We start from the raw sequence: 57,671 nt of genomic DNA, 5'->3' as shown, positions 1-57,671 counted from the left end.
CGCGACTTTTGCCAATTCCTTTGTAATAACGAATGCCATAATGCCACAATTTTATCATAAAATCGGGGTCACTGTACATTCCTGGAAAAAACTCTATACTCAAGCCTCCAACTGCTCTATAAACAAATGTTGGTAAGACCATCGGATACCATTGACTACCATTCCAATCTTCTTTTGGATAAGTAGCGTATTCAGCCAAGAACTTGTCTTCATCAAATTCTGATGGATGATTTCCATAATTTTTATCGGCAATCACACAAACGTTACCTTTATCAAAACCTTCAATCATTGTCCCGCTAATACACCATTTGTCATCTTTCTGATTAGCAATTTCCTCAAATAAGAAAAAATCCCAGTCCGGGCATAAATACATATCATCATCAATAAAAACAAGATATTCGGCAACAGCCAAATGAGAAGCAGCGTTGAAACCATAGCAAACACCTGAATTTTGTGAACTTTTAGTATATCCAATATCTTCTTGAGCTAAAACCCATTCTTCTGAGCCATCATTTCCTTCATTGATATGTACAATGATTTGGTGTTTATAGTAGCTATTTTTTCTGATACTGTTGACTACGCATTTCAGATAATCAAGGTTGTTCCATGATGGAATCAGAATCGAAAAAACAGGAGAATAGTCTAAAGTTACTTTTTTGTAAATAAAATCCATAGAGAGAATATAGATTGAATAATGTAGGATAAGCTTAAAAACTTACCCTACATTATTCATTATTTTTACCAGCCTTTTTTTAGAACATAGGCAATATACGCAACATCTTCTTCAGTCACTTTTGCGTGCAATGGCAAGACTAAATAACGCTCTTCAATAGCATCCATTTTGGGAAATTGTCCTGGTTTTCTTCCACCAAAAATTGTGTATTTATCGTTTCGATAATGCACTTGACCTGACTCAATACCATGCTCACGCAAGTGTTTCATGAGGCTTTCTCGTCCATCAACTTCGGCAGTAAGTAACCATGCAGCGTGTTCACGGTCGGTGTATTCACTTCCGATTACTCTTATACCGTTAATATCTTTTAATAAATCGCAATATAGTCGATATAGTCTTTGGCGATGAGCCAAATGCTCATCAAATTCGTCAATAGCGGCGAGTCCGATGCTTGCGGCGATATCGGTCATTTGGTATTTGTAACCAACTTCCACGATGTCGTTTTCCCAAATACCTTTTTGTTTACTGCTTCTATCAATGCCAAACCAACGCAAACGCTTTGCTTTTTCGACTAATGCATGGTCTTTTACCACCAACATTCCACCATCACCCGTAGTAATATGTTTGATGGCTTGAAACGAAAACATCGAAAAATCGCTTTGACTACCGATAAATTCACCTTTATATTTTGCACCGACGGCGTGGGCGGCATCTTCAATAATAGCAATATTGTGTTTTGCTCCAAGTTGCCAAAGTTCATCCATATCGCAGGGTAAACCGCCATAATGTACGCAAACAATCGCTTTAGTTTTTGGTGTAATGAGTTGAGCTACGTGCTTGACATCAATATTGAGATTTTCATCAATATCGGCAAAAACGATTTTCACACCCATGTAAAGAAAGGGGATGTTGGTTGCTGTGCACGTAAAAACAGGGGCAATTACTTCATCGCCGGCTTTCAAATCGGCAAGTAAATAGGCTAAATGCAATGCATCAGTTCCAGAGCCAACTGCCAAACTTTTACAAGGTGATGTAAATTTGTTTTCAAAGCGTCTTTCAAATTCATCAACTTTTGGACCTTGTCCAATCCATCTTGTGTTGAGAACTTCGCTTACATTGAAAGCAGCCTTAGCTGGAATATTTGGGTGAAATAATACAATACCCTCTCCTGTATCCATTACAGGAAATTCATTCATCGGCTTTTCAGCGGTCATAATAGTGGTTAGTTAAAATTAAACTTTTCAGTTTAACTGATTTTTATAACACGTTTAATTGTTTCAAAAGAAAATTTCTTGACAAAATTTAATAGTAAAAAATGTTTAGCGTATCAAAAACAAACCATTTTCAGCTCTTTAAATATTTTTAATAACTACTATGATTTTTGTCATAAAACTTAGTTTGTACCAAAGTTAATTATAAATTTTTATTTTCTACAAATAATAGCTTTTAATCTTTATTTTTTTATATTTAATCTACACAACACATAGGTTAATCAAGTTTATGAAAGTTAAAGAAATGTATAATTAACGTCAATAATAACGCTTTTATAAAAGTAATATTTTAATACTTTTTCTATTGAAATCAGCCTATTAAACAAATTAAGTCAAATACTATATTTTGTCCGTATCTTTGCGGCATGGATACTCATCAGCAACACCTCCAAATATTGGCTAACTTAGGCATCGAGACTATCAATCCGATGCAAAAAGCTGCACAAAAAGCTATCGTAAAAGACAAAGATATTCTTCTTCTTGCACCAACGGGTTCGGGCAAAACTTTAGGGTTTCTCTTGCCAATTTTACAATTGCTCAAACCAGAAATAATACAAGTTCAATGCTTAATTTTGGCTCCTTCTCGTGAATTAGCCATGCAGATTGAGCAAGTTTGGAAGAAAATGTCAACTGGTTTTAAGGTAAATGTGTGCTACGGTGGACACCCGATGGCTACCGAAATACAAAACTTGTCAACACCTCCTGCCCTACTCATTGGCACACCTGGTCGAATAGCTGACCACATTACTCGCCAAACTTTTACGCTCGACGGCATTCAAACTTTGGTTCTTGATGAATTTGATAAATCGCTTGATTTGGGTTTTCACGACCAAATGTCGTTTATTATTGGACATTTAAGCCAGCTCAATAAACGAGTGTTGGTTTCAGCAACGGCAGGCATTGATATTCCCGAATTTACAGGTTTAGGAACACCAACTGTTTTAGATTTTTTACCAGAAGCCAATACAGAAAATCAGCAGCTAAAAATGCTGGTCGTGATTTCGGACGAAAAAGATAAACTTGATACTGTTTTTGATTTAGTTTGTTCCCTCAATTCAGAGTCGGCACTCATTTTTTGTAATCACCGAGATGCAGCAGAACGCACAAGCGAATTTTTGAATCAAAAAGGGATTGTAACAACTTTTTATCACGGAGGAATGGAACAAGACGATAGAGAAAGGGCTTTGATAAGATTCAGAAATGGCAGTGTCAATTACTTAGTTACAACTGATTTGGCGGCTCGTGGTTTAGATATTCCCGAAATGAAGCACGTAATTCATTATCATTTGCCTTTACAAGCCCATGAATTTGTGCATCGCAATGGTCGAACAGCTCGAATGCACGCTTCGGGAACATCGTATTTGATTTTTCATCGTGATGAAGAACGACCAGCTTATGTTGAAAAATCGTTAGAAGAATTAACGCTTTCTAAACGTTATCCATTACCTAAACTTCCCGAATTTCAGACAATATATATTAGTGGTGGCAAAAAAAACAAATTAAATAAAATTGATATTGTAGGTTTTTTCTCACAAAAAGGGAAACTCGAAAAGGGCGATTTAGGACTAATTGAGGTGAAAGATTTTACATCTTTCGCTGCCGTAAAACGCACTAAAGTAAAAGAGCTTTTGCTTATGGTTAGAGAAGAAAAAATGAAAGGTAAAAAATACAAAATAGATATTGCTCGATGATTTTCTAACAAAGCATCAAACAAAACGGTCAAGATTTCAGAATCTTGACCGTTTTGTTTGATAAATTAATTTCTTCTACCTCTGCTTTCTCTTTGAGGTTCGGAAGAAGAATTGTTATTTCCTTCTCTTGAACCTCGACTTTGTCGGCCTTCGTTTGATGAATTTGGCACTGAACGTTCTGATTGCGTTTCAATGCCTCTACTTCTACGCTCATTGCCTGAAGTATTTGGCATATTTCGTTCTCTTCGGCTGTTATCTATGCCACTTCCTCTACCATAATTATCCGAACCTCTTTGGCGAGGACCACTTTCATCAGTATTTGGACGATTTTCTCTTGCAGGGCGGTCAGGATTTGATGGCGACTGCGAATTGCGTTCAGCCTCACCTCTCGAACTTCTATCATTTGAATTACGATTATTATCAAATCCATCGTTCGAGTTTCTATTATTATCATTTCTGCGATTATTATCGTAGCCACCTCTTGAATCACGATCGTTCTCATTTCTGCGATTATTATCGTAACCACCTCTTGAATTGCGGTCGTTATCATTTCGACGATTATTATCGTAGCCACCTCTTGAATTGCGGTCGTTATCGTTTCGACGATTATTACCGTACTCGCTGCCACGTGAGTTATTGCTACGATAACGGCTACGTTCATTGTAATGCTCACGGGCAATGTTGTTGCGATCATTACGGTACCAACCATTATAATTAGGGCGAGCAAAATAACCCAATCTTATGTTTCCAAAGCCTCTTTTATCGAATCTATAAAAATCATATCCACCTTGATAATACCAACGGCTATACCCTCTTCGGTCGTAACCCAAAGCATCAAAACCATAGAATCGACGGTCAAAATCGTATAATTCAATACCTAAGTTTCGATTCAGTAAGGTTACATCATCCCAGATTTCTTGTTGCTCCCAACTACTAAATACGCCATCTGATTGGTACGCATATTCTTTTCGTTCAATATCTTCTAATTGACGATAGAGTCTATTCGATTCATTTCGAGTAATCAACCCATTTTGAATACCATTGCTGATACGCACCCGCACATCCCAATGCCAATCAAATTCATCGTCATAATAATATCTATCATCATCGTAGCTATTGCCATAACTGTTACTATAAGTATCATCGTATCCTTGATTGCCGTATTGTGCATTTGCCGAAGAAATAGTTGCGACTACCATCATTGCGGCTATCATGAAATTTTTCATCTTCTATTAATTTTTGTTTAATTTATACTTTAGATGCAAAAAGGTAGCAAAAGGTTTGCTAAACAATTGTTAATCTATTGTTAACGAAAATATTGGCCTGAATTTTCATTAAATAGACTTCTTTTATTGTTCTTAAAGTTAGCACTATTTTGTATGTTTGTTAAATCAAGTTTCATCACTCAAACGAATAAGCCCTTTTTATGAAAGTCTTTTTTTTTCTTTTAATACTTCCTTTGGCAATATTTGCTCAAGGAATAACGCCAAATAAGTTTTCCAAAGGCGAAATTAATCGTTATCAATTACAGGCAAAACGAGTAAATATCATTCGAGATAATTGGGGAATTCCACACATTTATGGCAAATCTGACGCTGATGCTGTTTTTGGTTTGCTTTATGCCCAATGCGAGGATGATTTTAAACGGGTTGAAATGAATTATATAGAAAAATTAGGCCGAATGGCAGAAATAAAAGGAGAATCGAGCCTTTACGATGATTTGCAAATTAGGCTTTTGATTGATACCACCGATGCAATTTCGGATTATAATAAAGCCGAACCGTGGATGAAAAAGCTGTTGAATGCTTACGCTGACGGCATTAATTTTTATCTTTATACACATCCCGATACCAAACCTGCTTTGCTTAATCGCTTTAAACCTTGGTATCCTTTATTGTGGACTGACGGAAGTATTGGAGCAATTAATACGGCTGATATTACAACGGCTGAATTACGAAATTTCTATTCGGGCGATAAAGTTACTTACATTGCCGAACCCAAAGACCCTGAAAATCAAACTGGCTCAAATGGTTTTGCTTTTTCACCCAAAATTACAGCTTCGGGCAATGCTATTCTTTATATTAATCCACACGTAACTTTCTATTTTCGCCCCGAAGTACAAGTTTCGAGTGAGGAAGGTTTAAACGCTTATGGTGCAGTAACTTGGGGACAAATGTTTGTTTATCAAGGATTTAACGATTATTGTGGATGGATGCACACTTCATGTAATGTTGATGTTTCCGATGTTTATGCAGAAAAAATAATTACTAAAAACAATCAACTTTTTTATGAATTTGACAAACAATTAAAGCCAGTTACGCAAAAGAAAATCAGCATAAACTACAAAGATAGTGAAGGCCTTAAAACTAAAATATTCACCACATATTTTACACATCATGGGCCAATTATGGCAAAACGCAACGACCAGTGGATAAGTTTAAAATCCTATAATCGTTCGATGACAAGCCTAATTCAAAGCTGGAAACGAACCAAAGCCAAAGGTTTTGAGGAGTATAAAAAAATAATGGATTTAAGAGCCAATACATCAAATAGCACTGTTTTTGCCGATAATAAAGGAAATATTGCTTATTGGCACGGAAATTTTGTTCCGATACGTGATAGAAAATATAATTGGGCAAACGTAATGGACGGCAGCACTTCGGCAACCGAATGGAAAGGCTTACACAATGTTGATGAAACTGTTCATGTGTATAATCCTGTCAATGGCTGGTTACAAAATTGTAATTCAACGCCTTTTTCTGCCGCAGGAATTGAAAGTCCAAAAAAAGCTAATTTCCCACCTTATATGGCTCCCGATGGCGAGAATTTTAGAGGTGTAAATGCTGTGAAAGTTCTCAATAATGAAAAAAAATATACCATCGATAAGGTGATTTTGGCAGGTTATGATACAAATCTTGCGGCGTTTGAAGTATTAATTCCATCGTTAATAAGTGTTTTTGAGAAAAATATCAAACCAAATGACTCACTTTATGCGGCTTTGAATGAACCTATTGCTGAACTAAAAAATTGGAATTTTCACTCGTCCGAAAATTCGGTTGCAACTACATTAGCTATCGAATGGGCAGCAAAATTAAACCCCGTTTTACAAAGATTATATACGGACGAAGGCGAAACAGACCAAGTAGAAAATACCAAAAGATTTGCAGCAAATGCAACAGTCGAACAAGTTTTACCGCCATTATTAACGGTTGTCAATGACCTAAAAAAGAAGTTTGGCAAATGGCAAATACAATGGGGAGAAATCAACCGTTATCAAAGAGTTTCCAACGATATTCAGCAAAAATATGAAGATAACCAGCCAAGTGTTCCCGTTGGATTTGCCTCCGCACTTTGGGGAATGTTGCCTTCATACAACAGTCGTTATTATCCAAATACTCAAAAAAGATATGGTGTAAGTGGCAATAGTTTTATTTGTGCTGTTGAATTTGGGCCTAAAATTAAAGCAAAATCACTCTTGGCAGGTGGCGAAAGTGGAAATATCAACTCAAAACATTTCAACGACCAACTCGAAATGTACACCAAAGGCAAGTTTAAAGATGTCTTGTTTTATAAAGATGACGTCTTAAAAAACGCTGAACGAACTTATCATCCAGGTGAATAATCCAACAATTAAAAACCAATATCAGTATTATAATTTACTATACATCTATTTTTAAATTGACTAAAATATGCAAACGTACATCGCTATTTTGCGGGGAATCAATGTCAATGGTAAAAATATCATCAAGATGGATAAGCTGCTTTTATTGTTCCAAAATTTAGGATTTGAACATGTAAAAACGTATATTCAAAGTGGAAATGTAGTTTTTCAAAGCAAAAATATTGAAACAAGTCATTTAGAAAAGTTGATTCAAGATAAAATTTTAGAAGATTTTGATTGCAAAATTCCCATATTGGTGATTGAAAAAAGTGAATGGAATTTGGTAGCAAACAATAATCCTTTTGTGAATCAACGAAATGAAGATACAGCAAAACTTCACGTAACATTTCTGTCAGAAGAACCAAATGAAGCTTTTATTGAAAAAATTAAACAAGGAAATTATGACGTTGATGAGTTTTTTGTTGCAGGAAAAGCCATTTATTTGTTTTGTCCAAATGGATATGGAAATACAAAATTGAGCAATAATTTCTTTGAAAATAAATTAAAAATTACGGCTACTACTCGCAACTGGAAAACCGTAAATGAGCTAAAAATAATTGCGGAATATTAAAATTTATGATGGAAAATCAAGAAAAAATTGCCCAATTGGAGGCTTATAAACTCAAAGAAAGATTTATTTTGGATGATTGGGAAGACCGTGAAATCGAATCGCCATCAGAGGAGATTATCGAGTTGATGCGAAAAGAAGTACTAAAATTTACAGATTTTCTGATTGGTCAATTGGCCATCAATGTGAGCAATTTACAAACCCAAGTTCAACTTTATTTCAATGCGTGGGATAATGAGGATTTTGACCAAGACCAAACCGAATTTATCGTTGAAATTGAATACGAAGCGATGCGGATTGCAGGATTAAAAATAGAGCAATTGACGATTTAGATTTTCAAAAAAAACTCTCCAAACGACCATTCATCTTTTGGAGAGTTTTTTGTTTTTAATTTTTCCACCCGCCACCAAGCGATTTATAAAGTCCAATAACAGCATTATATTGCCGTTTTTTTAGATTTATCAATTCAATTTGCGACTGTAAAGCATTTTTTTGTGCTGTTATTACTTCCAAATAAGTGGCTCTTCCAGACCTAAATAATTCGGATGATGTATTAATTGATTGTCTCAAAACCTCCACTTCTTGTATTTTCAACTCATACATTTCGTTGGTATTCTGAATCAAATTTAATTGATTATACACTTCCACAAAACTATTGACAATCGTTTTTTGATAATTTGTATAGGCTATTTTCTGCTCTGCTTTTGACGCCATTAAATCAGCAATAATTTGACGGCGATTAGCCAACGGAGCCATCAATCCACCAAAAGTATTCATTGCAAAAGATGCAGGATTAAACAAAACTAAAGCCTTAAAGGCTTGCAAACCAGCTCCACCAGTAATATTTAACGATGGATAAAATGCCGCTTTAGCAGAAACTAAGTTGGCATTTGTTGCCACAAGTTCATATTCGGCTTGCTTAATATCTGGTCTATTTTCGAGCAAATGAGAAGGAATTCCAACATTTAATTTGGGAGGAATTACCTTTGCCCAAGCTACATTCGAGCGAGAAACAGTTTGCGGATAGCGACCAATTAAGAAATTAATTTTGCTTTCGGCTTCAATAATCTCTTGCTTTACTTCAATTTTCAGAGCTTTTGAACTCAATAATTGAGCATTTAATAAATCAACACCTAGTTGATTTGCTTGACCAGCTTGTTTTAAAACTCTTACAATTTCTAAGGCTCTTTCTTGCAAATTGATATTTTCTTCTAAAAAATTAAGTTCATTATCTAGAATCAATAATTCATAATAAGTTGAAGAGATTTGAGCAACTAACTCACTGATTACCAAGTTTTTTCCTGCCTCACTTACCAGAAATTTGGCTGCTGCCGAAGCTTTCTGACTTTTTAGTTTTCCCCATAAATCTATTTCCCACGACGACTGTACGCCCAAATAATAATCAGGAATTATGGAAGCAGGAATTTGTTGTTTTTCATTGATATTGGTCGAAAACCTTGTATCGTAATTCCCAACACCATCAATGGTATAATTACCAAATTTCCTTTGTCCGACTGTAAAATTTCCTGACAAATCTGGCTTGCCAAGTCCTTGCGTAAAACGAACGCCAGCTCGAGCAATTTCGATTTTTTGTAAGGTCATTTGTAAATCAAAATTGTTTTTCAAAGTCGTATCAATCAAAGCAATCAAAGTCGAATCCGAAAAAAAAGCTTTAAAAGATGGCAAACTTGTAAATGATGAATCTGATTTTGCACTAAACTTCGACGGCATAGCTAACATAGGTCGATTTTTAGGAATTTCTTGCTTGATTTTGCACGCTCCCAAAAACAATATTATTGCTATGAAATAAATACTTTTATATTTCGACATACGTTTCTTCTATGATTTTTTTAGTTTCTTTTTTCGGTTTTCTTTTTCCCACACCTGCAAAAATGACGTACAACCCAGGAATCACAATTACGCCAAAGACAGTTCCAAACAACATTCCGCCAGCAGCAGCCGTGCCGATGGTTTTATTGCCAATTGCACCCGCACCCGATGCAAACATCAATGGAATTAAGCCAGCAATGAAAGCAAACGAAGTCATTAGAATTGGTCTGAAACGAGCAACAGCTCCACCAACGGCAGCTTTTAACAACGTTTTTCCTTGTTTTTGTTGCAAAACAGCAAATTCAACAATCAGAATTGCATTTTTCCCTAATAAACCAATCAACATAACCATTGCCACTTGGGCGTAAATATTGTTTTCCAAACCAAACAAATACAAGAAAAATAATGAACCGAAAATTCCGACTGGTAACGATAAAATAACTGGAAGTGGCAAAAGAAAACTTTCGTATTGGGCTGCGAGTAACAGATAAACAAACAGCAAACAGATAAGAAAAACGTAAATAACTTGGTTGCCAGAAAGGACTTCTTCACGAGTCATTCCCGACCATTCATAGGTATATCCACGAGGCAATTTAGTTTTAGCCACTTCTTCAATCGCTTTGATGGCATCGCCAGAACTATAACCAGCCGCCGCTTCACCATTGAGCATTGCCGAAACGTACATATTGTAGCGAGTCAATTGTTCGGGGCCATAAACTCGCTCAATTCGGCTAAAAATAGCGTAAGGAACCATTTCACCATTTTTATTTTTGATTCTAAGTTTCATAATATCGTCTGGCAAAGCACGATATTTTGGGTCAGCCTGAATCATTACTTTATACATTTGTCCAAACAAAATAAAGTTTGTGGCATAAAAACTACCAATCAAAGATTGTAAATTGCTCGTGGCGGCATCGACTGAAATTCCTTTTTTAGCCGCCATATCTTGGTCAACATGAATCATGTATTGCGGAAAATTTGGATTAAAACTCGAAAATGCGTCTTTTATTTCAGGACGTTTTTTTAATGCACCGATAAACTCCTCAGCCACTTCGGCTGTTCGTTGTAAATCTCCAGAACCCGTTTTATCCAATAATCTTACTTCAAAACCACTAGCATTACCAAAACCAGGAACAGCTGGCGGTGGGAAAAACTGAATTTCGGCATCTTTGATATGTTTTGTTTTTTCAGTCAATTGAGTAATAATATCATTAGCAGTTGCTTTTCGTTCGTCCCAAGCTTTAAGGTTTATCGTACTCATTCCAAAAGAAGCACCTACGCCGTCGGTCATCATACTAAAGCCTGATAAGCTCGAAATTGACTCTACTTCAGGGATTTTTTGAGCGATTTTATCAATTTCATTCATCACTTCTTCAGTACGCTCAAGTGTTGCTCCCACAGGTGTCGTCACGTTTGCGTAAACGGTTCCTTGATCTTCTGTTGGTATGAAACTGGTTGGTAAAACACTTCCAACGCCCCATGTTGCCAAGCAAAATATGGATAAAACACCAATAGTTATCAATCGACGATTGGCTATTATGCGTAATAAACTTCCATATCGTGCAGAGAGTCGGTCATACGCTTGATTAAATTTATCAAAAAAACGGGTTAAAAATGTCTCTTTTCGATGTTCTAAATGAGGATTTTTGAGCATAATCGCACAAAGAGCTGGTGTAAGTGTAAGAGCATTTACACCTGAAATAACAATTGAAATAGCCATTGTGACCGAAAATTGTCGATAAAATACACCAACTGGCCCTGATAAGAACGCCACAGGAATAAACACCGCTGACATCACGAGAGTTATGGCAATGATTGCTCCGCTGATTTCGTTCATTGACTCAATGGTTGCTTCCCTCGCTCTTAGATGTTTTTCTTCCATTTTGGCATGAACAGCCTCAACTACCACAATGGCATTATCCACCACAATACCGATTGCTAAAACTAAAGCAAAAAGAGTAAGTAAATTGATTGAAAAGCCAAATAATTGCATGAATGCAAATGTGCCAACTAATGAAACTGGTACGGCTAAGACAGGAATAAGTGTCGAACGAAAATCTTGCAGGAATAAAAATACCACAATCGCTACCAAAAGAAATGCTTCGATAAGCGTTTTAATAACTTCATGAATTGAGGCATCCAAAAACCTTGAAACGTCATAGCTAACTGTATATGTCATTCCAGGCGGAAAAGTGGTAGATTTTAAGAATTCTAAGCGAGTTTTGATATTAGCAATTACTTCACTTGCATTCGAGCCTGGTCGTTGTTTCAGCACAATTGCAGCCGAAGGTTTGCCATTTTCTTTGGAAAGAACGTCATAGTCAAGCGAGCCAAATTCCAAATCTGCCACATCTTTTAGGCGTAACATTTCACCACTTTCGGTAGCTTTAATAACCACATTTTCGTACTGCTCTTTTCGGGTCATTTTACCAGTATATCGCAAAACATATTGCAAAGATTGTGGTTGACGACCCGAACTTTCACCCACTTTTCCTGGAGCAGCTTCAACATTTTGTTCTTTTAAGGCTTTTATAATATCCTCCGCAGAAATTTGGTAAGCGTCCATTCGAGCAGGTTTTAACCATACACGCATCGCATATTCGCGTGAACCCATAATGTCGACAAACCCAACGCCATCTATTCTTTTTAGTTCGGCTAAAACATTAATATCGGCAAAATTATAGATAAATTTTTCGTCAACACTTGGGTCATCGCTAATCAAGTTGATATACATCAACATACTATTTACTTCTTTTTCGGTCGAGACTCCCGCTTTTATAACTTCTTCGGGCAATTCGTCCAAAACAGTTGTTACTCGGTTTTGAACGTTTACAGCCGCAACATCAGGGTCAGTACCCACTTCAAAATAAACTTGGATAATACTCGTGCCGTCATTCCCCGAAACAGAAGTCATGTAGGTCATTCCTGGCACACCGTTGATAGCTCTTTCGAGAGGTGTCACCACAGCTTTTGCACAAACCTCGGCGTTTGCTCCTGTATATTTTGTCGTTACCGAAACGGCTGGCGGTGCAATATCGGGATATTGGGTAATTGGTAAACCAACCATTGCCAAAACGCCCAAAATCACAATGAATATAGAGATAACCAGCGATAAAACTGGTCGATTAATGAAATTTGTAAACATATTTTAATTGTTTATTCGGGTGAATTTACATAGCTCAATTCTTTAGAAATATCATTCATTTCCACAAATTGAGGTTTTACTGTCATACCATCTTTTACGTTTTGAATGCCTTCGTAGATAATTTTATCGCTCTCTTCTAAACCCGAATCAACGATATAAAAATGCGGCATTCTTTGGCTTGAAGTTATCGCTTTTGTTTTGACTTTATTGTTTTTGTCAATCACATAAACGTACATTTTATCTTGAATCTCGAAGGTTGCTTTTTGCGGAATTATCAAAGCATTTTTGTATTTTTTCAATAATCTTACTTTTCCACTTGCTCCATGTTTCAAGATTTTTTCTGGATTATTAAATCTTGCTCGAAAAGCAATATTTCCTGTACTTTGGTCAATTTCGCTTTCGGTGGTTTCAACTTTTCCTTTGAAAGGATGTTCTTCACCATTGGCCAAAATAAGCGTTACATTATTCGATTGTTGGGAGTTTTCTCTAAAATTCGAGCTATAATTAAGGTATTCTTTTTCAGAAACATCAAAATAAGCAAACACTTCACCGTTGTTTGAGATATTTGTTAAAAGCGTTCCGTCTTCAATTAAACTACCTATTTTATTCGGAATACGATTAACGATTCCATTAAACGGAGCTTTAATTTGCGTATAAGTTAATTGTATTTTTGCGAAAGATTCATTGGCTTGAGCTTCTTCAACTTTAGCCTTCATCATCTCTACTTTATTTTTGGCGGCTTCCAACTCTGTGCTTGAAACTACATTTTTTTCAACAAGCCGCTTGATATTATTGAGTTCTATTTCGGCAGCTTTCTGCTCGGTAATACAACTTTTTAAAACTGCTCCAGCTTTTACAACCTGTTCGTTCAACTCAGGATTATTGATACTAAAAAGTACCTGTCCTTGTTTGACATATTTTCCCTCGTCAATGAACACTTTTTCGAGGTAGCCTTTTACTCTTGCCCTGATTTCCACATTCTGCACCGCATTTATCTCGGCCACATAGTCTGTATGTAAAGTCGTATCAATCAGTACGGGCGATGTTACAGGAAAATATTCGGTAACAACCTTTTGTTCATCTTTTTTATTGGTACATGACAATGCCACCGCTATTGTCAAAATACTTAACAGTATATGCTTCATAATTTCTTCTTTGATGTATGTTAAAACGTAGATAATCAATGGTTTACATTCAAATTAAAACGTTTTAATGTGACTCGCAAACAAATCTTTGAAAGTCAATTTTCTTTATTGGAATCGTACAATGAATCAATCAAATCACCCGATTTTATTTTGTAAAAATTGGATAAAATGATTTTTTGAAAAATAATTGAAGAAAAAAATAGATGATTATAAATACTTAGGCGGAGGAGTAGTAAGCCCTAAGTATATTTCGTAGGTATTTTGAAGATATGAAAAACAGTTTTTATGGGTCAAAAAACTGTCAAAACTAAACAATGAAATATGATTAATTATACTATTATTTGCATGGCCGATACTTGTTTCATTTGAATCATTCATATTGCTATCTTCGAGCAATTCAATATCAGTATCGACACAAGAAATAGTATCTTTAGAAAACAAATCGCATACCACAGCACAACTACCTAAAAAGATAGTTGTCAGCAATAATACAACATATATTTTCTCAATAATTCTCTTTCTCACAACGCAGCATAATTTTTAATAAATAAATTTAAAACACCCAAATGCTTAGATTTGCCCCTTTTTTTAAAATGAGGTTTTTATTTAAAAACCTCATTCAGTAAGCCAGCCAACCTTACGCCACCTTTTAAAAGTTGTTGATTAAGCATTTCCACATTATCAAAATTATAGCGGTAACTTAATTTTTGCTCAGGTTTAACTCCAGCATATATTTTTTCGGCCAATTGATACGATTCAAAAAACCATTCTGTCATCGGTTGCTTTTGCCATTCACGGCGTTGTTCTTTGCTTACGTGGTTGATATTTGTCGAATATTCAGTATAACTTAATTTCTGATACTCAATCAATTTGTCATCCCAAAGAGCGTGTAGATTTGTGGCATCAGCAAACCAAAAAGCTTTGATTCTATTTCCTCCTAAATCTTCAGCACGACTTACGTGCATGGGTTGGTGAATATCACCAGCAATATGAATCAATAAACGAAGATACAATCGTTTTTGTTCGAGAGTGGTCTTTTTGTTTTTTAGTTCCCCAATCAAAAAATTGAGTTTTGTATAAGCATCTAGTGCGGAATCATTGTTTAAATAATTTGTAAATTCCTCATTATTCAAACCAGCTTTAATATTGATATAATGCCACGAATCTAAGTATTTAAAAGAAGTATCTGACTTAATAAAATCTGCCCAATTGCTCGAAATGGCAACTGATTCAGTACCTAAAATTTTACGAATACTCCTTTTTGCCTTGCAAGAAAGATAAGAACTTGCTATTTGTCCTACCACTCGATGACCCGTTGGCCCCCAAGCAAAAGTTTGTAAAGAAAGCGAAAGTAGTAAAATCAGACCAACTGTTTTTTTAATCATTTGTGTATTTATTTATAATTTCTTACAGAAAATTTAACCACGAAGCTGTACCAATTGTTTAATTCCAATGGTAAAACTCCGTGGTTAAAGCAGCAAAAGCTTTTATTTTTTCTTCATTTTCATTTCAACTGGGTCCCAATTGATAATTTTTTTATCGAAATAACTAATATTACATGCCAAAGCAGGAGCCGCCGCACGGAAACCAAAAACTGGGTCTTGGCAAGTTTCTTGACTACCTTTTCTCAAATTATCAAAGAAATTTTTGAAGTGTTTAGCGTGAGCATCGTCTTCCTTAGGTGTTTCAAATTTTATCTCCTGCACCGCAGGAGCAATTCGGTCTGCTTCAGAGTATTTCGCATCATATTCTTTCTTGAATTCTTGTTGCATAGCATCAGAAAATGTTGCATAACTTTCTCCTGCTCCGTAACCTGGTGCTTTCGGCAATTTTCTTTTGGTAAGCGTTAAGCCTGCTGCACTCCACAGAATTTCACCTTCTGTTCCAACAATACGAGTGACATTTTTAATCGCTCCCGCATTTGCAAAATTAACTCTCAATACCGCTTGAAACTTAGTATGTTTTTCTGTTTCTGGGTAATCCAGCACTGTTACCATTACATCAGGCACATCACGGCCATCTTTCCAGTAGCTCAATTCGCCCGAAGAAAAAATACGTTCTGGGCCAATTGCACCTGTTGCAAAGTGCATTCCAGTAATCAAATGAACGAATAAATCGCCTGCTACGCCTGTACCATAATCACGATAATTTCTCCAACGGAAAAAGCGTGTAGCGTCAAAAGGACGTCTTGGAGCATCGCCCAAAAATCTATCCCAATCAATACTTTGAGCAGAAGCATCTGGTGGAATCGAGTATGTCCACGCTCCCAAAGCATTATAGCGGTCATAAGTTGCTTCAATAAAATTCAAATCACCTATTTCGCCTGACTTCATCAATCTTTGAGCCTCGGCATAAGCAGCACCACTACTTGGCTGACTACCAACTTGCATCGTTTTGCCAGTTTTTCGCCAAGTTTCAATTACAGCACGACCTTCATCAATGTGTTGTACCATTGGTTTTTCACAATAAACGTGCTTTCCTGCATTCATTGCTGCAATGCTAATTCTATCGTGCCAATGGTCAGGCGTGGCAATAATTACTGCATCAATGTCTTTTCTGTCTAAAACTTCACGGTAATCACGGGTCGTGAAGAGGTCTTTATTATATGCTTCTTTGGCATGTACCAAACGTCCGTCGTACAAATCGGCAGTTGCAACAAATTCTGCTTCTGGGTTTCGTAAAGCCGCTCTTGTATCTGAGTTACCTTGAATACCCATGCCGATAGTTGCAAAACGAATTTTATCGTTTGGACTAATTTTTTTTAGGTCTTTAATAATATTAAAAGGTTTGGCAAAGCTATCTGTTGCTAATAAAACCGAAGCCGCTCCTACTCCTTTAATAAATTTTCTACGAGAAGATTGCATGATATATTAATGATAGATTTTAGGCAATACTTTAAATGGGGGTATTGCAGGGTGAATATTTTGAAGTGATGAAGTTAGTGCAAAAAAAAACTTTAGTAAATATTTTGCCTGTTTTATTTTAAAAAAATTTAATAAATAGCCTATCCGTGAGACCACAGGAGGGTTTTCAAAAGCATTTCGTCTTATATTTATCATAAAAAATAAAGATTAATTGCAATAAAGTCTCAAACAATATTTTTAAATTAAGAAAAAATGCGAAATCATTTCTTAGCGATTCTAATTATTAGCCTTTTTGGATTTACTCATTTACATGCACAAAAACTACCCAATAAATCTGAATTACTTAAATCATTAACTGCTGCCAATAACTATTTTATGAATGAATGGGCCGATGTTAGTAAACCTATTTGGGCAATCGACAAAACGCGTCCAAGCAATATTTGGACTCGTGGCGTTTATTATGAAGGATTAATGGCTCTTTACAAAATTGATAAACAAAAACGTTATTATGACTACGCAGTTTCATGGGGAGAAGCTCATAAATGGGGACTTCGTAACGGAACAAACACCCGTAATGGAGATGACCAATGTTGCGGACAAACTTACATTGATTTATATTTGATTGACCCAAAACCTGAGCGAATCAAAGACATAAAGACCTGCATGGACAATATGGTGAATAGCGAAAAAAAGGATGATTGGACTTGGATTGATGCCCTACAAATGGCAATGCCTGTTTTTGCTCAATTAGGTGTGATTTATAAAGACGACCGCTATTACGAAAAAATGTATCAAATGTATATGCACACAAAAGCAGTACAAGGCGAAAAAGGCCTATACAATTCAGCGGAAGGACTTTGGTACAGAGATAAAGATTTTGACCCACCTTATACAACTCCTTCGGGCAAAAGTTGCTATTGGTCACGTGGAGATGGTTGGGTAGTTGCTGCGTTGGTTCGAGTGTTGGATATTATGCCCAAAAATGCTCCACATCGAGAAGAATATGAAAAAACATATTTAGAAATGATGAAAGCCCTTACTCCATTACAAAGAAGTGATGGTTTTTGGAATGTAAGCCTCACCGATGAAACCGATTTTGGAGGAAAAGAATTGACAGGAACTGCATTATTTACCTACGGAATGGCTTGGGGTGTAAACAAAGGTTTGCTCAACAAAAAAAAGTATAATCCAATTATCGCCAAAGCTATCAATGCCATGATGAAAGATTGTGTGCATCCCAATGGATTTTTGGGTTATGTGCAAGGAACTGGTAAAGAACCAAAAGATGGACAACCCGTTACTTATGACAAAGTACCAAATTTTGATGATTTTGGTGTTGGTTGCTTTTTGTTGGCTGGTGCCGAAGTTTATAAAATGAAATAACACATCCTTCATCATTACTCTTTACTTCAAAAAATGTTCAACAAAACCATACTCAAAATCGCTGCTTTTACGCTCTTTGTAAGCACATTTGCAGCAGCTCAACCAAAATGGAAGCCAATCACGCAGCAATCTAAGCCGTGGTCACGATGGTGGTGGGAAGGCAATGCCGTGAATCCAAAGGACTTAACTTACAACATGGAAAACTACCAAAAAGTAGGTTTAGGAGGTTTAGAAATTACACCAATTTACGGTGTGAAAGGTTATGAGTCACAGTTTATCGATTTTCTTTCGCCCAAATGGGTCGAAATGTTTAAACATACACTCAAAGAAGGCACTCGCTTAGGTATGGGCATCGACTTGGCTAATGCTTCGGGCTGGCCTTTTGGTGGTCGTTGGGTTACGCCTGAAGATGCCTGCAAATACGTGGCTCACAAAACATACTCATTAAAAGAAGGCGAAACCCTCAACGAAAAAATAATTTTTACTCAAACACCATTGCTTCGCTATGTTTTGCCCAAAAAGACAGAAATCGGTGCTTTGAAATATCCCATTTCAGCCAATGATAATTTGCAAGAATTAGCAATAGACCAAGTACGATTCGAGAAACCATTGCCATTGCAAACTTTAATGGCGTATTCGGATAAAGGCGAAATAATAAATTTGACCGAAAAAGTAAGTCGAGAAGGAAAACTTGATTGGCAAGCTCCCACAGGAAAATGGACACTTTATGCTATTTTTCAAGGTTGGCATGGCAAAATGGTAGAACGAGCTGGGCCAGGCGGAGAAGGAGATGTCATTGACCATTTTTCGGCAAAAGCCATTAAAAACTATCTTTTAGCTTTCGATAAAGCTTTTGCTAAAACCGATTTGTCAAGTATGCGGGCGTTTTTCAATGATTCTTACGAAGTTGACGATGCCCGTGGCCAATCCGATTGGACGGAAACATTATTTGATGAATTCAAAAATCGTCGTGGTTACGACCTTCGCAATCATTTACCCAATCTTTTTGGCAAAGAAAATACTGACGCCAATCGCCGAGTTTTATTCGATTATCGAACTACAATCGGAGATTTAATTCTCGAAAAATATACCTCAGAATGGGCAAAATGGGCTCATGCACAAGGAAAAATAGTTAGAAATCAAGCACATGGTTCGCCCGCAAATACTTTAGATTTATACAGCGTAGTTGACATTCCCGAAATAGAAGGAACTGATTTGTTAAGAATAAAATTTGCTTCTTCAGCAGCAAATATAATGGGCAAAAAACTCACTTCGTCTGAGTCGGCAACTTGGGAAAACGAACATTTTTTATCAAATTTGGCTGATGTAAAGCGAGCTTTAGACCTTTTTATGGTGGGTGGTGTAAACCATATTTTTTATCATGGCACTAATTATTCGCCCAAAGATGCGACTTTCCCTGGATGGTTATTTTATGCAGCAGTACATTTTACACCTCATAATCCATTCTGGAAAGATTTCGGAGCTTTAAATAAATATGTAGCTCGCTGTCAAACTTTCTTGCAAGATAGCAAACCTAATAATGATGTTTTATATTATTTCCCTATTACCGACCGCCTAAGCGAGCCTTCATCGAAAGGTTTATTGGAGCATTTTGATGGCGTAACACCCAAATTTAATGGCACTGACTTTAAGGAATTAGGACAAAAGCTAATCGACCGTGGCTACGGTTTTGATTTTATTTCAGACAAACAAATTGGGAATTTAAGCACAAAAAATCAAGTAATTTTGACAGGAGGTGTAAGCTATAAAACCATTTTATTGGCTGAAAGTGAGCAAGTGCCACTCGAAACTTTCGAGAAATTAATCGCTTTGGCTAAACAAGGAGCAAACATTATTTTCCACAAAAAACTACCCACTGATGTGCCAGGTTTAGGAAATTTGGAAACGAGAAGAAATAAATTCAAGGCTCTATTAACACAGCTTAATTTCATCAATAACACATCAAGTTTCAAACAAGCAAAAATTGGTCAAGGGTCAATATTAGTGGGCGAAAACTTAGACGAAATGATGCTTTTTGCTGAAATTCAACGAGAAACTATGATTGATAAAGACTTACAGTTTGTCAGAAAAAGTCATGCAAAAGGCAACTATTATTTTATCAATAACAAAAACACACAAGCATTTGAGGGTTGGGTGAAATTGGGCGTATCGGCTCAATCTGCCGCTCTGTACAATCCGATGACTGAAGCTTTGGGAATGGCAAAATACAATGCCAAAAGCAACGAAATCTATCTGCAACTAGCGGCGGGTGAATCATGTATCGTAGAAACCTACAAAACTAAGGTCACAGGAACAAACTTTAGTTATTGGAAAGCGAAGTCAGAGCCGCAAGAATTGACAGGAACTTGGAAGATAACGTTCCTTGAAGGTGGCCCCGAATTACCCAAAGCTATCGAAACACAAACGCTAGGTTCGTGGACAAAACTTGACGGTGAGGCGTACAAAAACTTTTCTGGCACAGCGTCTTATTCTCTTAACTTTCCAAAACCAACTGCCTCAGCATCAGGCTATTGGCTAGATTTAGGCAAAGTAGCAGAAAGTGCAACCGTCACTATTAATGGACAATTATTAGGAACTTTGCTTGGCCCAAGTTACAAGATTTTTGTACCAAGTTCTTTATTAAAAGCCCAAAACACAGTTATAATAAATGTCTCAAACTCAATGGCAAATCGGGTAATTGCAATTGAAAAACAAGGCATTATTTGGCAGAAGTTTTATAACATCAATGTCTCAGCGAGACTTCGACCAAATTTAGGGAAAGATGGGTATTTTACAACACAAAACTGGCAGCCAAGAGACTCAGGTTTACTTGAAAAAGTAACCTTAACTGCCGTCGAAAAAGAATAGTTAAGTGATAAAGTTGTAATTATCCAGCACATTTCTTCGTTTATCTTTAAATTTTCATAATTTTGACGTACAAGCGAAGATAAATACTATGAAAATATTAGTAATAGAAGACGAAGCAAAGACTGTGCAGCTCATTAAACAAGGTCTTGAAGAACAGCAATGGGAAGTTGATGTGGCTTACGATGGGCTGATTGGTCTTCAATTAGCCACTCGCAGTCAGTATTCCATTATTATTTCAGACATCATTTTGCCTGGTATTAGCGGTTTAGAGCTCTGCCGTCAACTTCGAGCAAAAGGTATCGTTTCACCGATTTTATTGCTTACGGCATTAGGTACAACTGATGATAAAATTGTTGGACTTGATGCAGGAGCAGACGATTATTTGGTAAAACCTTTTGAATTTCGAGAATTAATGGCTCGAATTAGGGCATTGACTCGCCGAAATTTTGGTTCAATTCAAACAGCTAACAACCTCAAAATTGCCGACCTAGAAATGGACTTGGATGCCAAAACCGTTATGCGTGGTGGCAAAGAAATTTCGCTTACAGCCAAAGAATTTTTGTTACTCGAATACTTTATTAGACATCAAGGAAGAGTTATTTCAAAAGTAGAATTGGCTGAAAAAATTTGGGATGTAACTTTCGATACTGGCACAAACGTAATTGAGGTTTACGTTAACTTTCTTCGTAAAAAAATTGATAAAGACTTTGAAGTCAAACTTTTACACACACAAATAGGCATGGGTTACGTAATGAAAGTAACGGCATGACGTGGTATAAATGAACAAAATCTTGCTTTAATTTCTCTATCAGTATTTCAAGTCAACTATCTGAAATGATAAATATTCGGTCTCGACTCACCTATCAATTTATGGCTATCGTAACGGCCATTCTACTTCTCTTTTCGATAGGTGTCTATTTTTTCAGTAAACTTTATCTCGAAAAACGTTTTTTTAAACGATTACAAGATCGTGCTATAACAACAACAACGCTACTTTTCGACCTACAAACTGCCGATACAACCGTTTTAAAATTAGTCAACATGGCCGACAAAGAACTTTTGAGCGATGAAAGTATTTTTGTGTACGACGAAAAAAACAATAAACTTATTTTTTCAACGCAAGAACCTTACTCAGGTTTATTTAAAGAGCTTATTCCGAACATTCAAAAACAAAAAAAAACAACCTATTACCACGCATCATTTTACCAAACGCTTGGTATTCAGCTCAAAAAAGGAGCAGATAGCTATTGGGTTATTGTAAGTGCCATCGACCAAAATGGAAAAGAAGCCCTTGAAGATTTAAGAAAAATTTTGGTCGTAATGGTTTTGGTTGGTATTTTACTTTTAGGATTATCTGGTTGGTTTTTTGCTGATAAAGCCCTTGCTCCGATGTCAGGAATTATTAAGCAAGTAAATGAGATTTTTCCTGCAAATGTAGAAAAACGAGTACAGCACCCCAACCGCTCCGACGAAATTGGCTTGCTTGTAGCCACTTTTAATCAACTTCTCGACCGAATCGAAGAAGCATTGGTGATGCAAAAAATGTTTATTGCAAATGTTTCGCATGAACTCAAAAATCCTTTAACCAAGATTTATTCCCAAATTGATATTACATTACTTCAAAAACGCACGCCAGAAGTCTATGAAGAAAGTCTAAAATCGTTGCAAGAAGATGCTCGAACTTTGACACAATTGACTAATTCTTTGCTCGATTTGGCAAATTCCGTTGTTAGTGCCGAAACGATTAAACTCGTGCCGCTCCGAATTGACGAATTACTTTGGGATGCTAAAAGTCAACTTCAAAAGTGGCACGAAAACTATACCATTCAAATTGATTTTAATGATTTTCCTGAAGAAGAAGAAGCATTAATTATGCAAGGAAATGAAGCATCATTGAAAGTTGCCTTAATGAATTTGATGGATAACGCCTGCAAATTTTCCAAAAACAATAGTGTTATTGTCAGTTTTGTCGCTTCATTGGAAGCCATAAAGATTTTATTTTTTAATAAAGGCCCAATTATTCCAGAAGCAGATTTGCCTTTTATTTTTCATCCATTTTATCGAAGCAACGCCACCGCAAAGGCCACAAAAGGTCATGGAGTTGGATTGGCTATCGTTGCTCAAATTACCAAACTTCATAATGGAAATATCAGTGTGGTTTCAAACGAAGAAGGTACTACATTTACTTTAGTGTTTCAAAAATAACGCTTGCTCCGTAAATTTTAAGCTAAATTTAAAGTCGATTTAACGCCTCTTTAACATCAGTGTTGTTGTTTTGTATCATCAAAAAACAAAACTTTATTACCATGGAAACAACAACATCAAACAATCAAGGAGTTTTAAAAATTGTAATCGGCGTACTTGTAGGCATTTTAGCACTTTTAGGCTATTTGTTTATGGGTGCAAGAAACGAAACGCTCGAGCTACAAAAATCGTTAACTTCTAAGGTTGAACAACTTTCTTCTACACAAATCAAACTTGATTCGATTTCAAAATCTTTAGATTTAAAAATTGCTGAAGTTCAAAGTTTAGGCGGTAGCGTTGCTGAATTAGAAGCCGTGAAAGCTCAGCTTGAAAACGATAAAAAGAAATTAAAATCTGATTTTAGTTTTTCAATCCAAAAATATGAAACCAAAATCAAAGAATACGAAAATTTCTTAGCAGTAAAAGATGACGACATTCGTAAATTGAAAGAAGAAAACGGTGTTTTAGTTGCTCGTACACAAACACTCGAAACCGAAAAACAACAAGTATTGGTTGAAAACACAAGTTTGAAAACTGAAAAAGAAGTTTTATCTACAACTTTAAACAAAACAGTAGAAGATTTTACAGCTAAAAACAATGATTTGAAACGTCAGGTAACTTTAGCTTCTGCCATGAAAGCAATTAATGTTCAAGCGGCAGCATTATCTTCTAAAGGAAAAGTTCGTGAAGGTGGTGCGTACAAAGCTTCGAGAATTGACCAATTGAGAGTTTCATTTATCATGCCGTCAAACCCGATTGCAGCCCAAGACAACAAAGAAATTTATATCAGAGTACTAGACGGCAACGGAGCAGTAGTTGAAAACGGCAACGGCGGAATTCTACAAATTGACGGAAAAGAAATTGGTTATAGCTTCAAACAAACTGTACCGTTTGAAAACAATGACCAACGTGTAGATTTAGTTTCAGGAAAAGGTGCCAATTACAGCAAAGGCAAATACAGCATCGAGCTTTATTCTGAAGGTTTCAAAATCGGAAAAGGAGCTTTTGAAGTAAAATAATAAGACTTTTAAGATTTCTCAAAGACGGTATGTGTGTATGAAGCATATACCGTCTTTAAAATTTATATGACTATGGCGTTCTACGGATTCAAGGTTTTTTTATTGGCAATTACCCAAATTTTGAGCGAAACAATCCTCAAAATGCTTCAAACAATAGTCAATATTTTCCGTAAATACCCTTTTTCTTATTTAGCTCTCACCTATTTATTTACTACGCTTGCTTTCTGTTATTACCCAATTTTCGACCATTGGATAGCGGGTTTTGTTATGATGACCCTGCCTGTGGCCATATTTTTGGGTCTTATTGCATCTACATATTTATTGGTAAAAAAACAAAAAATAGTAGCTACAACTGGTTTTATTTGGATACTTTTTACTTTTCCACTCATCAAACGAATGGTCGGAATTGGCAATGGCGAAAATACTTTTAGTCCAATTTCATCGCTCAAAGTTCTAAGTTTTAATGGCGAATGTTTTGGCCAAAATCAGAAAAACAACAGTCATTGGTCGGCTTTACGCTCTGATATTGCTTGTTTTCAAGAATATTCTCCTAATCCAATCGTTGAAGCTCAATATCCTAACAAAATTGTTAAACTGACAAATTTTGATAAAAACAAAATGATAGGTTTGGCATTGTTTTCACAATACCCAATTTTGAAGCAATATGGCAAGGTTTGGGATAGAAAAAATCAGCCCAATATCAATGGCTATTTATGTGCTGACATTGCCTATCATCAAGATACGGTTCGGGTTGTAAATGTACATTTATGGTCAATGGGAGTTCGCATTAATTTAGCTTTTGACGCCCTCAAAAAAGGGTATTTAAAAACTTTCACTGCCGAATTATACGATAGCTTTTGTCGCTTAAAAGAAGGTTTTGAAAAACGTGACGAACAAATGAAAGAAGTGGAATCTTATGTTTCGGGAAGTAAATATCCAGTTATTATTTGCGGAGATTTCAACGAAACGCCTTTCGGGTATTCGTACGGAAAACTCAAGTTGAGTTTCCAAAATGCTTTTGAAGAAGCAGGACATGGCATGGGATTTACACTCAACCGTCAACCCTATTATGCCCGAATCGACCAACAATTTTTTAGCTCTGATTGGCAAGTACAATCTTGCAAAACCATTTCTGGAATCAATATTTCTGACCATTTTCCAGTTGTGGCTCATTATATTCTCAAAAAACCAGAAAATCCACTTCCTGGTTTAGTAGCTCAAAGATAAAAAAGCAGCACAAACAATCTGTTGTACTGCTTTTATCAAAAACACCTTTTACAAAAAAATTACTTAAATTTCACACTGCTAAAATTCCCATTTACTACAATTTTGCAATCTGCTGTACCTTTTCCTATTTTTCCAGTATAATATTTGGTTGGATTAAAAGAATATCTTTCGTGGTCTTTTTTGGTCTCTGCTTCAGTATTTTTCGTAAAAGAAACACCTCGTTCATGCGGATAACTAAAATCTCCGTAATTAGCTTTCACTTCAAAATCATAAGAAATATTGTCATTCAAAGTCAAACTCACTGGCGAATAACTCGCATTTATGCCTAATTCTTTCACATTTTTACCAATTCCACCCAATTTAAAACCACCCGAAAACTCTAATTTCAAATTTGAAGATTCTTTAATAAGACCAATCATTCCGCTCGAATAACTGATTTTTGCATCCATTTTCCCTGCTTCCTTGATGTCAATTTCGCCAAAACTATTATTAAACATCAAATCATCTGCTCTTTCCATTTTAATGCCCGAATAAGAAGCTTTCAATTTTCCTCCCTCCATTGACCTAATGTAGGAGTTTTTGCAAAAAGCCAAACTTATATCCGACTGTGGATTTGTAATATCTTCGGCCACTAATTTCCCATAACTTTGATTGACCATCAAAACAGAAGTAAATGTTGGCAAAAACACATTTCCAAACGAATTTTTGATTTTCAAAACATTTCCTTTGGGCATAAATACCTGATAATCAATCTTCAACGAATTTTTTTCATTATTTCCACCTTTCCAAGTATTATTACTATAATTGCCATCTTCACGGTCAATAGTCGTTTTAATACTTACCATACCATCTGTTTTTTTTCCGTTTACATCTACTGTGCTGATAAAATTTGTAGCTCTTTCTTCTGACATCGCATTTGCCAAAATTGTAACTTCAACTTTCACTTCATTTTTATCCCAAAAACTCACTTTAATATCTCCAAATTGATTATCAAGTGAAATTTTATCAGTTGGCGAAATGTTGTAAGAAAACATGATATTTTTCTTGCGTTCAATCCAATCTGGTTCTCCATCGTTGGCGTATAATGTCATCGTTATGAGCGAAAAAAACACCATCAGTAGCCTATCGAAATATCGAAATGCGGGAGAAGCTTTTTCATACCATCGTTTTTGTCTTTCCATTTTTTGCTTCTTTAATTTTCTGAATTATTTGTAACTGTTGGTTTAACAAATCTATCTGCATACTTAAATTTTGAATCATTGCTTTCAATAGTTCTTCTTGATTCGGATTTTTAGGCAATTCTTGCTTTAAACTCTGATAATTTTGGTCTAAAGCAGTCAATTCTGTATCAAATTGATGGTAAAGTTGCGGGTCTTCCTGCTCCAATTCTTTCAATTCTTCCCGCTTTTCCTCTACCAACGACGCAAATTGCGTCAATTCCTTTGCGTAAGTTGGACTCAAAACCATAATATCGGCATTCTGCGAAACTGGTTTTCCATAATTATACACAAAATAGCCAATTGTCAAAAAAACCGTGAGTCCTGCTGCAATCCTCAATGCAAACTTTGGCTCATTACCAAATAAGCCTTTTAAGTTCAAAATTTTACTTTTTGGTTTTGTATGAACGGTTTTTTTTTCGATTTTTTTCCATAAATCATTCGATGGTTCATGGTCATCAAATGCCTCACGGTTATCTCTCACAAATCTTTCTAAACGATTTTTCATAACACCAATATTAATTTACAATTGATAATGTTTTCGGAAAATTCCGTTTCGATTATCTTCTAAAACATTTGTTTATTGATCATCTCTAAAAGCCTTTTCTTGGCTCGCATATATTGTGTGCGAGAAGTACTTTCATTGATTCCTAAAATTTTACCTATCTCTTCGTGGTCGTATCCTTCAAATAAATACAATGACAGCACAACTCGAAACCCTTCTGGCAATTGCTCCATTGCTCGCTTGATTCGCTCAACCTCAAACTTTATTTCTTCTTCACTATAAGCATTCGTTTGGACATCAGCAACATCATGTTCATCTCCTCCAAATTCATCAATATCAACAAATTGTACTTTTCTTGCCCTAATCTGATTAATGGCTTTATTGACTACAATTTGCTTTAACCAAACACCAAAAGTTGATTCTTGACGAAAATCTCCGATTTTAGCAAAAGCATCAATAAACGATTCCTGCAAAACATCTTCAGCTTCTCCCACATGGTTGAGTATTCGCATACAGATACTAAACATAGCCTTTGAGTAGTGCTTATACAGTTCATACTGTGCCTTACTCTCGCCACGTTTGCATCGCTCGACTAAGTCGAAGTGCTTGTTAATGAATATAGTGTTTGTCAGAAAATGCTGTGTTTTTAAGGTTTCAAACAAATGACGCAGCCAAAAACGAAATGTTGCACGTAGTATTGAATATTTTTCAATATTTATTTTAAAAACCTAATTATCAGGCAATTATGTAATCAAAAAAAGAAGAAAATAGCCGACAAACTCAAACTAAAGCCTAAAACAAACCCCGCTCCAACTTGGGTTGGCGTATGAGCATTGAGTGCTAATCGAGCGGCAATAAGGTAGCCCGCCAAAATTATCAGAAGAAGAAAAGGATAAAAAAGATTCGTTTCACCAAATTGAACCAAAATACCAGCCAAAGCTCCAATCATTCCGCCAATACCAGCGGCATGAGCAGATATTTGCCACCATAAACTGATAATTCCAACACAAAAAATAACGGCTGAGATGCTCCAAAGCACAAATCCACACGGAAAAAGCATTGAGTTTTTAGAATATAAAAAATAACCCAAAGCAGTATAAATTACAGCCGTAATAAGATACGGAAGTCGGCGGTCTTTGAGATTTTCTAATTTCAAACTACTAATTATTCCCCAACGTTTCAAAGAATAAATAATGTATGCAGGCAAAGCAAAAGTATAAATAAACACAAAACCAATTATAGCCAATTTAAACAATACATTAAGAGCTTCCGCTCCTAAAGGGGCTGGAGCAAGAAAAAACAATAGCACAAATAATAAAGTAGGCATCAACAAAGGATGCAAAACCGCCGAGAGGAAATTAGCTAATCGAGTATTCAAAAGTCTAAAGTATTTTTGTTCAAAGTTATCAGAATTTTTCTTCTTCACGAACTAAAAACAAAACTTGCTCGTTATTTTGATGCAAATAAAAATATTAGGCATATCTTTTGGATATTATTGCGAAACCTAAGATCTTTGCATCCTATTTTAGAAAAATGAATATTCGTCTCCCCATATCGCCAGTTCGACGATTCCGATATATTAATATCAGGCAGTAATCGTTTTGCTCTCTTAGCAAAACACCTTCTCATCAAAGTTTTCTTATTTTTTCATTTAAAACCATTTAGGATACAGCGTCTCCGTTTGAGGGAAAGCCCAATAAATGACGATGAATAACTCAGCACTCACATCCGAAGATTTATATATTGTGCAAGTAGCCAATGAAAGCCACTACCATTTGGCCGAAACTATTTGTGATGAAATGGCCGAAAGTGCCAAAGCAAGAGGCACTGGTATTGCCAAACGCTCGCCCGATTATTTAAGGGAAAAAATGCGTGAAGGAAAAGCCATTATCGCCCTCACCAAAAAAGGTGAATGGATGGGTTTTTGCTACGTAGAAACATGGGAGCATGGCAAATTTGTAGCAAACTCAGGGCTAATCGTGCATCCTGAATACCGTAAAAGTGGTATTGCTACTCGCATCAAACAAAAAGCGTTTGAACTTTCTCGCTCAAAATATCCCGATGCAAAAATCATTGGCTTAACTACCAGTTTAGCTGTTATGAAAATCAATTCAGATTTGGGTTACGAGCCAACAACTTTTAGTGAGCTTCCTGCTGATGATGCTTTCTGGAAAGGTTGTTCAAGCTGCGTAAACTATGATGTGCTTACTCGTACCAATCGCAAGCATTGTTTGTGTACTGGAATGCTTTTCGACCCTGTTGAAGCTAAAAAGAAAGAAGAAGCGGGTAAGAAAGATGATACATGGAATTTTTTGGAAGAACTTCCGTTGTATGAGCGTTGGATGAAATTCAAACAAAGAATTTTGCTAAGACGTGAAGAACGTCGAAAAAAAAAATTGGAAGAAGCGGAATTAATGGTATAATTGACACTATTAAGGGAATAATTGATTAAATATTTCATATAAACGAGCCACGCCAAATCGACGTGGCTCGTTTAGTTTTAAGAATATTTGTTTTATTTGTATAAAAATCGCCTACATGAACGCCAAACCTTTACCACAAGATTACTTCAAATTACACTTTATTGTTATTATTTTAGGTTTTACTGCCATTCTTGGGCGGCTTACCGAAGTTTCTTCATTGGGGGTGGTTTTTTACCGAACCCTTTTGGCAGCTTCTGGGATGTGGATTGTTGCTCAATTTCAGAAAAAAAATCTCAAAATTTCGTTAAAACAAGCACTTCCTTTATTGGGTGTTGGAGCGATTATGTCTTTTCACTGGATTTGTTTTTTTGGTTCAGCTCGTGCTTCAACAGTTGCTGTTAGTTTAGTAACTTTTTCGACAACTTCTTTTTTTACGAGCATTCTTGAGCCATTCGTCCGAAAGACCAAAATCAGTTGGGTAGAAGTTTTTCTTGGAGTTTTGGTGGTTTTAGGAATGTATTTCGTTTTTACGTTTGAGTCGCAATACTTAACAGGAATTTTAATTGGTTTGGTGGGAGCTTTGTTAGCAACAATTTTTTCGGTAATTAATGCTCAATTTGCTCAAAAATACGATGCTCAAATTGTAACATTTTATGAAATGGTTGGAGCTTTTACTTCTTCTTGGATTTACATTCCAATCATCATTTATTTCTCAAAAGACGTTGATTATCAGCTTACTTTAACGCATTATGATTGGCTTTGGGTAGGTATTTTGGGGCTTGTGTGTACGGTTTATCCTTACATTGAAATGATGCACTTACTCAAGAAAATTTCGGCATTTACACTAAATCTCTCCATCAATATGGAGCCAATTTATGGAATTATTATGGCGTATTTTATTTTCGGAGAAAAAGAAAAAATGACATCTGGGTTTTATATTGGTGGTGCTTTAATTTTACTTTCGGTTGTGTTACACCCTTTTTTGAAGAAGAAATCAATTTGAAGAACTAAAGTTAGTTGTATTTTCAATCTAAAAAAGCCTTTCAGAAATAAATCTGAAAGGCTTTTCTTTTTGATAACAGAAGCAAAATTATTTCTTGCCGTAACGTTTGTTGAATTTATCAACACGACCTGCAGTATCAAGCAATACGTTTTTACCAGTATAAAATGGGTGTGAGTCAGAGCTAACCTCCACTTTGTAAACTGGATATTCGTTACCATCTTCCCAAACGATACTTTCTTTGGTATTGGCACATGATTTTGTCAAAAATTTGAAACCTGTTGACAAATCCCAGAAAACAACTGGTCTATAATTTGGATGAATATCTTTTTTCATTACTTTATTTATTGAAATTCTTATTACTTTTCTAAAACGGACTGCAAAATTAGATATTTCAATCGAAAAAACAAAACCTCACCAATTATTTTAATTGTTTTTTATAATAATTTCACATATATCTTTCAACAAGGCTTATTTTCTTGCAAAGAATATGGTAATCAGTAATCCAAAGACTTATAATCAAGGGTTTGGCTTTGAAAAATATTTTTATTCTCATACAACTTTTTGGTTTGATTTTGCATTTACCTATTAAAAACGTCCCTTACTAACCTTGATTGCTACTGCTACCATAGAAAGCTTGCGAAGCAAAAACGCAAATGCCCAAAAGAAAGTTTTTGAGTATTACGGTAGCTTTTTGTACCGAGTGGCGTATCGCTATGTTCGTGACCGAATGACTGCCGAAGATTTGGTGGTAGATTCATTCTTGAAAATTTTTGATGGTGCACCAAATTTTAGGTTTGAAAGTCTTCGTTCGTTTGAAGCTTGGATGAAAAAAATTGTTGTTAACGAAGCTTTGATGCTTTTAAGAAAACAAGCCAATTTTCATTTGATGCCAGAAAGTGAAGCCATTGAAATGCCAGTCGAAGAAAATATCCTCGACTCGATTTCAAGCGATGAAATTTATAAACTCATTGCAGAGTTACCAGACGGTTATCGAACTATTTTTAACCTTTTTGCGATTGAAGGATTTTCGCACAAAGAAATTGCCGAAAAACTTAATATTAATGAAGGAACATCAAAATCGCAGCTAAACCACGCTCGAAAATTATTACAAAAGAAAATTCTCATACGGGATGCCGTCAAAATAGTTGACACGCAATCGGATACCGTTCAAATTGATAAAAGTCATGCAGGCAGACGAATTTTATAAGCATATTCAACAGAAAATCGATCATACCGATTTTGAACCCGACTGGAACAAACGGGACGTATGGCAACGCATTGAGCAAAAGCAAGGTAAACAAAAAACTCCGTTTATTTGGTGGACAAGTATGGCCGCAAGCATTGTAGTATTAGGAGGAGTTGGCTTTTATTTTTTCAACCAAAATCTCACAGAAAAAACTGATAATCAAGCGATTAATAATTCAAAAAATACTATATCGACACAACCAAACGTATCAAAAGCTACTAAATCGACACAAGAAAACAACAAAGAGAAATCTTTTCCTCAGTCAATCATTGTTCAACGAATTTTGGCAGAAAATACTGTTCCAATAACTGAAGAAATAGAAAAACCGCTAGATACAACCGTATTTTCGGAGCAAAAAGAAGTGGTGAATCTTGCTGAAGAAGCGACTAGTAAAGTTGAACCTACATTTTCAGAAAGTACTGTTACATTCGTAGCGAATCCAAATTTACTCGAAAAGAAGATTCCTCAAAAAAGAGAACGAATTGCTATTTTAGAAATTCCTGATGATGAAGAAGGGTATAATCTTCCTAAAAAAGAAAAAAAAGGTGGCTTTTTGGCTCGTTTCACAAAGAAACTAAACAAGTTTGGTGCTGAACCAACAGAAGAACTTCCTTCAATCAACAATAAACCGAATAAAGTTTGGGCATTTGTGAAAGAAAGTTTCAAAAACGAAACGATGACCGCCGACTCTACGGATAAGTAAGACTTTTTAATCCCCAATTTTTACGATGAAAAAGCTATTTCCACTCTTTTTTTTATTTTATTCATCGGTTAGTTTTGCCGAAAACTTTAGTGATATTGACTCGATTGTAGTGAATATTGGTAAAAGAAAAAAAATTGTGCTTTGGGGCCAAACCCGTGAAGATTTAAAAGCTTTGGAAAAATATGATTTGAACAGAATTGTGGTGCAAATGAACCAGGATTTGGAAGAAATGCCCAATAATGTTCGTCGAAGTTTTCGGCAGGACTATGAAGGAAATTCTTATACCAAAGAAACAACGCTTCAACGCCAATTGGAAGGTTTGACTCCTTGGCAACGTCTAAAAAGAAACACTTACCTTAATTTTTCGATTGGGTTGAATTCGGCTAATTATCTACAAGTTAGCAATGCCACTTATAATCCTTTTAAGCTAACAGAGCAGATTTTTCGCCAGAATTTCTTTACTTCACCTAGCCTAAGCATTGCTTTGATGCGACAAGAAAGTTTTGTCCGAACAGGTCGAAAAGAAATTGTATTACGTTACGGTTTTGATTTAAGTTGGTATCATTTACAAAGCACCAGCACCAAACGAACAGCCTATTTATTGCGTTTGAACAGTCTTGATAATACAAAATATGACACCGTAGCTGTATATAAACCTGCCAAAAATGGTGATAATTATTATACTGTTGACCGTTTTAATACAACTGCTTTACCTAAAGAAATAACGCCATACACCAATAATCAGTCGTTGTTTTATACCGATTTTAAGATAATACCTACCATTAATTTTTATGGACAAAATAATCAAAAAACATTCAATTTTGGTGTTGGTGCTTATATCGGAATGTTGTTGAGAGGAAGCAGAAACTATGCAGAAATTAAAGCCCTAAATCAGCAAGAAACAAAAGTGAGTATCAAAAATCCAGAGAATCCATACCGCTACGGAATTATTCTAAATATGGGTTATGGAGTGGTGAATCTTTTTGTGGAAGCTGATATTAAGAATGTTTTCTTGAATAAATTAGAAAGAAGTTCGGCTACCCAGAATATTACGACTGTTGGTTTGAGATTTGGGCGGTAAAAACCTTTTTCAATCGTATCTTTGAAAAATCTTTTAAATAAATCCATTTTAAAGTTTTTTCTAAGAAATCTTCATGAAATCACAAACTAAAACCCTCCTACTTGCCTGCTCTTGTTTTTTTATTTTTGCGGCAAACACTTCCATCAAACCTAAAAAAGAAAAAGAAATAGCTGTCATTGGTTATTACGCTGGAAATAGTCAAAATATTGACAAGTATCAGGTTGATAAACTCACGCATATTATTTTTTCTTTTTTACACCTAAAAGGCAACGTTTTGGCTATTGATAATAAAAATGACAGCCTGACTATCAAGCATTTAGTGGAATTGAAAAAGAAGAATCCGAGACTCAAAGTTATCCTTTCTTTGGGTGGCTGGGAAGGCTGCTATACTTGTTCGGGCGTATTTTCTACCCAAAAAGCACGAGAAGAATTTGCAGTTTCGGTGAAAAAACTTTTGGTCAGTTTCAATGCAGATGGACTAGATTTAGATTGGGAATACCCAGCCATTGCTGGCCCGCCTGGACATCCGTTTATGCCCGAAGATAAACCAAATTTTACGGCACTCATTAAAACTCTCCGAGCAACTTTTGGCAATAAATATGAATTAAGTTTTGCAGCAGGTGGTTTTAGTAATTACATTGAAGAATCGGTTGAATGGGAAAAAGTTACGCCGCTTCTCGACAGAATCAATTTGATGAGTTATGATTTGGTAAACGGATACAGCGAAGTAAGCGGCCACCACACAGGTCTGTACGCTACGCCACAGCTAAAAGAATCGGTTGATAATGGGGTAAAAATGCTCATTGCCAAAAGCGTTCCTGCCAATAAAATTGCGATTGGAGCAGCCATGTACGGCAGAATTTTCAAGCTAAAAGCAACCGAAAACAACGGACTTTATCAGCCATGTGCATTTGAAAGAGGACTTTCTTATAATGCTTTAGAAGGATTTTTGGCCGAGCATAAGACTTACAAAAAATATTGGGATGCTACCGCACAAGCTCCTTATATGTTTTCAGAAGAAGAAAAAAGCTTCTTCTCTTACGACGACCCTGAATCAATGAAACTCAAAACCGAATATGTTGTCAAAAATAAATTGAATGGTATCATGTTTTGGCAATTAGGCGAAGACAAGCCACAACATGGTTTACTTGAAGTAATAGACAAAACAATCAACGCTAAATAAGCTTATATAAAAAAACGTGTCTCGACCTTCGGACACGTTTTTTTACAACATTTATTAACTAATTATGTTATTTCTTAGCAATTCTATAAAGACGACCTTGGTCAGTTACAGCATATAATGCACCATCTTTGCCTTGAGTTACGTCACGGAAACGTTGGTATTCTTCCGAAAGCAATCTTTCTTCGCCAACAACTCGGTTATTTTCGATTATCAAACGAGCAATGTGCATACCACTCAAACAGCCTACAAAAAGGTTGTTTTTCCATTCAGGAATCATATCGCCGCTATAAAAAGTCATTCCACTTGGCGAAACTGATGGGTCCCAATAATAAACAGGTTGTTCGAGTCCTTCTTTTTGTTGAATTGCGTCGCCAACTTTCTTTCCGCTATACTCTGTGCCATAAGTAATTGTTGGCCATCCATAGTTTTTACCTGCTTGTACATGGTTGATTTCATCGCCACCTCTTGGCCCAAACTCATTCGAGAAAAGCTCGCCTGTTACAGGGTGGAAAGTCAAACCTTGTACGTTTCTATGTCCATAAGAATAAAGTTCTGGTTTTGCACCTTCTTTGCCTATAAATGGATTTCCTTCTACTGGTTTTCCATCAGTTGTGATATGAAGAATTTTTCCAAGACTTGAATTAAGTTGTTGTGCTTGTGGGCGTGTAATCATGTCTGAACGCTCGCCAGTACTCACAAATAAATTGCCATTTTTATCAAAAATAATTCTTCCACCGTAGTGCAAATTACCTTTATGAGCTGGAGTTGCTCTGTAAATAACGGTTGCACCTTCAATGGTGGTTTCATCAGTCGAAAGTTTTCCTTTGGCTACCGATGTGTGCGTGCCTCCTGTTACATTTTCAGAGAAAGTCCAATAAATCATTCGGTTTTTCTCGAAAGCTGGGTCGATAGTAATACCCAATAACCCACCTTGTCCATCAGAGTTTACCGCTGGAGCTCCAGTAATTGGTTTACTCAATTCGCCATTTGTCTTTGCGATTCTCATCACTCCACTTTTTTCAGTGATAATCAATCTGCCATCAGGCAAACTTTTCACTCCCCACGGAGAAGTAAGTCCTTCAGTAAGCACTTTAAAATCATAAGGCGTTTGAGTTTTTACTGCTCCTATACGGGTCTGCCCTTGAAATGCCGATGGATACGTAGAGTTAGGAGCTTTTGTTTCTACCGAAGTACTTGAACTTTGAGCACACGAAACATACGCAAATGTGCTGAAAGCCAATGAAAATAAAATATGTTTTTGCATCTAAATAAGGTTTTAAGTTTAAAAATAATGCTTTTTAAGCCAAAATACTATTGATTTCTTGTAATTCTGCTTCGTCAAAAGAAGTATTTTTTAGACATTGTAATGAATCCGTCAGTTGTTGTGGTTTACTAACACCCAAAATAACCGATGTAATACGTGGGTCTTTCAATATCCAAGATAATGCCATTTGTGCCAAATTTTGACCACGTTTTACGGCTAAATCATTGAGTTTGATTACTTTATTTACGTTTTCCTCCGTAATTCGGTTTTCTTCAATCGCACCATTGCCACGCCCTGAAGCAGCTCTCGAATCTGCTGGAATTCCCTTGATATATTTATTTGATAATAAGCCTTGTGCAAGTGGAGAAAATGCTACGCAACCCACTCCGTTGGCTTCTAAAACATCCAACAAACCACCTTCTACCCAACGGTCGAACATCGAATATTTCGCTTGATGAATGATACACGGTGTACCTAATTCTTTCAAAATCTTAGCGGCTTTTTCGGTATCAGCAGCACTATAATTTGAAATTCCCACGTATAATGCTTTTCCTTGACGAACAATTAAATCAAGTGCCGACATTGTTTCTTCTAGAGGGGTTTCAGGGTCAGGGCGGTGATGATAGAAAATATCAACATAATCTAAACCCATTCTCTTTAGGCTTTGGTCTAAGCTCGAAACCAAATATTTTTTTGAACCCCATTCGCCATACGGGCCTTCCCACATATAATAACCAGCCTTAGTTGTAATTACCAATTCATCTCTGTAAGGTTTCAAATCTTTTTGGAAAACTTGTCCAAAAGTTTCTTCGGCCGAACCTGCTGGTGGTCCATAATTATTGGCTAAGTCAATGTGTGTAACACCGTTATCAAAAGCTAATTTCAAAATTGTACGGGCATTTTCAAAATTATCAATGCCACCGAAATTATGCCAAAGCCCTAATGAAAGTGCAGGAAGTTTTAATCCACTTTTACCACAACGACGGTATTCCATGTCTTGGTAACGCTGCGGTGATGCTGTGTAATTCATAGTAAATATAGGTTTTGTTTATGAAAAAACTGTTTGTAAAATCAAAATACTGAACTTAGAATCTTTATTTCAAGTTTCAATATAACGTAGATAATGATGATTTTTTGGCAAAAAAATACCTTTGTGAAATCGTCAATACTGTAAACTAATAATTTAATTACAAAGTTGAGATTTCTTCTCAGAAAAAGCATTAAACTGGAACAAGAAATAAAATTATTACCGCAATTATAAGTCATATTCATGCAAGAAAGCATTCAAAACTACATTTCAAAATTTGTTAACCTCACTGCTGAAGAATTATCAGTAGTAAAAGCTTGTATGCAGTTGCGAGAAATTCCTAAAAAAACAATGCTTCTCAACGCTGGTGATATATGTAATTTTGAAGCTTATGTATTGAAAGGATGTATTAGAGAATATTTTATTGACCACAAAGGACAAGAACTTACGCTAGAGTTTGCGGTGGAAGACTGGTGGGTAAGCGATATTACGAGTTTCGAGAATCAAACACCAAGTATTATGTACATCGAAACATTGGAAGATTGCGAAATCTTGGTGCTTTCTCGTGCATCAAAAGATGAGTTATTGGCTCGAGTTCCGAAACTTGAACGAATGTTTAGGTTAATGATTCAGCGACATTTGAGTGTGCTTCAAAAACGATTATTCAGTACTGTTTCCTATACGGCAATGGATAAATTTGAAGAATTTCTGAAACGTTATCCTTCGCTTCCACAGCGAGTTCCTCAGCATTTTATTGCTTCCTATTTGGGTATTACGCCTGAGTTTTTGAGTAAATTACGAAAGCGACAGATGAAACAAAAATAAGCCAACAAAAAAGCATTGCCCGAATCGAACAATGCTTTTTCAAATTTACAAGTAATATTATTTATACATCACTTTCTTAACTGCATCTACTGTACGTTTTACATTTGGTAAAGTAGCTTCGATGAGCGTTGGAGCATAGTGAAGTGGAATATCCATGTTATTTACACGAATCACTGGAGCATCAAGATAATCAAACGCATATCGTTGTAAGTGATAAGTAATTTCTGATGAAATCGCTGCCAAAGGCCATGCTTCTTCAACTACTACACAACGGTTTGTTTTCTTAACAGAATTGATAACGGTTGCATAATCAATCGGACGAACGGTACGTAAGTCGATTAATTCAACACTGATTCCATCCTTTTCTAATTCAGCAATGGCAGGAAGAACAACTCTCGGAATCATTTTTCCAAACGAAACGATTGTTACGTTTGAACCTTCTTTTACTACATTGGCTTTACCCAATGGAATGATATATTCGCCTTCTGGAACTTCACCTTTATCGCCATACATTTGCTCTGACTCCATAAAGATAGTAGGGTCACTGTCACGAATTGAGGCTTTCAATAAACCTTTAGCTTCATAAGGGCTACATGGTACTACTACTTTCAAACCTGGTGTATTAGCAAACCAGTTTTCAAAGTTTTGTGAGTGTTGAGCACCTAATTGACCTGCATTTCCAGTTGGGCCACGAAATACGATTGGACAAGAATATTGCCCTGCCGACATTGCCATAAATTTGGCCGCAGAATTGATGATTTGGTCAATAGCAACCAATGAAAAGTTGAAGGTCATAAATTCGATAACTGGACGCAAACCGTTTACAGCTGCACCGACACCGATTCCACCGAAACCTAACTCAGCGATTGGTGTGTCGATAACTCGTTTTGCACCGAATTCATCCAACATACCTTGACTTACTTTATAAGCACCGTTATATTCGGCTACTTCTTCGCCCATCAAGAATACGTTTTCATCACGACGCATTTCTTCTGATAAGGCTTCACGTAGGGCTTCTCTAAATTGTATCTCTCTCATTTTTCGCTTAGAATTTTGCATTTTTGCGGATGTAAAATTAGTATATCTACTTCTAAACTCAAAACAATTCGGTTCAAGAATTGAGGTTTCAAAAGAGTGATAGTTATTATCCCCAAAAAAGCGAAGCAAATAAATACCCTAATTTACTGATAGACAAGCATTTACGCAAAAAACACTTATTTTGTCAACTTAATTTAATCTCAATAATTATGATTCTTTGTTGAATTTTATTCAATCTATGGTCGAAAAAATGTTTCCGTTAAGTAAAACTATTGCACAATAATTGTTATAATTCCATTTTTAAAGCAACTTGTACAATTATTCTATTTTTTTGAGTAACCATACGTTCTAAAAACAGAAACTCGTTATTATTATAGCTATACTATTTAAAATATTATAAAGGACACACTTAAAAAATGAAAAAACAATTCCTATTATTTGCTTGGGGAGTAGTTTTTTGTTGCCTTTCCTTTGTTGGAAATGCACAAAAAATTGTTTCTTCTCTCAATCAAAACACCAAAAACCCTAAATTAAAATTAGGATTATCGGCTGTAGTAGATGGGGTAAATTTGCTTCAAGCACCCAATAATACTTTCAATATTTTAAATTATTCTTTGTTTTCTTTCAAAGACAATAATCAAAAAATCTTGGTTAATGTAATTGTCAATAATGCTGGTTCAAAAAAAGAGCTAACAAATGTAGGTGCTGAAATTATTGCAACACATGAAACAACAATTACTTGTTGGTTGGAAATAAATAAAATTTTGGGGTTAACATCAAGTAAAAGCATCAATTGGATGCAACCTGTTTTAAAACCTATTCACAATTCTGGCCCAGTACTTTCGCAAGGAGATGCGGCCCAACGGTCTAATATTGCTCGTCAGCTTACAGGTTTGAATGGAACTGGTGTAAAAATTGGTGTTCTTTCGGACAGTTATGATCACTTAAATGGGGCTTCAACAAGTATAACAGCGGGAGAACTCCCAGGAACTGGCAATCCAAATGGGTTTACGGTTCCTGTAACTGTACTCAGCGATTTGAATGATGGTACTGGCGATGATGAAGGTCGAGCAATGCTAGAAATTATTCATGATGTTGCTCCCGGTGCTAAACTTTACTTTTATACAGCATTCAATTCTGACATTGACTTTGCCAATGGAATCAGGGCTTTAGCTGATGCTGGTTGTAAAGTAATTGTCGATGATGTGATTTATTTTAATGAACCTTATTTTCAAGATGGAGTTATTGCTCAAGCGGTTGATTATGCCGTAAATGTAAAAGGTGCAACATATTTTTCATCGGCGGGTAATCAATTTCATTATTCGTATGAAGCTCCTTTTCAAGCATCAACATTTGAGCCTTTTGGTGATGGTGCTATTGCCCATAATTTTGGAACAGTTGCTAATCCTGTTTACTTTTTACCCGTAACGGCTGGAAGTAGAGGATTATTGATGGCTTTTCAATGGGATGAACCCTATTTATCGGTTGGAAATGGCTCTCCTGGCTCGGCTTCAGACCTTGATATTTATGTGCTTACCACAACTGATGAAATCAACTACACCATTGAAGCAGCTTCTTTTGATGCTAATATTGGAGGAGACCCTTTCGAGATATTATCAACCTCCTCGACTGGCAAAAAATATATAATGATAACCAAGTTTAGAGGAACGAACCCAAGTAATATCAAATTTGTTGATTACGCTCGACTTGCTTGGACAGATACACCCGCCGATATTATTGGAATCAAAGCTGGAACTACTATTGGCCACGCTAATGCCAAAGGAGCAATTGCGGTTGGGGCTGCTAGTTACGATAAAACGCCTGCTTATGGAGTAAATTCTCCCATTTTAGAAAGTTTTTCATCAAGAGGTGGCACGCCAATCTATCTTACTACTGCTGGAGGTCGCTTAGCTACTCCCGATGATAGATTAAAACCTGAAATTGTTGCTCCTGATAGAGCTAACACCTCTTTTTTTATTGCGGGTTATGACTATGAACCAGATGGAATTCCAAATTTTGCAGGTACATCTGCCGCTGCACCTCACGCTGCCGCAGTAGCAGGTTTAATGCTACAAGGTAATCCATCGCTAACTACAAGTGCTATAAAAACTGCTCTCATTGCTTCATGTGTAGATATGGATGACCCTACTACACCCGTTTTTGACACTGGTTTTGACTACGCCTCTGGTGCAGGATTAATCAAAGCTGATGCGGCGGTGTTGGCAACTTTAAATCCAAATTGTCCTTCAACGACAATTACAGTTACACGGTCTTTGATATTTTGTGAAGGCGATTCCGTTATTTTTGATGCCACCACAGCCGCAGGTTATACGTTTCAATGGAAACTTGATGGCAATAATATTGATGGTGCAACGCAGGCTCGCTTGATTGCCAAAACATCTGGAACTTATAATGTTGAAATTACAAATATCAATTGTACGCTTCCCTCATTATCATTTGATGTTACTCAAAAATTGGCTGTTTCAGTACCAACAACAGTAAATCGAACCATCGCTTTAGGTGATATTGTAATAACAGGAAATGGTTTACAGGCAAGTTCATTTTGTCCTGAACAACAAAGTGCAAGCTACACAGGCCCAACAATTGGTTACGATGGCAATACCAAAAGCGGCCCAGACCCAACCGTTACTTTAGCAGCCCTCAACGGTATTATTAAATTTGTGACTGTTTCGGTTAAATGGCGAAAAAGAAATGGTGGCACAATCAATGATTGTGGAACAGCAGGAGGAAATAGTTATCCTTATAACAATGAAGTTTCATTCAAAATCGTTGCTCCTGACAATACAATCATTAACTTATTGAATGCCGAAACATATAACGTTGGTACGGTTTCAAGCGGTTTAGTAACAACTGTTTTTGACGATGGAGGCACTCAAATTGGTTTAACACCAAGCTCAGGCATTTTTAAACCCGCTCAAAAGCTTTCAACTTTAATAGGCAAAAATCCGAATGGAATTTGGAAACTTTTAGCCAATGATAATGGTCGATTAGACCCTCTCTGTGTAGAAAGCTTTACAATAAACATTTACACTGACGCTTCAAGTGGAGCTAGTTCGATTACTTGGTGGGATGCTCCGTCGGGCGGAAATCAAGTTGGAACTGGCTCTGAATACATTCCTACCAACACTAATATCGGCACTTATACATATTATGCCGAAGCAAGTTGCATTGGCAGTAATTTACCTTGTCCAACAAGTTTTAGAAAAGCTGCAATTTTAACCATTGTTCCGTGCTTAAATGTTGAGTTTGACTATGTAAAAGCAGGTAATCCGTTTAATTATAAATTTCCATTAAGTAACAATATGGTCATTGCCCAAGTACCTTACGAAACATCAATTTTGGTAAAACCTATTTGCAATGCTGTAACAATTGAGAGTTTCCGAATGAAACTACAGGGGCCAACTCCATTTGAAAACTACGAAACAACTGAAAACCTAGCATTTTTTAGTCTCTTCAACAATACTGGTGATTATATTTTGGGTCGAAACCTTCCTGTGGGAAATTATGCTCTTACTATAACTGGTTACAGCCAAGACAATGCTTTAGGGTCAATTTTATATGGCCCAACTGTCGTTAACTTCTCTATTGTTGCAAATTCAGCAACTATCAGTACACCAACTTTTACTAAAACTTCGCCTTGTGTTGGTAGCAGTTTTGATGTTAATTTTACTGCAATAGGCTCTTTTGCTCTGAATAATCAATTTCAAGTTCAACTTTCTGACCCATTTGCTTCATTTGATAACCCAATCGTAATTGGTTCTTCATCTTCAATAGGAATCATTCCTTCTACGATTCCCGTTAGCATCATCGAAGGAACAGGCTATAAAATTAGGGTTGTATCAACCAACCCCGTTATTGATGGCAACTCAAATGGAACGACACTTAATCTGGGTAACCTTGATTTGACGTTGGCTAGTCCTTCGGACGATTATTTGAGCGGAACAACCACCAAAAGTGCAAATCGTAGAATCGTGGCAACCAACAAAATCGTATCTTCTGCCAAAGTAAATTACCAAGCAGGAAGTGCTATTTTACTCAATGCTGGTTTTCAAACTGACTCAAATAGCGTTTTCAAAGCAGAAATCAAAGGATGTGAAAACTAATTTTATCCAATAAATACATAAAAAAAGCGTCAGTTTTTCAACCGACGCTTTTTCCAATTCAAACAGTTATTATTTCACTTCAACAGCACTAATTGCATTTCCAACGGGCTTAAAAACATCAAGGTCGTAAAATAAGTATGCCAATTTGATTACTCCTTTAGCGTAAGGTTTCAAATCGCCTTCCTTGGTTTTTTCAAAAACCTCTCTTACTTGTATTAAATATGTATCTTCATTTTTTGCCATCGATGCCAAAAAAGCAATCGAACCATTCCCAAAAATAACCTGATTGGCAACTCTTTTTCCGTCTCGAAGCAATGAAACATCAAATTCTTTCACGACTAATTCTTTGTGTTCTTTACGGTCTTGCTCATAAAATGGAAAAGTTTTCAGAGTTAAATCAATATCTTTTCGACCAAGTGCCAAATTTGGCGGAGCAATTTTTCCATTAATTATACACTGAATCTTGATGATTTTTTTCTTTTCTTCTTGTGGTAATTGTATTTCAGGAGGCTCTTTTGTACATTGTGAAAAGCCTAGCACTGGCGATAAACTTAATACTAATACGATTACATTAAGTTTATAATTTGGTGAATTTTTCATTTTTACAGCAATTTTTTTCTAAGTTAATTATTTAAAAATTGAACATTTGTAGGTATCAAAATTTTAGCAAAAAGTTTTATTTTGTTATTAAGCGGTATCAAAAGGCGTGCCAAAACAAATTTTGGAAAATTATGCTTATTTTTGCTTAGATGAAACACTGTTTTTTTATTCAATAAAACTTCTGCAATGGCAATCAAAATACGACCAGCAATTCTGATAATAGTAAACCAAAAAATCCTAACGATGCAGTATAATTACGGCGGTCAGGATGTTTATAATTTGCCTGGCGGGAATTTAGAATTAGGAGAATACCTGAGCAATGCCTTAGCTCGTGAAATGGTTGAAGAGCTAGGCATCGAGGTTTCTGTCGGTGAATTGATTTTAGTAGGAGAAATACACGCTGATGGCGAACAAAAAAAGCAAACATTGCACTTACTTTTTGAAGGAAAAATAATAGAAGGACAACCTATTTTAAATCCAAAAGAAACATCGGCTTTAGCAATAAAATGGCTTGAAATTGACGCAATTGAAAAAGTAAACTTGTATCCCAATATTTCAAATCAGATAAAAGCCTTTTTAACAGGAAATTTATCTAATAAGTATATCGGAAAAATTGACCAAGCGTGGTTTTAATCATTGGCTTTCATACGACGAATTTTAGGCGAGTATAAATAAATCAAGGCAAGAATTGTTAAACTACCCATTGAAGCAAAAGCAATCGGGAAGCGAGAAGCATCATTTTGGTAAATCCATGCAGAAAACAAAGCTCCCAAACCAATACCCGCTTCAAGAGAAATATACATAGTTGCTAAAGCTCGACCACGATTTTCTTCTTCGCACAAATCGACAGTCCAAGCTTGCGTAATCGGCGAAACAACGCCCATTCCTAAACCAAAAAAAATAGCCGCTGCTACAAAAATATAAATATTACTGGCAAAAGTAGTCAGTGTCATCGCTACCAACAAAGTCATACAACCCCAGCGTAAAACCGAAATTCGACCATTTTTATCAGAAAACTTTCCTGCAACAACCCTAATAAAAAGCGATGCTAACGTATATACCAAGAAATAAAAACCCTTGTTTTTTAACCCAATACTTTTACTTAAATCGGGAGTAAGCGTTACGATTGAGCCAAAACTAAACGATGTCAAAAAAATAACAATTGCGGCGGGTAAAACCATTGGGTCAAACATGTCTTCCCGTTTGATTTTAAGCGAATTTATCGTAAACTTTTCCTGATGAGTTTTCGGTAATGTTTCCTTAATATTATATAGAATAGCAATCGAAATAAGTGCAAACATCGATGAAACATAAAATAGCACATTTATCGAAAAAGTATCAGCAATCCAGCTACCCAACGCTGGGCCGAAAGCCATTCCTAGTCCACCCAATAAACCGTGCATGCCCATTGCCTCACCTCTTCGATTGATTGGAACAATATCGGCAATATAAGCGGCCGTTCCTGTTGGTTTAAAACCAGTTGAAAACCCATGTACCAAACGCAAAAATAAAAATGGATAAACCGTTGTAACTATTGGATAAAAAAAACCACAAACAAAACACACCAACGAGCCAAAAGCCATCACAGGAACTCTCCCAATACGGTCGGTTAATCGTCCACTAAATGGTCTTGACAATCCTGCTGTCAACGTAAAAAGGCTGATTATCAAACCTTTATAATCTTCTCCCCCCAAACTTGTCAGATAATCAGGTAGTTCGGGAATCAGCATATTGAAGCTTGAAAAAAACACAAACGAACTGATACAGAGTAGCCAAAATTGAAGCGAAAAAATACTGGTGGATTGTTGTTTCATAATTCAAAAACCTCCGACTCCGAAGGGAGATATTTATTTTGATAAGGTTTTTGCGAATGTTTTAGGAGATTTTTCACAAAAATAGAGTCATTTTTTTAAAAGCGAAAGGGTTTTCTCAGCTAAAATATTATACGATAAAATCTCTCCGATTAATCTTGAGTGAAAAAGTTTTTATTTTTTCTTTTAAACCTTGTGCAACCTTTTTTGTCAAACCCAGCGTCATTAATCTCAAAATAACCATAATTTCAAATCCTTACTGTTCTATTTCTATGAAAAGATGTGTACACAATAATTATTCTGTATTACTCTTAAACTAAAAAAACCGAAATGAAAACCAATTTTTTCAAAATTGTAACATTAAGTATCGCTCTTGGGATCGCAGTTGTTTCTTGCGATAAAAATGACACAAATGTAACTTCTAGTAATCAAGCCGCAAACGTAGTTTCTGACAATCAAACGGTAAACGAACAATCAGAATCAGCGTATCAATTGGCCGATGATGCCACATTTTTGCCTTTTGGTGGTAGAAACTTCCGTGAAACTGGCGAAACACTTGATAAAGGTGGAAACGGACATTTCCCGATGCTAGGATTGGGATGGGACAAACCTTGGAAAGGAAAAGATGGCAATTGTGCTACTGTTACAAAAACAGTTACAAATAATGTAATTTCTATCGTTTATGACTTCACTGCGGTTGCTGGTGGCGTATGCGGAGATAAAGAAGTAGGCGGAAAAATGACCATTACGATGCCTGTTAAACCTGATTCTACTTTTTCGGGAACATTGGTTAGAACAGTTACTTATGATAATTTAAAGCGTGATTCACTTACAGTCAATGGCACACATACCATCACTACAACAGTTGTAAATGGTAAAGCAACTGCCAGCGAAAAATTGGCTACTATTACAGTTTTGAATTCAAATACAAACAAAACGATTACTTATACGAGTTCACGCATCAGAAGTATTGATAATAAAGGAACTTCCGACCGTAGCGATGACGAGTCGTCAGTAACAGGCTCAACAACTGGAAAATCAAGCGATGGAACTTCGTTTTCTAGCAATATTACGAAAGCATTGGTATCAAAAAACACTTGTTCAAAGGGTTTCCCAGTGAGCGGAACGGAAGAAATTATAACAGCTGCTGGTGTTAAAACCATAGTAGATTATGGCGATGGCACTTGTGATTTAAAATATACTGAAACTACCGACGGTGTAACAGTTGAAAAAGAAAGAAAGAGAGGAAAAGGTGGTAAAGGCAGCAAATAAAATCAAAGGCCTGTTATCATATAAAAAGCTAGATAATAGCTAAACTGAATGTTAATTTTTCAATTTTTCTCGGAAATAATAGAAAAAGGTTAGTAACACGTTTATTTCGTCGGAAAGCGTTGCCAAAGTTTTGGCAACGCTTTTTTTATTTATTAAAAACCGCTTAGACTAAAAATATCTAATGAAGTCACATTTTTTAAAAAATAAATAAATTTAAAATAATCAGCTAATCAAAAGAATATAAAAAACTGTTTTCTTTGCATTATTACAATAAAAACAAATCTTATGAAACAATACGTAGTAGTTGCTCAAGATGGCAAAGATGAAGCAGCACTTGATCGCAGAATGTCAGCTCGACCAGAGCATTTGGCTGGAGCAAAAGCATTAAAAGCCAATAATAATTTTATAGTTGGTGGAGCAATGCTTGACGATAACGAAAAAATGATTGGCTCAGTGATGATTCTGCAATTTGAAAACGACGAAAAAATGCAAGAATGGTATGATAATGAGCCTTATATTAAAGAAGGAGTTTGGAAATTTGTCGAAGTAATGCCATTTAGAGTAGCAAATATCTAATAATATTGATGGTAAAAACTATCCGAACTACAAGCGAAAATCCAGATTTTGCTCCTTTGGTGGCATTGTTAGATGCTCATTTATGGGAGCAATATCCTGAAACTCAAGCCGAATATGACACTTATAATGTAATCGACAAAAATAATACAGTTGTAATTGCTTATATCGAGCATCAAGCCGTTGGCTGTGGGTGTTTTAAAAAATTGGATACTGAAACCGCCGAAATCAAGCGAATGTTTGTCAAACCAGAAAGTCGTGGATTGGGCATTGCTCCTTTGATTTTGAGTGAATTAGAAAAATGGGCCGCTGAATTGGGCTTCAAAGCTTTAGTGCTGGAAACGCTTTATAAACAAGCTTCTGCCATTGCTTTGTACCAAAAACAAGGCTTCCAAATCATCCAAAACTATGGCCCATATATTGGTTTGGATAAAAGTATTTGCATGAAAAAAGAGATTTAAAATATCAAACAAATGCCTGATTTTCAACAATTTACTCTCTTTGTTTTAGCAGCTTTAATGCTTAATATCACACCAGGAAACGACATGGTTTTTGTTATTTCTAGAAGTTTAAGTTATGGCACAAAAGCGGGCATTTTCGCTGCATTTGGTATCGGTTTGGGTTGTTTTGTGCATATTTTTGCTTCTGTTGTAGGGCTTTCAGTAATTATTCGACAGTCAGAAATTTTGTTTAATATCATTCGATATGCAGGAGCGGCTTATCTGATTTATATTGGTTTTAGAAGTTTTATAGAAAAACCTTCGACGATGATTTTTAGTCAAAATAAAAGTGATACAAAAACGAATCTCAAAACCCTGCAACAAGGAGCAATAACAAACGTTTTAAATCCAAAAGTGTCGCTTTTTTTCTTGGCTTTTTTACCTCAGTTTATCAATAACCATTCAGCAGATATTACTAATCAAATCCTTTTTTTAGGACTTTGGTTTAATTTTTCGGGAACAGTTGTCAATATTCTGATTGCTTTACTTTTCAGTAAAATCGTTGCTAAACTCAGCAATTTCCAACAATTCTGGAAAATCCAAAACAAAATCTCAGGAGCAGTTTTGATTGGTTTAGGCTTACAAATTGCATTGAAAAACTAATTATATTGCTTTATAAAGTTCTACTAATTGTCCCGCAATTCGTTCAGCCGAAAACTGTTTGATATGTTCTTTTCCTTTCAAAATCAATTTATTTCTCAAAGATTCATTACTCAAAACTTGTTGTATTTTACTTGCTAAATCACTCACATTCAACGGATTAGCATACAACGCACCGTTTCCGCCAGCCTCTTCCAAACATGAGCCAGTAGCTGCTACAACCGAAACACCACTGTGCAAAGCTTCAACGATCGGAATGCCAAAACCTTCAAAAAAAGAAGGATAAACACACAATGAAGCACCTTGGTACAAAGCAGGCAAATCTGCCGAAGGAACACCAAATAAAAATTTTACGCCTTCAGGGGATTCTTTCGCTATTTCTTCCGCATATTTCGATTTTCCTCCAACCAGCACCAACTCATACTCTTTCAGATTTAAGGATAAAAAAGCTTCAATAAAGCGTTTTTGATTTTTTCTTTCACTGAATGAAGACACACAAATCAAGTACGGTTTTTTGAGTAAATATTTATATTTTGTTTCATTAATCAATTGACTATCAAGCTTCTGATGAAATATTGACTGGCAATCTTGATAAATTATTTTGATGCGTTCCGACGGAATTTTGTAGAATTCCATAATATCATCTTTCGTTTGTTGGCTTATTGCCACAATTGCATCAGCATTTTCGCAAGCATACCGAAACTTTTTTTGATAAAAGAATCTATCAATCGCAGGATATAACTCTGGATAACGCAAAAAAATCAAATCATGAATTGTCACTACTGATTTTACACCCGATTGCTGAATTCTGTAAGGGATTTCGTTACTTAACCCGTGATAAATCCTAATCTTATCTCTTCTCAAATCATCATTAATGAGCCAACTACGCCATAATCCACCGCCAATCAGCGATGTTGGCGTTTTAATTGGTAAACGTAAACTATTGTTTTCAGACTTTGGCGGTTTTGGCGTATATGCCAAAAATTCGTTTTCGGGGGCATATTTTAGCAAGGCTTCAATAATAAACCTGCTGTAATTGCCTAAACCAGTTTGGTTATTAAAAGCCCTTTTTGCATCAAATCCTATTCGCATTGAACTATCTTTTGCTTAATTTTGTCAATAAATATTAGACTATCATTATTTGGCTATATGCTTTATGCGGTACAATTTATGCCTTAAATCAATAAATAAAGCCTAAAACCCTACCACAAGAGCCTATTGCGAGGAGTTTATGACCGAATATCAAATACATACATTGCCCAACGGCATCCGAATTGCTCACCGACAAGTGCCTTATACGCAAGTCGTTCATTGCGGACTCATGCTTGATATGGGTAGCCGTGACGAAAAACCGAATCAACTTGGCCTTGCTCACTTTTGGGAACACATGGCGTTCAAAGGTACGAAAAAGCGGAAATCTTACCATATTATTAATAGATTAGAGTCTGTTGGTGGCGAATTAAACGCCTATACAACCAAAGAAAAGATATGTTTCTACGCATCCGTTCTTGACGCTCACTTCGAGAAATCAGTAGAATTATTGGCTGATATTACCTTCGATTCGGTTTTTCCTGAAAACCAAATTGAGAAAGAACGAGGCGTAATTTTGGAAGAAATGTCGATGTATCAAGATTCGCCTGAAGATGCTTTGCAAGATGATTTTGATGAAATTGTATTTGCAAATCACCAACTAGGAGCGAATATTTTGGGCACTCAAGAAAGCGTTAAAGGCTTTACTCGCAAGGAGTTACAAGATTTTATTGCCGAAAATATGGACACTGAAAAAATTGTCATGTCAATCGTTGGCAATATTCCTTTTAACAAAGCCATAAAAATTGCAGAAAAATATTTGAAAGATATTCCTGCAAAAAAATCTGATTTGAAGCGAATTCCGCCGAATGATTATCAAGCACAAAGAATCACGATTCCGAAAAAAATCACACAAGCTCATTGTGCCATCGGCCGCCCTTCTTATGCCATGCTAGACGAGCGACGTTTGCCATTTTTTATGCTCATTAATCTTTTTGGCGGGCCAGGCATGAATTCTCGCCTTAACATGACTTTGCGAGAAAAATATGGATTGGTTTACGGCATTGACGCTACTTATTCGCCATTTACAGATACTGGTTTTTTAGGTATTTATTTCGCAACCGATAAATCAAATCTTGAAAAAGCCAATGCGTTGATTTTGAAGGAAATGCAAATTTTGAAAGAAAAACCACTTGGAAAACTACAATTACACACTGTCAAGGAGCAATTAATGGGACAATTGGCCATGTCAGAAGAAAGTAATCAGAGTTTTATGTTGATGATGGCAAAAAGTATTTTGGACGTTGGAAAAGTAGAATCACTCGAAAATATTTTCTCCGAAATAAAAAGTATTGAAGCGGCTGAGCTTCAAGAGATTACGCACGATATGTTTGACGAATCACAATTGAGTTATCTTACATTTTTGCCCGAATAAATTTTGATGATTGAATTAGGAAATGACTTAACATTATAATAACTATTCAAGAAAGAATTATATTTTTTAAAGCATTTATAACAATCAAGATAACGCTTTCGCTGACTTTTTTTAATTTTGAATTCTCCGAAACAAAACAATTCATGAAAAACATTTATTTCACTGCCGGCCCCGCTGAGTTGAATCCAAAATTTGAAGATTTTATGCGTCAAGCAATTGACGAGCAAATCGGTTCAATTTCACATCGAAGCGGACAATTTCGTAAAATTTATCAACATTGCGTTGAAAATCTACGTATATTAATGAATATTCCTGAATCATCGGGTATTTTCTTTACAGGTTCGGCATCGGAAGTTTGGGAACGAATTCTATTAAATTTGGTCGAACACGAAAGTTTTCACTTAGTAAATGGTTCTTTTTCAGACAAGTTTTATAAATACGCCGTTTCAGCACAAAAGTTTGCTCATAAATTTGAGAAACCGATTGGCGAAGGTTTCAGTTACGGAGAAATTGAAGTTCCCGAATACGCCGAACTTATCTGTGTAACCCAAAACGAAACTAGCACAGGCGTGCAAATGCGTGAAGCAGATATTCATAAACTCAAACGCAGCAACCAAAAGCGTTTGATGGCAGTTGATATGGTTTCTTCAGCTCCAATTCCTGAATTAGACCTAGAGTTGATTGATACTGCTTTCTTTTCAGTACAAAAAGCCTTTGGTTTACCAGCAGGTTTGGGCGTTTGGATTGCCAACGAAAAGTGCCTAGAAAAAGCAAAAAGATTGTCGAAATATGAAGGTTTAACTATCGGAGCTCATCATAATTTGCCCGTACTTTGGAAAAATTATGAAACATACGAAACGCCTGCTACACCAAATGTTTTGGGAATATATTTACTCGGAAAAGTTGCCGAAGAAATGAATAAAACAGGCATCGACAATATCAGAAAGGAAACGGACGAAAAAGCCAAGAAGATTTATAAGTATCTCGAAACTAGCAGTTTATGTAGCATTGCGGTAAAAAATCCTGAGCATCGTTCAAAAACAGTTGTTGTAGCCGATACCAAAAAATCATCAAAGGCAATTATTGAAACTTTGAAAACCAAAAACATGATTGTTGGAAGCGGTTACGGCCCAAATAAAGATACTCAAATCAGAATTTCTAATTTTCCATCCAACACAATGGAACAAATTGATATGCTTTTGAAAGAATTGAAAAAAATGGAATAATTCAAGCATATAAAAGTAGCTATCATTAACATATTCCTTATTTACTGCCAAAATAGCATTACCTTTGTAGGCTATTTTTAGCATAAATAAGGAATTTTTGTTATTACTCATTGATAAAAAGTAGTAATACCGTCAAATTTCGACTAATAAAATTATGACTTTCGACGAATTAAATCTCAATAAACCGCTCCTCAACGCCCTCGAATATTTGGGTTATACGACTCCAACTACCATTCAGCAAAAAGTTTTTTCGGTAGTAATGTCGGGCAAAGATGTATGTGGAATCGCTCAAACGGGTACAGGAAAAACCTTTGCTTATTTGCTGCCAAGTTTGCGACAATACCAATTTTCAAAAGAAAAAAATCCGCAGATATTAATCATCGTTCCCACGCGTGAGCTGGTTGTACAGGTAGTGGAATCTATCCAAAAACTCACTACTTACATGAGTGTGGTTACGGTTGGGGTCTATGGCGGTGTAAATATCAAGCCACAAATTCTTGAAATTTCAAATGGCGTAGATGTGTTAGTAGCTACTCCTGGGCGACTGATCGACTTGCTTACAAGCGGTTTTATTAAAACAAAAGCCCTCAAACGCCTAGTTATTGATGAAGTTGATGAAATGTTAAATTTGGGTTTTAGGGTTCAACTCAAAAACATTCTCGACTTACTGCCTACAAAAAGACAAAATTTACTCTTTTCGGCTACGATTACTGATGAAGTTGAACAATTGATTCAAACTTACTTCAACGAGCCAGTCAGGATTGAAGCCGCCCCAGCTGGTTCGCCTTTAGATAATATTTCGCAAACGCTTTACAATGTTCCGAATTTTTATACGAAAGTAAATTTGCTCGAGCTGCTTCTTATTGAAGATGAAAGCATGAGTAAAGTTCTGATTTTTGCTGCAACCAAAGAATTAGCTGACCAACTTTATGACCAATTAGCCAAAAAATATGGCGAAAAAGTAGGCGTTATTCACTCAAATAAGGCACAAAATAATCGTTTCAATACCGTTCGACAATTTCAAGCTGGCACTTGCAAGATGTTGATTGCAACCGATATTATTGCACGTGGAATTGATATTATTGAAGTTTCACACGTTATCAATTTTGATGTTCCCGAAATTCCCGAAAACTACGTACATCGTATTGGTCGAACGGGTAGAGTTGATAAAAAAGGTGTTTCAATCACTTTTGTCACCGAAAAAGAGAAAGAAAACCTAGCAAATATTGAGGAATTGATGAAATATACTATTCCTGTGTTGGATTTACCCGAAAACCTTACGATTTCAGAAAAACTCACCGAAGCCGAAATGCCACAGGTGAAAATGAAGAATATCTTGGTGAAAGTACCGAAAAAAGAGGCAGTTGGACCAGCTTTTCACGAAAAACTAGAAAAAAATCAAAAAGTGAATGTCCGTAGAAATATCAAAGAAGAAAAGATGTTAAAGTATGGACGACCAATAAAAAAAGTTGGAAACAAACCCAAAGGAAGAAATTAAAAATCTTACGCTATCAGCAGAATGGATTTCTGCTGATAGTAATCAAAACTTTGTTAAAACCTCATATTCTCCCGATTTCAAATCGCCTAGTTTTACATTTCCAATGCGGATACGTTTGAGGCTCAAAACTTCATAATTGAGTTTGTAACACATTCGCCGAATTTGCCGATTGAGTCCTTGAATCAACGTAATTTTAAAAGAATAATCATCTATTTTAGTGATTTTACTAGGAAGTGTTTTTTTACCCATAATCGTAATTCCGCTCGACATATTTTCCAAAAAAACTTCCGAAATCTCTTTATCTACCTTTACAATATAGTCTTTTTCGGTTTTATTCTCATTGCGAAGAATCTTGTCATAAACAGTTCCATCGTTGGTCAACAGCAATAAACCTTCCGATTCTTTATCAAGCCGTCCTACTGGAAAAACGTCATATTCAAAAGGTAAAATATCTTTTAAATTATCTAAAATTTCAGTATTTAGTGTCGTTTCGATGCCACGAGGCTTGTAAAATGCTATATAAATCAACTTCTTAGCTTCCTGCAAAATCTTTCCTTGATACCTTACTTCATCAGTTTGGGTGAGTTCACAATTTGATTTTATCGAAATACCATTTACAAAAATACTTCCCGAAAAAATCAAATTTAACGCCTCTTTATTAGAAATCTGAAGTCTAACAACCAATAAATATTGCAAGCGATTTCTGAAAGTCATGCCTGCAAATTACTTATTAGATTTCGGTTCTTGCGAAATAATATTCTTAATTATCGAAGGTTTTTTATCTTCTTTCGGGCCACGCAAATGAATGATGAGTCCATCCAAAAAATTTCTAAGAATTTGGTCCCCACAAGGTTTAAAACTTGGATGTTCTTTATCTCTAAAAAACGCTCCAATTTCAGCTTTCGAAGCATTAAAATTGGATAATTTTAAAATTTCTACAATTTGGTCATCTCGCAATTGCAAGGCAACTCTCAATTTTTTTAAAATATCGTTGTTTGACATCTTGACTATTTTTGTTTATAAAGGTCGGAATAATATTAGATTTTGAGCAAAAAGACACGTAATTGATACAAAGATACGCCGAAATTACTATTGTTTCATTCATCACTTATGATAGTAATTTTGGCTCAATCATCACTACTTCTTCTTTTTCTACGATTACCTGTCCATCGGCAAAACCTTTGGGTTTTCTTACAAATTTCTTTGGTGTTACAATTACGGGAGCAAGCGTTTCGTTGCGGCGTTTGGAAAAATAAGCTGCTAATGATGCCGCTGCTTCAATCACCGCATTTGGAAATTTTTTTCCTGCTTTATATTTCACCACCACATGCGAACCCGTCGCATCACGGGCGTGTAACCAAAGGTCTTCTTTATAGGCATATTGTTGTGTAAGTAAATCGTTATTTTTAGAGTTTTTTCCGACCAAAATTTCAAAACCTTCTACTTCAAAACGTTTAAATAACTCTCGATAAGACTGTATTTTTAGTTTTGTATTCGGAGCTAAACCATTGGCTTTCAAATAACTACGTAAGTTTTTAAGATTTTCAGCAGCTTCTATATTTTCGATATGGCCATTGATTATTGCTAACAATTGTTCTCTACTTTCGATATTTTCAACAATTTTTTCTAGTTCAATCTTTTCATTTTTCGATTTTCGGTAAAAATTTTCGGCATTTTTTTGGGGTGAAAGGTCCGACCGAAGTTTGATTGAAATAGTGGTATTTCGATAAAAATCAAACAATTCTACTCGCTCAGCACGTTCTTCGATTTGGTGTAAATTTGCCATCAAAATATGACCAATTTCTTCATTCTTCACCTCCGAATCAAGCGACTCCATCCGTTGATAAGAATTCTGCAAATAAACCTCTGTTTGTTTTTTTTCTTTGGTCAATCTTCGCAGCACCTCAACTTTTTCATCGTCGAGCGTATTTACCTTATTATAGGCAATATAGAACGCATTCATTGCCTCAATTGGCTGCTCAAATTCTTGAATAATTTCGCCAACAGGCAGTAAAGAAAGATGCAATTGATGCTCCCATCTCACTAAATAATAATGAGGATTTTCTAATTGCTCAACTATCTTTTGAGTTGCTTCCCAAGTGGTAGAACCTACGTTGAGTTGAGCATTTACAACTTTCCCGAATGTTGGGAATAGTTTACGAAAATCTTTTCCTTCGCTCAAAAAACGCTCATAAGACTGGTCAATTGTTCGGTCTAATTGATTGATTATCAGATTTTTATCACTAACTATTCTGTTATGAAAAAGTTCTATTACAACTTGATTGTGAAATAAAATAATATTCGAGCGAGTACCATACATTTTGAAAACAATGGAAAAATTCTGTTCAAAATCAATAGCAAAACAGCGTTCATTCTGAAATTGACGAACGTCAGTAACCTCCAAATCCATTAGTTGTTCAAATAAATCAACACTATTTCGTCTGGCACGCTCAAATTTATCAGTAAAATATAAAGCCGAAAAGTCAGGCAAAATAACCGCTTTGATGTAAAACTCTTTATAATTGCGATTTTTGCCACGAGCTGCCGCAAATCCAAACACCAATTCGTCTTTTTCTTGGCTAAAACATTCCATCAACTTCAAACCTAAAATCTTGGTTTCGACTTGTTTTGTAAGCTGACGAAGAAAATAATAATTATTCTGCACGAGTTCATTTTAATATTGAATACAAATTACGGTATTTTGTGGGGAAGAACCAATTCGGTGCTTCAGCTCGACTTTGCACCAATAAAAAATAATTGTAACTTTGACAATTAAAACCCTCAATCATGTTATTACTCGGCATAGACATTGGCACTTCTTCAATCAAGGCATCGGTTGTAGATGCTGATACACAAACATTTATCGCTTCGGCTCAGTATCCTGACATTGAGGCGAGCATTTCTTCTCCACATGCAGGATGGGCAGAACAAGACCCAGAAATGTGGTGGAACAACACCATCGAAGCCATCAAAAGAGTCAATGCTTCGGGTAAATTTGACCCAAAAGAAATCGGTGCGATTGGTATCGCCTATCAAATGCACGGCTTGGTGATGGTCGATAAAAACAAAAAAGTGCTTCGTCCGTCGATTATTTGGTGCGATAGCCGTGCCGTTGAAATTGGATCAAAAGCTTTTTCTGACATCGGTGAAAACATTTGTTTGAATCATTTACTCAATTCGCCAGGTAATTTTACCGCTTCAAAATTAGCTTGGGTAAAAGCTAACGAACCGCATATTTATGAGCAATGTGACAAAATCATGCTTCCTGGTGATTACATTGCGATGATGCTTACAGATGCGATAACGACTTCAAATTCGGGTCTTTCTGAAGGTATTTTTTGGGATTTCCAAACCAATGAAGTTTCTGTTGATGTGATGGATTATTATGGTTTTGATGACGATTTAATTCCTGAAATAAAGCCAGTTTTTAGTAATCATGGCGAAGTAACAAGTGAAATTGCTAGTCTTTTAGGCATAAAAGCTGGAACACCCGTAACATATAAAGCAGGCGACCAACCAAACAATGCTCTTTCTTTGGATGTTTTAAACCCTGGTGAAATTGCGGCTACAGCTGGTACTTCGGGTGTGGTTTATGCGGTGAGTGACCAAGTTTCTTACGACCCTAAATCTCGTATCAATTCATTTGCACATGTAAACCATCAGTTAAATGGTGATTCTCGTATTGGAATTTTACTTTGCATCAATGGAACGGGAATTTTAAACCGTTGGGTAAAAGAAAATTTTGGTGAAAATTTGAGCTACGCTGACATGAATCAATTAGCAACTCAAGCTCCAATCGGAAGTAATGGACTTTTGGTAATGCCGTTTGGAAATGGTGCTGAACGAATGCTCAATAACCGAATTTTAGGAGCGTCGTTCCAAAATCTTGATTTTAATAT

General features: G+C 36.0%; 50 protein-coding genes (2 of these 50 only partly in view). 27 read left to right on the top strand and 23 right to left on the bottom strand.

From position 1 onward, the window contains the following. Nucleotides 1-673: the 5' portion of a glycosyltransferase family 2 protein gene (locus MJQ71_RS18005; protein WP_238808237.1), read on the bottom strand. Its footprint begins 233 nt before the window's first position; the window shows 673 of its 906 coding nt (coding positions 1-673); the start codon lies at nt 671-673; its stop codon lies off the left edge, out of view. Between the two features lie 65 nt (nt 674-738). Next, nucleotides 739-1,887 carry a DegT/DnrJ/EryC1/StrS family aminotransferase gene (locus tag MJQ71_RS18000; protein ID WP_238808235.1) on the bottom strand — a complete coding sequence of 383 codons (1,149 nt, stop codon included), beginning with the start codon at nt 1,885-1,887 and terminating at the stop codon, nt 739-741. Nucleotides 1,888-2,309: 422 nt separating this feature from the next. Here MJQ71_RS18000 and MJQ71_RS17995 point away from each other — a divergent pair, with 422 nt between their 5' ends. Next, nucleotides 2,310-3,635 carry a DEAD/DEAH box helicase gene (locus MJQ71_RS17995; protein WP_238808234.1) on the top strand — a complete coding sequence of 442 codons (1,326 nt, stop codon included), beginning with the start codon at nt 2,310-2,312 and terminating at the stop codon, nt 3,633-3,635. Nucleotides 3,636-3,700: 65 nt separating this feature from the next. On the opposite strand, the gene MJQ71_RS17990 is transcribed toward MJQ71_RS17995, so the two are convergent. After that, nucleotides 3,701-4,861: a hypothetical protein gene (locus MJQ71_RS17990; RefSeq protein WP_238808233.1), complete on the bottom strand. Its 1,161-nt coding sequence runs from the start codon at nt 4,859-4,861 to the stop codon at nt 3,701-3,703. Between the two features lie 200 nt (nt 4,862-5,061). Between MJQ71_RS17990 and MJQ71_RS17985 the strand changes: the two genes are divergently transcribed. The 3 genes from MJQ71_RS17985 (at nt 5,062) to MJQ71_RS17975 (ending at nt 8,196) form a co-directional block, all read left to right on the top strand. Next, nucleotides 5,062-7,257 (top strand): penicillin acylase family protein, encoded by a 2,196-nt coding sequence (locus tag MJQ71_RS17985; RefSeq protein ID WP_238808232.1) that lies wholly within the window; start codon nt 5,062-5,064, stop codon nt 7,255-7,257. Nucleotides 7,258-7,324: 67 nt separating this feature from the next. Continuing rightward, entirely contained in the window at nt 7,325-7,867 is a 543-nt protein-coding gene (locus MJQ71_RS17980; RefSeq protein WP_238808231.1) for a DUF1697 domain-containing protein, read from the top strand. 5 nt (nt 7,868-7,872) lie between these two features. Further along, the gene (locus MJQ71_RS17975) at nt 7,873-8,196 is read left to right on the top strand and encodes a hypothetical protein (protein ID WP_238808230.1); all 324 of its coding nucleotides are present in this window, start codon (nt 7,873-7,875) and stop codon (nt 8,194-8,196) included. A 55-nt stretch (nt 8,197-8,251) separates the two neighbouring features. Here the strand turns inward: MJQ71_RS17975 and MJQ71_RS17970 are convergent, their stop codons facing one another. From MJQ71_RS17970 to MJQ71_RS17945, 6 genes are all read right to left on the bottom strand, one after another. Continuing rightward, a complete protein-coding gene (locus MJQ71_RS17970; RefSeq protein ID WP_238808229.1) occupies nt 8,252-9,694 on the bottom strand; it encodes a TolC family protein in 1,443 nt (480 codons plus the stop codon). After that, on the bottom strand, nt 9,681-12,839 hold the full coding sequence (locus MJQ71_RS17965; protein WP_238808228.1) for an efflux RND transporter permease subunit: 3,159 nt from the start codon (nt 12,837-12,839) through the stop codon (nt 9,681-9,683). Before MJQ71_RS17965 ends, MJQ71_RS17970 begins: the two co-directional genes overlap by 14 nt. 11 nt (nt 12,840-12,850) lie before the next feature. Next, nucleotides 12,851-13,984: an efflux RND transporter periplasmic adaptor subunit gene (locus MJQ71_RS17960; RefSeq protein ID WP_238808227.1), complete on the bottom strand. Its 1,134-nt coding sequence runs from the start codon at nt 13,982-13,984 to the stop codon at nt 12,851-12,853. Between the two features lie 207 nt (nt 13,985-14,191). Further along, the gene (locus MJQ71_RS17955; RefSeq protein WP_238808225.1) at nt 14,192-14,509 is read right to left on the bottom strand and encodes a hypothetical protein; all 318 of its coding nucleotides are present in this window, start codon (nt 14,507-14,509) and stop codon (nt 14,192-14,194) included. 77 nt (nt 14,510-14,586) lie between these two features. Continuing rightward, nucleotides 14,587-15,369 carry a S1/P1 nuclease gene (locus MJQ71_RS17950; RefSeq protein ID WP_238808223.1) on the bottom strand — a complete coding sequence of 261 codons (783 nt, stop codon included), beginning with the start codon at nt 15,367-15,369 and terminating at the stop codon, nt 14,587-14,589. Between the two features lie 102 nt (nt 15,370-15,471). Beyond that, complete coding sequence (locus MJQ71_RS17945) at nt 15,472-16,848, bottom strand: Gfo/Idh/MocA family protein (protein ID WP_238808222.1); 1,377 nt, start codon at nt 16,846-16,848, stop codon at nt 15,472-15,474. 252 nt (nt 16,849-17,100) lie between these two features. On the opposite strand from MJQ71_RS17945, the gene MJQ71_RS17940 reads away from it, so the two are divergent. From MJQ71_RS17940 to MJQ71_RS17915, 6 genes are all read left to right on the top strand, one after another. Beyond that, nucleotides 17,101-18,231: a glycoside hydrolase family 88/105 protein gene (locus MJQ71_RS17940; RefSeq protein ID WP_238808221.1), complete on the top strand. Its 1,131-nt coding sequence runs from the start codon at nt 17,101-17,103 to the stop codon at nt 18,229-18,231. A gap of 33 nt (nt 18,232-18,264) precedes the next feature. Next, nucleotides 18,265-21,099, top strand: a complete 2,835-nt coding sequence (locus MJQ71_RS17935; protein WP_238808220.1) for a glycosyl hydrolase — start codon at nt 18,265-18,267, stop codon at nt 21,097-21,099. Between the two features lie 88 nt (nt 21,100-21,187). Continuing rightward, nucleotides 21,188-21,868, top strand: coding sequence for a response regulator transcription factor (locus MJQ71_RS17930; RefSeq protein WP_238808219.1), 681 nt, complete (start codon nt 21,188-21,190; stop codon nt 21,866-21,868). A 65-nt stretch (nt 21,869-21,933) separates the two neighbouring features. Beyond that, the gene (locus MJQ71_RS17925) at nt 21,934-23,304 is read left to right on the top strand and encodes a HAMP domain-containing sensor histidine kinase (RefSeq protein WP_238808218.1); all 1,371 of its coding nucleotides are present in this window, start codon (nt 21,934-21,936) and stop codon (nt 23,302-23,304) included. Nucleotides 23,305-23,405: 101 nt separating this feature from the next. Beyond that, nucleotides 23,406-24,362, top strand: a complete 957-nt coding sequence (locus tag MJQ71_RS17920; RefSeq protein WP_238808217.1) for a DUF8428 domain-containing protein — start codon at nt 23,406-23,408, stop codon at nt 24,360-24,362. A gap of 72 nt (nt 24,363-24,434) precedes the next feature. Further along, on the top strand, nt 24,435-25,589 hold the full coding sequence (locus MJQ71_RS17915; protein ID WP_238808215.1) for an endonuclease/exonuclease/phosphatase family protein: 1,155 nt from the start codon (nt 24,435-24,437) through the stop codon (nt 25,587-25,589). 59 nt (nt 25,590-25,648) lie between these two features. On the opposite strand, the gene MJQ71_RS17910 is transcribed toward MJQ71_RS17915, so the two are convergent. From MJQ71_RS17910 to MJQ71_RS17895, 4 genes are all read right to left on the bottom strand, one after another. Continuing rightward, entirely contained in the window at nt 25,649-26,770 is a 1,122-nt protein-coding gene (locus MJQ71_RS17910) for a DUF4097 family beta strand repeat-containing protein (protein WP_238808213.1), read from the bottom strand. Then, complete coding sequence (locus tag MJQ71_RS17905) at nt 26,745-27,314, bottom strand: hypothetical protein (protein ID WP_238808212.1); 570 nt, start codon at nt 27,312-27,314, stop codon at nt 26,745-26,747. The genes MJQ71_RS17910 and MJQ71_RS17905 overlap by 26 nt, the downstream gene beginning before the upstream one ends. Before the next feature lie 59 nt (nt 27,315-27,373). Further along, complete coding sequence (locus tag MJQ71_RS17900; protein ID WP_238808264.1) at nt 27,374-27,943, bottom strand: RNA polymerase sigma factor; 570 nt, start codon at nt 27,941-27,943, stop codon at nt 27,374-27,376. A gap of 119 nt (nt 27,944-28,062) precedes the next feature. Beyond that, nucleotides 28,063-28,689 carry a phosphatase PAP2 family protein gene (locus MJQ71_RS17895; RefSeq protein ID WP_238808211.1) on the bottom strand — a complete coding sequence of 209 codons (627 nt, stop codon included), beginning with the start codon at nt 28,687-28,689 and terminating at the stop codon, nt 28,063-28,065. A gap of 328 nt (nt 28,690-29,017) precedes the next feature. On the opposite strand from MJQ71_RS17895, the gene MJQ71_RS17890 reads away from it, so the two are divergent. Next, entirely contained in the window at nt 29,018-29,734 is a 717-nt protein-coding gene (locus MJQ71_RS17890; protein ID WP_238808210.1) for a GNAT family N-acetyltransferase, read from the top strand. A 115-nt stretch (nt 29,735-29,849) separates the two neighbouring features. Continuing rightward, nucleotides 29,850-30,737 (top strand): DMT family transporter, encoded by an 888-nt coding sequence (locus tag MJQ71_RS17885; RefSeq protein WP_238808209.1) that lies wholly within the window; start codon nt 29,850-29,852, stop codon nt 30,735-30,737. A gap of 87 nt (nt 30,738-30,824) precedes the next feature. Here the strand turns inward: MJQ71_RS17885 and MJQ71_RS17880 are convergent, their stop codons facing one another. Beyond that, nucleotides 30,825-31,070: a type B 50S ribosomal protein L31 gene (locus MJQ71_RS17880; RefSeq protein ID WP_188766739.1), complete on the bottom strand. Its 246-nt coding sequence runs from the start codon at nt 31,068-31,070 to the stop codon at nt 30,825-30,827. 274 nt (nt 31,071-31,344) lie between these two features. Between MJQ71_RS17880 and MJQ71_RS17875 the strand changes: the two genes are divergently transcribed. The 4 genes from MJQ71_RS17875 to MJQ71_RS17860 all read left to right on the top strand — a co-directional run bounded on the left by MJQ71_RS17875 (nt 31,345) and on the right by MJQ71_RS17860 (nt 34,950). Beyond that, nucleotides 31,345-31,944: an RNA polymerase sigma factor gene (locus tag MJQ71_RS17875; protein ID WP_374759624.1), complete on the top strand. Its 600-nt coding sequence runs from the start codon at nt 31,345-31,347 to the stop codon at nt 31,942-31,944. After that, entirely contained in the window at nt 31,922-32,686 is a 765-nt protein-coding gene (locus tag MJQ71_RS17870) for a hypothetical protein (RefSeq protein WP_238808205.1), read from the top strand. The genes MJQ71_RS17875 and MJQ71_RS17870 overlap by 23 nt, the downstream gene beginning before the upstream one ends. 25 nt (nt 32,687-32,711) lie before the next feature. Further along, complete coding sequence (locus MJQ71_RS17865) at nt 32,712-33,767, top strand: hypothetical protein (RefSeq protein ID WP_238808203.1); 1,056 nt, start codon at nt 32,712-32,714, stop codon at nt 33,765-33,767. Nucleotides 33,768-33,840: 73 nt separating this feature from the next. Then, complete coding sequence (locus tag MJQ71_RS17860) at nt 33,841-34,950, top strand: glycoside hydrolase family 18 protein (RefSeq protein WP_238808202.1); 1,110 nt, start codon at nt 33,841-33,843, stop codon at nt 34,948-34,950. Between the two features lie 67 nt (nt 34,951-35,017). On the opposite strand, the gene MJQ71_RS17855 is transcribed toward MJQ71_RS17860, so the two are convergent. Together MJQ71_RS17855 and mgrA are read right to left on the bottom strand one after the other, a co-directional pair. Beyond that, entirely contained in the window at nt 35,018-36,214 is a 1,197-nt protein-coding gene (locus tag MJQ71_RS17855) for a PQQ-dependent sugar dehydrogenase (RefSeq protein WP_238808201.1), read from the bottom strand. Between the two features lie 34 nt (nt 36,215-36,248). After that, nucleotides 36,249-37,244 carry an L-glyceraldehyde 3-phosphate reductase gene (gene mgrA / locus MJQ71_RS17850; RefSeq protein WP_238808200.1) on the bottom strand — a complete coding sequence of 332 codons (996 nt, stop codon included), beginning with the start codon at nt 37,242-37,244 and terminating at the stop codon, nt 36,249-36,251. Between the two features lie 240 nt (nt 37,245-37,484). Between mgrA and MJQ71_RS17845 the strand changes: the two genes are divergently transcribed. After that, complete coding sequence (locus MJQ71_RS17845; protein ID WP_238808199.1) at nt 37,485-38,066, top strand: Crp/Fnr family transcriptional regulator; 582 nt, start codon at nt 37,485-37,487, stop codon at nt 38,064-38,066. A gap of 57 nt (nt 38,067-38,123) precedes the next feature. Here MJQ71_RS17845 and MJQ71_RS17840 read toward each other — a convergent pair whose 3' ends face one another. Continuing rightward, the gene (locus MJQ71_RS17840; RefSeq protein ID WP_290370193.1) at nt 38,124-39,125 is read right to left on the bottom strand and encodes a pyruvate dehydrogenase complex E1 component subunit beta; all 1,002 of its coding nucleotides are present in this window, start codon (nt 39,123-39,125) and stop codon (nt 38,124-38,126) included. A 395-nt stretch (nt 39,126-39,520) separates the two neighbouring features. Between MJQ71_RS17840 and MJQ71_RS17835 the strand changes: the two genes are divergently transcribed. Then, a complete protein-coding gene (locus tag MJQ71_RS17835; protein ID WP_238808197.1) occupies nt 39,521-43,228 on the top strand; it encodes a 3-coathanger stack domain-containing protein in 3,708 nt (1,235 codons plus the stop codon). 69 nt (nt 43,229-43,297) lie between these two features. Here MJQ71_RS17835 and MJQ71_RS17830 read toward each other — a convergent pair whose 3' ends face one another. Beyond that, on the bottom strand, nt 43,298-43,828 hold the full coding sequence (locus tag MJQ71_RS17830; protein WP_238808196.1) for a hypothetical protein: 531 nt from the start codon (nt 43,826-43,828) through the stop codon (nt 43,298-43,300). Nucleotides 43,829-44,014: 186 nt separating this feature from the next. Between MJQ71_RS17830 and MJQ71_RS17825 the strand changes: the two genes are divergently transcribed. Then, on the top strand, nt 44,015-44,461 hold the full coding sequence (locus MJQ71_RS17825) for an NUDIX domain-containing protein (RefSeq protein WP_238808194.1): 447 nt from the start codon (nt 44,015-44,017) through the stop codon (nt 44,459-44,461). Here the strand turns inward: MJQ71_RS17825 and MJQ71_RS17820 are convergent. Further along, a complete protein-coding gene (locus MJQ71_RS17820; protein WP_238808192.1) occupies nt 44,458-45,642 on the bottom strand; it encodes an MFS transporter in 1,185 nt (394 codons plus the stop codon). The two genes, MJQ71_RS17825 and MJQ71_RS17820, sit on opposite strands and share 4 nt — an antisense overlap. 327 nt (nt 45,643-45,969) lie before the next feature. On the opposite strand from MJQ71_RS17820, the gene MJQ71_RS17815 reads away from it, so the two are divergent. The 4 genes from MJQ71_RS17815 (at nt 45,970) to MJQ71_RS17800 (ending at nt 48,587) form a co-directional block, all read left to right on the top strand. Beyond that, on the top strand, nt 45,970-46,911 hold the full coding sequence (locus MJQ71_RS17815; protein WP_238808190.1) for a hypothetical protein: 942 nt from the start codon (nt 45,970-45,972) through the stop codon (nt 46,909-46,911). Nucleotides 46,912-47,196: 285 nt separating this feature from the next. After that, the gene (locus tag MJQ71_RS17810) at nt 47,197-47,487 is read left to right on the top strand and encodes a YciI family protein (RefSeq protein ID WP_238808189.1); all 291 of its coding nucleotides are present in this window, start codon (nt 47,197-47,199) and stop codon (nt 47,485-47,487) included. Between the two features lie 8 nt (nt 47,488-47,495). Then, a complete protein-coding gene (locus tag MJQ71_RS17805; RefSeq protein WP_238808188.1) occupies nt 47,496-47,945 on the top strand; it encodes a GNAT family N-acetyltransferase in 450 nt (149 codons plus the stop codon). Between the two features lie 12 nt (nt 47,946-47,957). After that, entirely contained in the window at nt 47,958-48,587 is a 630-nt protein-coding gene (locus MJQ71_RS17800) for a LysE family translocator (RefSeq protein ID WP_238808187.1), read from the top strand. Here the strand turns inward: MJQ71_RS17800 and MJQ71_RS17795 are convergent, their stop codons facing one another. After that, complete coding sequence (locus MJQ71_RS17795) at nt 48,588-49,676, bottom strand: glycosyltransferase family 4 protein (RefSeq protein ID WP_238808186.1); 1,089 nt, start codon at nt 49,674-49,676, stop codon at nt 48,588-48,590. 139 nt (nt 49,677-49,815) lie between these two features. Between MJQ71_RS17795 and MJQ71_RS17790 the strand changes: the two genes are divergently transcribed. The 3 genes from MJQ71_RS17790 to MJQ71_RS17780 all read left to right on the top strand — a co-directional run bounded on the left by MJQ71_RS17790 (nt 49,816) and on the right by MJQ71_RS17780 (nt 53,772). Next, the gene (locus MJQ71_RS17790) at nt 49,816-51,048 is read left to right on the top strand and encodes a M16 family metallopeptidase (RefSeq protein WP_238808184.1); all 1,233 of its coding nucleotides are present in this window, start codon (nt 49,816-49,818) and stop codon (nt 51,046-51,048) included. 143 nt (nt 51,049-51,191) lie between these two features. Then, entirely contained in the window at nt 51,192-52,274 is a 1,083-nt protein-coding gene (locus MJQ71_RS17785) for an aminotransferase class V-fold PLP-dependent enzyme (protein WP_238808182.1), read from the top strand. A gap of 154 nt (nt 52,275-52,428) precedes the next feature. Beyond that, on the top strand, nt 52,429-53,772 hold the full coding sequence (locus tag MJQ71_RS17780) for a DEAD/DEAH box helicase (RefSeq protein ID WP_238808180.1): 1,344 nt from the start codon (nt 52,429-52,431) through the stop codon (nt 53,770-53,772). A gap of 42 nt (nt 53,773-53,814) precedes the next feature. On the opposite strand, the gene MJQ71_RS17775 is transcribed toward MJQ71_RS17780, so the two are convergent. From MJQ71_RS17775 to MJQ71_RS17765, 3 genes are all read right to left on the bottom strand, one after another. Beyond that, on the bottom strand, nt 53,815-54,486 hold the full coding sequence (locus MJQ71_RS17775) for a pseudouridine synthase (RefSeq protein ID WP_238808179.1): 672 nt from the start codon (nt 54,484-54,486) through the stop codon (nt 53,815-53,817). A 9-nt stretch (nt 54,487-54,495) separates the two neighbouring features. After that, nucleotides 54,496-54,774 (bottom strand): DUF1456 family protein, encoded by a 279-nt coding sequence (locus MJQ71_RS17770; RefSeq protein ID WP_238808177.1) that lies wholly within the window; start codon nt 54,772-54,774, stop codon nt 54,496-54,498. A 106-nt stretch (nt 54,775-54,880) separates the two neighbouring features. Next, nucleotides 54,881-56,437, bottom strand: a complete 1,557-nt coding sequence (locus MJQ71_RS17765; RefSeq protein ID WP_238808175.1) for an NFACT RNA binding domain-containing protein — start codon at nt 56,435-56,437, stop codon at nt 54,881-54,883. A 122-nt stretch (nt 56,438-56,559) separates the two neighbouring features. Here MJQ71_RS17765 and MJQ71_RS17760 point away from each other — a divergent pair, with 122 nt between their 5' ends. Next, a protein-coding gene (locus MJQ71_RS17760; RefSeq protein WP_238808173.1) for a xylulokinase crosses the window boundary here: on the top strand, nt 56,560-57,671 show its 5' portion. 367 nt of this gene lie beyond the right edge of the window; the window shows 1,112 of its 1,479 coding nt (coding positions 1-1,112); its start codon is at nt 56,560-56,562; its stop codon lies off the right edge, out of view.

It is taken from the genome of Emticicia aquatica (assembly GCF_923079645.1).
GTDB lineage: Bacteria > Bacteroidota > Bacteroidia > Cytophagales > Spirosomataceae > Emticicia > Emticicia aquatica.
Note: the sequence above shows the minus strand (reverse complement) of the source record. Positions and strands in the feature narration are given on the sequence as shown.

Excerpts from the sequence above, each read along its gene's own strand:
- MJQ71_RS17950 (WP_238808223.1), bottom strand. The coding sequence starts at position 15,369 with ATGATTAAAAAAACAGTTGGTCTGATTTTACTACTTTCGCTTTCTTTA.
- MJQ71_RS17860 (WP_238808202.1), top strand. The coding sequence starts at position 33,841 with ATGAAATCACAAACTAAAACCCTCCTACTTGCCTGCTCTTGTTTTTTT.
- MJQ71_RS17805 (WP_238808188.1), top strand. The coding sequence starts at position 47,496 with ATGGTAAAAACTATCCGAACTACAAGCGAAAATCCAGATTTTGCTCCT.
- MJQ71_RS17870 (WP_238808205.1), top strand. The coding sequence starts at position 31,922 with ATGCAGGCAGACGAATTTTATAAGCATATTCAACAGAAAATCGATCAT.
- MJQ71_RS17920 (WP_238808217.1), top strand. The coding sequence starts at position 23,406 with ATGGAAACAACAACATCAAACAATCAAGGAGTTTTAAAAATTGTAATC.
- MJQ71_RS17945 (WP_238808222.1), bottom strand. The coding sequence starts at position 16,848 with ATGCAATCTTCTCGTAGAAAATTTATTAAAGGAGTAGGAGCGGCTTCG.
- MJQ71_RS17785 (WP_238808182.1), top strand. The coding sequence starts at position 51,192 with ATGAAAAACATTTATTTCACTGCCGGCCCCGCTGAGTTGAATCCAAAA.
- MJQ71_RS17970 (WP_238808229.1), bottom strand. The coding sequence starts at position 9,694 with ATGTCGAAATATAAAAGTATTTATTTCATAGCAATAATATTGTTTTTG.
- MJQ71_RS17935 (WP_238808220.1), top strand. The coding sequence starts at position 18,265 with ATGTTCAACAAAACCATACTCAAAATCGCTGCTTTTACGCTCTTTGTA.
- MJQ71_RS17995 (WP_238808234.1), top strand. The coding sequence starts at position 2,310 with ATGGATACTCATCAGCAACACCTCCAAATATTGGCTAACTTAGGCATC.
- MJQ71_RS17835 (WP_238808197.1), top strand. The coding sequence starts at position 39,521 with ATGAAAAAACAATTCCTATTATTTGCTTGGGGAGTAGTTTTTTGTTGC.
- MJQ71_RS17845 (WP_238808199.1), top strand. The coding sequence starts at position 37,485 with ATGCAAGAAAGCATTCAAAACTACATTTCAAAATTTGTTAACCTCACT.
- MJQ71_RS17815 (WP_238808190.1), top strand. The coding sequence starts at position 45,970 with ATGAAAACCAATTTTTTCAAAATTGTAACATTAAGTATCGCTCTTGGG.
- MJQ71_RS17890 (WP_238808210.1), top strand. The coding sequence starts at position 29,018 with ATGAATAACTCAGCACTCACATCCGAAGATTTATATATTGTGCAAGTA.
- MJQ71_RS17775 (WP_238808179.1), bottom strand. The coding sequence starts at position 54,486 with ATGACTTTCAGAAATCGCTTGCAATATTTATTGGTTGTTAGACTTCAG.
- MJQ71_RS17905 (WP_238808212.1), bottom strand. The coding sequence starts at position 27,314 with ATGAAAAATCGTTTAGAAAGATTTGTGAGAGATAACCGTGAGGCATTT.
- MJQ71_RS17985 (WP_238808232.1), top strand. The coding sequence starts at position 5,062 with ATGAAAGTCTTTTTTTTTCTTTTAATACTTCCTTTGGCAATATTTGCT.
- MJQ71_RS17770 (WP_238808177.1), bottom strand. The coding sequence starts at position 54,774 with ATGTCAAACAACGATATTTTAAAAAAATTGAGAGTTGCCTTGCAATTG.
- MJQ71_RS17855 (WP_238808201.1), bottom strand. The coding sequence starts at position 36,214 with ATGCAAAAACATATTTTATTTTCATTGGCTTTCAGCACATTTGCGTAT.
- MJQ71_RS17965 (WP_238808228.1), bottom strand. The coding sequence starts at position 12,839 with ATGTTTACAAATTTCATTAATCGACCAGTTTTATCGCTGGTTATCTCT.
- MJQ71_RS17925 (WP_238808218.1), top strand. The coding sequence starts at position 21,934 with ATGATAAATATTCGGTCTCGACTCACCTATCAATTTATGGCTATCGTA.
- MJQ71_RS17820 (WP_238808192.1), bottom strand. The coding sequence starts at position 45,642 with ATGAAACAACAATCCACCAGTATTTTTTCGCTTCAATTTTGGCTACTC.
- MJQ71_RS17975 (WP_238808230.1), top strand. The coding sequence starts at position 7,873 with ATGATGGAAAATCAAGAAAAAATTGCCCAATTGGAGGCTTATAAACTC.
- MJQ71_RS17980 (WP_238808231.1), top strand. The coding sequence starts at position 7,325 with ATGCAAACGTACATCGCTATTTTGCGGGGAATCAATGTCAATGGTAAA.
- MJQ71_RS17865 (WP_238808203.1), top strand. The coding sequence starts at position 32,712 with ATGAAAAAGCTATTTCCACTCTTTTTTTTATTTTATTCATCGGTTAGT.
- mgrA (WP_238808200.1), bottom strand. The coding sequence starts at position 37,244 with ATGAATTACACAGCATCACCGCAGCGTTACCAAGACATGGAATACCGT.
- MJQ71_RS17960 (WP_238808227.1), bottom strand. The coding sequence starts at position 13,984 with ATGAAGCATATACTGTTAAGTATTTTGACAATAGCGGTGGCATTGTCA.
- MJQ71_RS17990 (WP_238808233.1), bottom strand. The coding sequence starts at position 4,861 with ATGAAAAATTTCATGATAGCCGCAATGATGGTAGTCGCAACTATTTCT.
- MJQ71_RS17910 (WP_238808213.1), bottom strand. The coding sequence starts at position 26,770 with ATGGAAAGACAAAAACGATGGTATGAAAAAGCTTCTCCCGCATTTCGA.
- MJQ71_RS17780 (WP_238808180.1), top strand. The coding sequence starts at position 52,429 with ATGACTTTCGACGAATTAAATCTCAATAAACCGCTCCTCAACGCCCTC.
- MJQ71_RS17885 (WP_238808209.1), top strand. The coding sequence starts at position 29,850 with ATGAACGCCAAACCTTTACCACAAGATTACTTCAAATTACACTTTATT.
- MJQ71_RS18000 (WP_238808235.1), bottom strand. The coding sequence starts at position 1,887 with ATGACCGCTGAAAAGCCGATGAATGAATTTCCTGTAATGGATACAGGA.
- MJQ71_RS17930 (WP_238808219.1), top strand. The coding sequence starts at position 21,188 with ATGAAAATATTAGTAATAGAAGACGAAGCAAAGACTGTGCAGCTCATT.
- MJQ71_RS17790 (WP_238808184.1), top strand. The coding sequence starts at position 49,816 with ATGACCGAATATCAAATACATACATTGCCCAACGGCATCCGAATTGCT.
- MJQ71_RS17830 (WP_238808196.1), bottom strand. The coding sequence starts at position 43,828 with ATGAAAAATTCACCAAATTATAAACTTAATGTAATCGTATTAGTATTA.
- MJQ71_RS17880 (WP_188766739.1), bottom strand. The coding sequence starts at position 31,070 with ATGAAAAAAGATATTCATCCAAATTATAGACCAGTTGTTTTCTGGGAT.
- MJQ71_RS17825 (WP_238808194.1), top strand. The coding sequence starts at position 44,015 with ATGGCAATCAAAATACGACCAGCAATTCTGATAATAGTAAACCAAAAA.
- MJQ71_RS17940 (WP_238808221.1), top strand. The coding sequence starts at position 17,101 with ATGCGAAATCATTTCTTAGCGATTCTAATTATTAGCCTTTTTGGATTT.
- MJQ71_RS17800 (WP_238808187.1), top strand. The coding sequence starts at position 47,958 with ATGCCTGATTTTCAACAATTTACTCTCTTTGTTTTAGCAGCTTTAATG.
- MJQ71_RS17810 (WP_238808189.1), top strand. The coding sequence starts at position 47,197 with ATGAAACAATACGTAGTAGTTGCTCAAGATGGCAAAGATGAAGCAGCA.
- MJQ71_RS17840 (WP_290370193.1), bottom strand. The coding sequence starts at position 39,125 with ATGCAAAATTCTAAGCGAAAAATGAGAGAGATACAATTTAGAGAAGCC.
- MJQ71_RS17795 (WP_238808186.1), bottom strand. The coding sequence starts at position 49,676 with ATGCGAATAGGATTTGATGCAAAAAGGGCTTTTAATAACCAAACTGGT.
- MJQ71_RS17915 (WP_238808215.1), top strand. The coding sequence starts at position 24,435 with ATGGCGTTCTACGGATTCAAGGTTTTTTTATTGGCAATTACCCAAATT.